At 33.8% G+C, this 57,671-nt stretch carries 54 protein-coding genes and 1 pseudogene (2 of these 55 running past the window's edge); 27 read left to right on the forward strand and 28 right to left on the reverse strand.

Translation table 11 applies throughout. The annotated features are described in order from the left end of the window. From AMQ68_RS11025 to AMQ68_RS11040, 4 genes are all read left to right on the forward strand, one after another. Positions 1–281, forward strand: partial view of a transglutaminase-like domain-containing protein gene (locus AMQ68_RS11025; RefSeq protein WP_241775108.1) — the final stretch only. It extends 1,657 nt beyond the left edge of the window; 281 of the gene's 1,938 nt are visible here — the last part of the coding sequence; its start codon lies beyond the left edge, outside the window; it ends in the stop codon at positions 279–281. A gap of 109 nt (positions 282–390) precedes the next feature. Beyond that, positions 391–1,218, forward strand: coding sequence for an RsiV family protein (locus tag AMQ68_RS11030; protein ID WP_054510696.1), 828 nt, complete (start codon positions 391–393; stop codon positions 1,216–1,218). Positions 1,219–1,293: 75 nt separating this feature from the next. After that, entirely contained in the window at positions 1,294–2,106 is an 813-nt protein-coding gene (locus AMQ68_RS11035) for an RsiV family protein (RefSeq protein ID WP_054510697.1), read from the forward strand. A 106-nt stretch (positions 2,107–2,212) separates the two neighbouring features. Beyond that, positions 2,213–3,064, forward strand: a complete 852-nt coding sequence (locus tag AMQ68_RS11040) for a diacylglycerol kinase family protein (RefSeq protein ID WP_054510698.1) — start codon at positions 2,213–2,215, stop codon at positions 3,062–3,064. Positions 3,065–3,361: 297 nt separating this feature from the next. On the opposite strand, the gene AMQ68_RS11045 is transcribed toward AMQ68_RS11040, so the two are convergent. Both AMQ68_RS11045 and ggt read right to left on the reverse strand, forming a co-directional pair. Continuing rightward, a complete protein-coding gene (locus tag AMQ68_RS11045) occupies positions 3,362–4,642 on the reverse strand; it encodes a dicarboxylate/amino acid:cation symporter (protein ID WP_054510699.1) in 1,281 nt (426 codons plus the stop codon). A gap of 162 nt (positions 4,643–4,804) precedes the next feature. Next, a complete protein-coding gene (gene ggt, locus AMQ68_RS11050; protein ID WP_054511101.1) occupies positions 4,805–6,493 on the reverse strand; it encodes a gamma-glutamyltransferase in 1,689 nt (562 codons plus the stop codon). A 229-nt stretch (positions 6,494–6,722) separates the two neighbouring features. On the opposite strand from ggt, the gene AMQ68_RS11055 reads away from it, so the two are divergent. The 3 genes from AMQ68_RS11055 (at position 6,723) to AMQ68_RS11065 (ending at position 11,469) form a co-directional block, all read left to right on the forward strand. Then, entirely contained in the window at positions 6,723–9,563 is a 2,841-nt protein-coding gene (locus AMQ68_RS11055; protein WP_054510700.1) for a TonB-dependent siderophore receptor, read from the forward strand. Between the two features lie 103 nt (positions 9,564–9,666). Further along, the gene (locus AMQ68_RS11060; protein ID WP_054511102.1) at positions 9,667–10,632 is read left to right on the forward strand and encodes an NAD-dependent epimerase/dehydratase family protein; all 966 of its coding nucleotides are present in this window, start codon (positions 9,667–9,669) and stop codon (positions 10,630–10,632) included. A gap of 84 nt (positions 10,633–10,716) precedes the next feature. Continuing rightward, entirely contained in the window at positions 10,717–11,469 is a 753-nt protein-coding gene (locus AMQ68_RS11065) for a polysaccharide deacetylase family protein (RefSeq protein ID WP_054510701.1), read from the forward strand. Between the two features lie 327 nt (positions 11,470–11,796). Here AMQ68_RS11065 and AMQ68_RS25085 read toward each other — a convergent pair. From AMQ68_RS25085 to AMQ68_RS11080, 4 genes and pseudogenes are all read right to left on the reverse strand, one after another. Beyond that, positions 11,797–11,949: pseudogene (locus AMQ68_RS25085) on the reverse strand (metallophosphoesterase); the annotation flags it as partial. 59 nt (positions 11,950–12,008) lie between these two features. Further along, positions 12,009–12,836, reverse strand: coding sequence for a bifunctional 2-polyprenyl-6-hydroxyphenol methylase/3-demethylubiquinol 3-O-methyltransferase UbiG (locus AMQ68_RS11070; protein ID WP_054510702.1), 828 nt, complete (start codon positions 12,834–12,836; stop codon positions 12,009–12,011). A 411-nt stretch (positions 12,837–13,247) separates the two neighbouring features. Next, the gene (locus AMQ68_RS11075) at positions 13,248–14,453 is read right to left on the reverse strand and encodes a metallophosphoesterase (protein WP_054510703.1); all 1,206 of its coding nucleotides are present in this window, start codon (positions 14,451–14,453) and stop codon (positions 13,248–13,250) included. 68 nt (positions 14,454–14,521) lie between these two features. Then, the gene (locus tag AMQ68_RS11080; RefSeq protein WP_054510704.1) at positions 14,522–15,589 is read right to left on the reverse strand and encodes a 3-oxoacyl-ACP synthase III family protein; all 1,068 of its coding nucleotides are present in this window, start codon (positions 15,587–15,589) and stop codon (positions 14,522–14,524) included. A gap of 102 nt (positions 15,590–15,691) precedes the next feature. Here AMQ68_RS11080 and AMQ68_RS11085 point away from each other — a divergent pair, with 102 nt between their 5' ends. From AMQ68_RS11085 to AMQ68_RS11120, 8 genes are all read left to right on the forward strand, one after another. Further along, positions 15,692–16,261 carry a hypothetical protein gene (locus AMQ68_RS11085; protein ID WP_054510705.1) on the forward strand — a complete coding sequence of 190 codons (570 nt, stop codon included), beginning with the start codon at positions 15,692–15,694 and terminating at the stop codon, positions 16,259–16,261. Further along, entirely contained in the window at positions 16,258–16,989 is a 732-nt protein-coding gene (gene ubiE, locus AMQ68_RS11090) for a bifunctional demethylmenaquinone methyltransferase/2-methoxy-6-polyprenyl-1,4-benzoquinol methylase UbiE (protein WP_054510706.1), read from the forward strand. Before AMQ68_RS11085 ends, ubiE begins: the two co-directional genes overlap by 4 nt. 3 nt (positions 16,990–16,992) lie before the next feature. Beyond that, positions 16,993–17,775: a porin family protein gene (locus AMQ68_RS11095; RefSeq protein ID WP_054510707.1), complete on the forward strand. Its 783-nt coding sequence runs from the start codon at positions 16,993–16,995 to the stop codon at positions 17,773–17,775. A gap of 136 nt (positions 17,776–17,911) precedes the next feature. Next, positions 17,912–18,214, forward strand: a complete 303-nt coding sequence (locus tag AMQ68_RS11100) for a hypothetical protein (protein ID WP_054510708.1) — start codon at positions 17,912–17,914, stop codon at positions 18,212–18,214. After that, entirely contained in the window at positions 18,214–18,501 is a 288-nt protein-coding gene (locus AMQ68_RS11105; RefSeq protein ID WP_034743389.1) for a cell division protein ZapA, read from the forward strand. Before AMQ68_RS11100 ends, AMQ68_RS11105 begins: the two co-directional genes overlap by 1 nt. Positions 18,502–18,729: 228 nt before the next feature. Beyond that, complete coding sequence (gene rny, locus AMQ68_RS11110) at positions 18,730–20,301, forward strand: ribonuclease Y (protein ID WP_054510709.1); 1,572 nt, start codon at positions 18,730–18,732, stop codon at positions 20,299–20,301. A gap of 73 nt (positions 20,302–20,374) precedes the next feature. Beyond that, complete coding sequence (locus tag AMQ68_RS11115; RefSeq protein ID WP_054510710.1) at positions 20,375–21,616, forward strand: MFS transporter; 1,242 nt, start codon at positions 20,375–20,377, stop codon at positions 21,614–21,616. A gap of 171 nt (positions 21,617–21,787) precedes the next feature. After that, complete coding sequence (locus AMQ68_RS11120) at positions 21,788–21,979, forward strand: hypothetical protein (RefSeq protein WP_054510711.1); 192 nt, start codon at positions 21,788–21,790, stop codon at positions 21,977–21,979. Between the two features lie 60 nt (positions 21,980–22,039). Here AMQ68_RS11120 and AMQ68_RS11125 read toward each other — a convergent pair whose 3' ends face one another. From AMQ68_RS11125 to AMQ68_RS11135, 3 genes are all read right to left on the reverse strand, one after another. Then, entirely contained in the window at positions 22,040–22,975 is a 936-nt protein-coding gene (locus tag AMQ68_RS11125) for a YeiH family protein (RefSeq protein ID WP_054511103.1), read from the reverse strand. 342 nt (positions 22,976–23,317) lie between these two features. Beyond that, positions 23,318–24,205, reverse strand: coding sequence for a LysR family transcriptional regulator (locus AMQ68_RS11130; RefSeq protein ID WP_054510712.1), 888 nt, complete (start codon positions 24,203–24,205; stop codon positions 23,318–23,320). Positions 24,206–24,331: 126 nt separating this feature from the next. Then, positions 24,332–24,799 (reverse strand): acyl-CoA thioesterase, encoded by a 468-nt coding sequence (locus AMQ68_RS11135; RefSeq protein WP_054510713.1) that lies wholly within the window; start codon positions 24,797–24,799, stop codon positions 24,332–24,334. Between the two features lie 120 nt (positions 24,800–24,919). On the opposite strand from AMQ68_RS11135, the gene AMQ68_RS11140 reads away from it, so the two are divergent. Then, complete coding sequence (locus tag AMQ68_RS11140; RefSeq protein ID WP_054510714.1) at positions 24,920–25,273, forward strand: arsenate reductase family protein; 354 nt, start codon at positions 24,920–24,922, stop codon at positions 25,271–25,273. Positions 25,274–25,454: 181 nt separating this feature from the next. On the opposite strand, the gene gcvT is transcribed toward AMQ68_RS11140, so the two are convergent. The 5 genes from gcvT to AMQ68_RS11165 form a co-directional block, all read right to left on the reverse strand. After that, complete coding sequence (gene gcvT / locus AMQ68_RS11145) at positions 25,455–26,531, reverse strand: glycine cleavage system aminomethyltransferase GcvT (RefSeq protein ID WP_054510715.1); 1,077 nt, start codon at positions 26,529–26,531, stop codon at positions 25,455–25,457. Positions 26,532–26,539: 8 nt separating this feature from the next. Continuing rightward, positions 26,540–27,010: a hypothetical protein gene (locus tag AMQ68_RS11150; RefSeq protein WP_054510716.1), complete on the reverse strand. Its 471-nt coding sequence runs from the start codon at positions 27,008–27,010 to the stop codon at positions 26,540–26,542. Between the two features lie 3 nt (positions 27,011–27,013). After that, positions 27,014–27,523, reverse strand: coding sequence for an isopentenyl-diphosphate Delta-isomerase (idi, locus tag AMQ68_RS11155; RefSeq protein ID WP_054510717.1), 510 nt, complete (start codon positions 27,521–27,523; stop codon positions 27,014–27,016). A gap of 164 nt (positions 27,524–27,687) precedes the next feature. Then, positions 27,688–28,290, reverse strand: a complete 603-nt coding sequence (locus AMQ68_RS11160; RefSeq protein WP_054510718.1) for a Pr6Pr family membrane protein — start codon at positions 28,288–28,290, stop codon at positions 27,688–27,690. Between the two features lie 87 nt (positions 28,291–28,377). Further along, complete coding sequence (locus AMQ68_RS11165) at positions 28,378–29,019, reverse strand: hypothetical protein (RefSeq protein ID WP_054510719.1); 642 nt, start codon at positions 29,017–29,019, stop codon at positions 28,378–28,380. Between the two features lie 233 nt (positions 29,020–29,252). Here AMQ68_RS11165 and AMQ68_RS11170 point away from each other — a divergent pair, with 233 nt between their 5' ends. Together AMQ68_RS11170 and AMQ68_RS11175 are read left to right on the forward strand one after the other, a co-directional pair. Continuing rightward, positions 29,253–29,654, forward strand: coding sequence for a phosphoheptose isomerase (locus tag AMQ68_RS11170; protein WP_054510720.1), 402 nt, complete (start codon positions 29,253–29,255; stop codon positions 29,652–29,654). Between the two features lie 100 nt (positions 29,655–29,754). Next, on the forward strand, positions 29,755–30,714 hold the full coding sequence (locus AMQ68_RS11175) for a D-2-hydroxyacid dehydrogenase (RefSeq protein ID WP_054510721.1): 960 nt from the start codon (positions 29,755–29,757) through the stop codon (positions 30,712–30,714). 136 nt (positions 30,715–30,850) lie between these two features. Here the strand turns inward: AMQ68_RS11175 and mscL are convergent, their stop codons facing one another. The 3 genes from mscL to AMQ68_RS11190 all read right to left on the reverse strand — a co-directional run bounded on the left by mscL (position 30,851) and on the right by AMQ68_RS11190 (position 35,850). After that, complete coding sequence (gene mscL / locus AMQ68_RS11180) at positions 30,851–31,231, reverse strand: large conductance mechanosensitive channel protein MscL (protein ID WP_054510722.1); 381 nt, start codon at positions 31,229–31,231, stop codon at positions 30,851–30,853. Positions 31,232–32,128: 897 nt separating this feature from the next. After that, on the reverse strand, positions 32,129–33,514 hold the full coding sequence (locus AMQ68_RS11185) for a tail fiber domain-containing protein (RefSeq protein WP_054510723.1): 1,386 nt from the start codon (positions 33,512–33,514) through the stop codon (positions 32,129–32,131). Positions 33,515–34,392: 878 nt separating this feature from the next. After that, positions 34,393–35,850 carry a tail fiber domain-containing protein gene (locus tag AMQ68_RS11190; RefSeq protein ID WP_054510724.1) on the reverse strand — a complete coding sequence of 486 codons (1,458 nt, stop codon included), beginning with the start codon at positions 35,848–35,850 and terminating at the stop codon, positions 34,393–34,395. A 664-nt stretch (positions 35,851–36,514) separates the two neighbouring features. Between AMQ68_RS11190 and AMQ68_RS11195 the strand changes: the two genes are divergently transcribed. Then, positions 36,515–38,029 (forward strand): bifunctional ADP-dependent NAD(P)H-hydrate dehydratase/NAD(P)H-hydrate epimerase, encoded by a 1,515-nt coding sequence (locus tag AMQ68_RS11195; RefSeq protein ID WP_054510725.1) that lies wholly within the window; start codon positions 36,515–36,517, stop codon positions 38,027–38,029. A 357-nt stretch (positions 38,030–38,386) separates the two neighbouring features. On the opposite strand, the gene lgt is transcribed toward AMQ68_RS11195, so the two are convergent. Continuing rightward, entirely contained in the window at positions 38,387–39,235 is an 849-nt protein-coding gene (gene lgt / locus AMQ68_RS11200; RefSeq protein WP_262483902.1) for a prolipoprotein diacylglyceryl transferase, read from the reverse strand. A 451-nt stretch (positions 39,236–39,686) separates the two neighbouring features. Beyond that, positions 39,687–39,929, reverse strand: coding sequence for a membrane protein insertion efficiency factor YidD (gene yidD, locus AMQ68_RS24900; protein ID WP_185113399.1), 243 nt, complete (start codon positions 39,927–39,929; stop codon positions 39,687–39,689). 194 nt (positions 39,930–40,123) lie between these two features. On the opposite strand from yidD, the gene AMQ68_RS11205 reads away from it, so the two are divergent. Next, complete coding sequence (locus AMQ68_RS11205; RefSeq protein ID WP_054510726.1) at positions 40,124–41,401, forward strand: replication-associated recombination protein A; 1,278 nt, start codon at positions 40,124–40,126, stop codon at positions 41,399–41,401. Positions 41,402–41,454: 53 nt separating this feature from the next. Here the strand turns inward: AMQ68_RS11205 and AMQ68_RS11210 are convergent, their stop codons facing one another. The 7 genes from AMQ68_RS11210 to AMQ68_RS11240 form a co-directional block, all read right to left on the reverse strand. After that, a complete protein-coding gene (locus AMQ68_RS11210) occupies positions 41,455–41,892 on the reverse strand; it encodes a hypothetical protein (protein ID WP_054510727.1) in 438 nt (145 codons plus the stop codon). Between the two features lie 107 nt (positions 41,893–41,999). Beyond that, a complete protein-coding gene (locus tag AMQ68_RS11215; protein WP_054510728.1) occupies positions 42,000–44,234 on the reverse strand; it encodes a DUF2339 domain-containing protein in 2,235 nt (744 codons plus the stop codon). Between the two features lie 122 nt (positions 44,235–44,356). Then, positions 44,357–45,097 (reverse strand): hypothetical protein, encoded by a 741-nt coding sequence (locus tag AMQ68_RS11220; protein WP_054510729.1) that lies wholly within the window; start codon positions 45,095–45,097, stop codon positions 44,357–44,359. A 314-nt stretch (positions 45,098–45,411) separates the two neighbouring features. After that, positions 45,412–46,002, reverse strand: a complete 591-nt coding sequence (locus AMQ68_RS11225; RefSeq protein WP_054510730.1) for a hypothetical protein — start codon at positions 46,000–46,002, stop codon at positions 45,412–45,414. 604 nt (positions 46,003–46,606) lie between these two features. Continuing rightward, positions 46,607–47,323 carry a hypothetical protein gene (locus tag AMQ68_RS11230; protein ID WP_054510731.1) on the reverse strand — a complete coding sequence of 239 codons (717 nt, stop codon included), beginning with the start codon at positions 47,321–47,323 and terminating at the stop codon, positions 46,607–46,609. Between the two features lie 297 nt (positions 47,324–47,620). Further along, positions 47,621–48,469, reverse strand: coding sequence for a prephenate dehydratase (gene pheA / locus AMQ68_RS11235; protein WP_054511105.1), 849 nt, complete (start codon positions 48,467–48,469; stop codon positions 47,621–47,623). Positions 48,470–48,573: 104 nt separating this feature from the next. Further along, on the reverse strand, positions 48,574–48,984 hold the full coding sequence (locus AMQ68_RS11240) for a thioesterase family protein (RefSeq protein ID WP_054510732.1): 411 nt from the start codon (positions 48,982–48,984) through the stop codon (positions 48,574–48,576). 135 nt (positions 48,985–49,119) lie between these two features. On the opposite strand from AMQ68_RS11240, the gene dnaA reads away from it, so the two are divergent. The 3 genes from dnaA (at position 49,120) to AMQ68_RS11255 (ending at position 51,868) form a co-directional block, all read left to right on the forward strand. Then, positions 49,120–50,574: a chromosomal replication initiator protein DnaA gene (gene dnaA / locus AMQ68_RS11245; protein WP_054510733.1), complete on the forward strand. Its 1,455-nt coding sequence runs from the start codon at positions 49,120–49,122 to the stop codon at positions 50,572–50,574. Positions 50,575–50,695: 121 nt separating this feature from the next. Continuing rightward, positions 50,696–51,151 carry a low molecular weight protein-tyrosine-phosphatase gene (locus tag AMQ68_RS11250; RefSeq protein WP_054510734.1) on the forward strand — a complete coding sequence of 152 codons (456 nt, stop codon included), beginning with the start codon at positions 50,696–50,698 and terminating at the stop codon, positions 51,149–51,151. A gap of 18 nt (positions 51,152–51,169) precedes the next feature. Continuing rightward, positions 51,170–51,868 (forward strand): SAM-dependent methyltransferase, encoded by a 699-nt coding sequence (locus tag AMQ68_RS11255; RefSeq protein WP_054510735.1) that lies wholly within the window; start codon positions 51,170–51,172, stop codon positions 51,866–51,868. Between the two features lie 102 nt (positions 51,869–51,970). Here the strand turns inward: AMQ68_RS11255 and AMQ68_RS11260 are convergent, their stop codons facing one another. Continuing rightward, positions 51,971–52,864, reverse strand: coding sequence for a DUF4349 domain-containing protein (locus AMQ68_RS11260; RefSeq protein ID WP_054510736.1), 894 nt, complete (start codon positions 52,862–52,864; stop codon positions 51,971–51,973). Positions 52,865–53,022: 158 nt separating this feature from the next. Here AMQ68_RS11260 and AMQ68_RS11265 point away from each other — a divergent pair, with 158 nt between their 5' ends. Further along, the gene (locus AMQ68_RS11265; protein WP_054510737.1) at positions 53,023–54,090 is read left to right on the forward strand and encodes a DUF2891 domain-containing protein; all 1,068 of its coding nucleotides are present in this window, start codon (positions 53,023–53,025) and stop codon (positions 54,088–54,090) included. Here the strand turns inward: AMQ68_RS11265 and AMQ68_RS11270 are convergent. Next, on the reverse strand, positions 54,087–54,560 hold the full coding sequence (locus AMQ68_RS11270) for a DUF962 domain-containing protein (RefSeq protein ID WP_054510738.1): 474 nt from the start codon (positions 54,558–54,560) through the stop codon (positions 54,087–54,089). The genes AMQ68_RS11265 and AMQ68_RS11270 overlap by 4 nt on opposite strands. Before the next feature lie 71 nt (positions 54,561–54,631). On the opposite strand from AMQ68_RS11270, the gene AMQ68_RS11275 reads away from it, so the two are divergent. From AMQ68_RS11275 to AMQ68_RS11285, 3 genes are all read left to right on the forward strand, one after another. After that, complete coding sequence (locus AMQ68_RS11275) at positions 54,632–55,477, forward strand: AraC family transcriptional regulator (RefSeq protein WP_054510739.1); 846 nt, start codon at positions 54,632–54,634, stop codon at positions 55,475–55,477. Between the two features lie 89 nt (positions 55,478–55,566). Continuing rightward, positions 55,567–56,877: a TolC family protein gene (locus AMQ68_RS11280; protein WP_054510740.1), complete on the forward strand. Its 1,311-nt coding sequence runs from the start codon at positions 55,567–55,569 to the stop codon at positions 56,875–56,877. A 24-nt stretch (positions 56,878–56,901) separates the two neighbouring features. Continuing rightward, a protein-coding gene (locus tag AMQ68_RS11285; protein ID WP_054510741.1) for an HlyD family secretion protein crosses the window boundary here: on the forward strand, positions 56,902–57,671 show its 5' portion. 358 nt of this gene lie beyond the right edge of the window; 770 of the gene's 1,128 nt are visible here — the first part of the coding sequence; the start codon lies at positions 56,902–56,904; the stop codon falls past the right edge of the window.

The raw sequence follows: 57,671 nt of genomic DNA on the forward strand, positions 1-57,671 counted from the left end.
TAGATTTTATTTCACCATTAGTTAAAGTAAAAAAAGTGGTATTAGAGATTCCTGAAGGATATAGTATCGAAGAACTTCCAAAAAGTAAGAAAATTGTTACTGAAGATAAAGAGATCTCCTATAATTATGTAGTTGAGCAAAAAGGAAATACGCTTGAAATTATCTCAACAACAACAGTGAACAGTGCAGATTATCCTAAAGAATATTATCCTGCGTTTAAGCAAATTTGGGGAGTCGCTTCAAAAACTGAAAATCAGGTGATCAGCCTTATTAAAAAATAAGGTTATGTAAATCAGTGCATTATGTATTTGTGTTGATTAAATTTTAAAATAATTGTAAAACCATTCAGAAAATGAATGGTTTTTGCATTTAAAAGAAAAAATGTAAACTATGAAAAATACCATTGCTGTTTTAGCACTATCTTCTTTCTTTATTTTTTCGGCCTGTAAAAAGACGGAAACAAATAATAAAGCTGGTGAAAAGACAGAAGTTGGGCAAGCAGAAAAATTCATTGTAGATTCTGTGAAAGTGAATGATTCAATTATGATCACCGATTCTTTACAACTAAAATATTCTTCCAAAATGTTGGTTTTTCCTTCTATTAAAGATAAAAAACTCTTAGATAGTATTTATTTTACCAATAAAAATATTCAGGACTTTTCAAAATCAGGGATTGAAAATTTTATCAAAAAAGATAAAGATGGATATTATAAATCTATTAAAAAAGATGCAAAAGAATGGGTATTAGATGTTGAAAATTATCAGGAATGGTATACGAGTTCATCTATGAATTTAAAATCCAACATGAATGATTTTATGCATATTCAATATATTTGGGGATCATATGAAGGCGGAGCGCATGATAATTATGGTTATAATGAACGAGTTTTCGATTTGAAAAATAGTAAGAAAGTTGAGCTGAAAGATATAACCTCAATGCCTAGGAATAAGCTGGAAGGTCTATTAAAACAAAATATTAATAAAATAAATACGGGCACAACCGATGAAAATGGGAAGGTCAATAATTCTGAAATGCTTTTAGTAGATGTAATTCCGGCAACGGATAATTTTTATTTCGATGATAAGAATTTGTATTTCCATTACAGTCCTTATGAGATTACAGCCTTTGCGGCAGGAGATATTATTATTCCTATTTCATGGGAGGAACTAAAAGGAACTCTCAATGCTAAATTTAAAGAAAGAATGAAAATCAAATAACCTAAAAAGCTTCCAAAATGGGAAGCTTTTTTATTTTTGGAACATTTTTTGACCTAGTTATGTAAACACACTAATATGAAAAAAGCAGTCATTATGTTGGCTGTCTCCTTTTTTATCATGTTATCCGCATGCAAGGAAGTCGGCATAAAAAACAAACACGTACAGTCTGATGTTCCTGTAAATTTCATCATAGATTCAGTAATAGAAGAAGATCTGGCGAATGTTTTTGACTCGCTAAGTGTGAAATATTCTTCTCAATTATTAGTGTTTCCCAATCTAACAGATAAAAATCTTCTTCAAAATATATATGATAAGAAAAATATTAAAGACTTTTCTAAAGAAGGTCTTGTAAAATATTTAAAGACTCAGAAAAAAGAATTATACTCAAAGCTTAAAAAATCAAATAAATTTACTCATTTAAAACAGCTTCAGAAATGGGAAAAGACTTCTCAAATGAATATTAAATTTAATGAAAATCAATATTTGCATATTCAATATTATGAAAGTATGTTTATTGGAGGACTGTATAATTACTATAACTATACGGAAAAGGTTTTTGACCTGAATGATAATAAAGAGTTAGAACTCAAAGATATTACTTCTATTTCAAAAGATAAACTTTCAAAAATACTCAATGAGAATATTGATAAAACAACGATGATGCAGCAGATGAAAAAATATGATGTGTTAGAGTATAATACTTTACTCACAAAAGAAGTTCCTATGACAAATAATTTTTATTTTGATGAAAATAATCTTTATTTCCACTACAATACAGAGGAAATTGCAGAGGGATATTCCATTGGAGATATTGTTATTCCTATTTCGTGGAATGAGTTGGGGAACACATTGAATATTGAATTTAAGCAAAGAATGAAGATTAAATAATCGATGAAGAGAATATTGGAATCTTATTATTCATTAATTTTTCAATTCAAATTAAATACTATTAAAATCCTTTAGAATAACAAAGCAATTTTTTACTTTTGTAGCAATGGAAAAAGTAGCTTTTATCATCAATCCTTTTTCGGCCAAAAAAAATTATCAGCCATTTCTTAATGAACTGATAAAAAAGGTTGGAAATCCGCTGTATTATATTTCAGAATCTATTCAGGGAACGGATGATTTTATCCGATACAATTTTGATAAAGTAGATATATTTGTAGCAATAGGAGGAGATGGAACAATTTCTACCGTAGCAAAAAATCTCATCAGTACAGAAAAGATTTTAGCAATTTTTCCTGCGGGCTCCGGGAACGGATTTTCTAATGAGACAAAATTCAGCAAAAATTTAGATGAGCTTCTTGCAAAAATCAATGCGAAAAAATCCAGAAAAATAGATACGTTTACGGTGAATGAAAGGCTTTCTATCAATGTTTCAGGAACGGGTTTCGATGGGAAAGTGGTGAAAGAGTTTGAAAAAACTGATCGTGGATTCAAAAATTACATCAAAGTTTCTCTTAAAACATTCTTTAATTATAAGCCGATCAAGGTGAAGTTTACTGATGAAAAATATCAGCAATACAATGGCAGATATTTAATGCTGAATATTGCGAATACACGCCAATTTGGTAATAACGCCTATATTGCTCCAAACGCCAGCAAAAGTGATGGTTTGGTAGATATGGTATTGGTTAAAAAGTTTCCCTTAACGTATTCTGCGCTGTTTGCCTACAGAATGTTTACCAAGAAACTGAAAGACGATGATTATGTGACTTATCTTCCGGTCTCCGAAATAGAATTTAAAGTAAATACCAAAAACTGGCATTTGGATGGAGAATTCAATAAGATAAAATCACCGATTCACGTTAAAGTTCAGCCTTCTAGCTTGAATATTTTGATTTAAGGTCATTGCGAGGAGCGAAGCGACGAAGCAATTTCAAATACGATTTTTAATACAAAGTTTGTCATTCCGTAGGAATCTATACACGAATCTTTCCATACTATTTTCTAATACTATGCTTAGATCCTTTCAGGAAGATAAAGAAAGTATGTGTTGAGTTTTTATGACGATAATTTAAATCCAGACAAACACTCTAGCCCCGATTGAAACGACATCCTTTTTGTGATAAGGCTTTGAAAAAAAAGCATCGGCGAAAAAGATACAGTGGAAAGCGGGATTAAGCTCCTGAAAATGAGAAGATCAAACCTCCAATTTCTTCTCAATCTCATTCGGATGATCCAAACAGTAGTGTAGCTGATCTTTATCTAATTGTTTTTCCCAATTGGCAACTACTACCGTAGCGACAGAATTTCCAATAACATTGGTTAAAGCACGGCATTCACTCATGAATTTATCAATTCCAAGAATCAAAGTCATTCCAGCAATCGGAATTTCAGGAACGACGGCCAATGTTGCTGCTAGCGTTACAAATCCTGCTCCTGTAACTCCTGCCGCTCCTTTTGAGCTTAGCATGGCAACCAGAAGTAACATTAATTGTTTTTCAATCGAAAGATCGATATTTAAAGCCTGTGCGATGAATAAGGAAGCCAATGTCATGTAGATATTAGTTCCGTCAAGGTTGAAAGAATATCCGGTTGGAACTACCAAACCTACAATGGCTCTTGAGCACCCTGCTTTTTCAAGCTTTTCCATAATCCCAGGAAGCGCTGACTCGGAAGAGCTTGTTCCTAATACCAAAAGAAGTTCTTCTTTCAGATAATACATCAGTTTAAAAATATTAAAACCATTGTACCAAGCCACAGCACCCAAAACCAAAACAACAAAAAGGGCAGAGGTGATATAGAAGGTGCCGACTAAGAATATTAAATTTATAACAGAATGAAGTCCATATTTTCCAATCGTAAATGCCATAGCTCCAAAAGCACCAATGGGCGCTAATTTCATAAGCATGTGTACAATTTTAAAGATTGGAGTAGAAAGATCCTGTAAGAAGTCTGTAATTCTCTGACTTTTTTCTTTGGTCAATACCAAGGCAACTCCCATTAAAACGGCCACCAGAAGAACCTGTAAAATATTTTCTCCCACTAACGGGCTAAACAGGGTTTCTGGAATGATGTTCATGATAAATCCTGTTAAGGTTGTTTCATGAGCTTTCTGCTGATATTGTGAAACATCGCCGGATAAAGTAGCCGGATCAATATTTAAACCGTGCCCGGGTTGTAATATATTCCCGACAATTAAACCGATAATTAAAGCTAAAGTAGAAAAAGTAAAAAAATAGATCATTGCTTTTACGGCAATTCTTCCTACTTTTTTAAGATCGGTCATGTGGGCAATTCCCAAAGTAAGGGTTATGAAAATTACCGGAGCAATAATCATTTTTACCAATTTAATGAAACCATCACCCAATGGTTTCATTTTTTCTCCTACTTCAGGATAAAATCTTCCTAAAAGAATTCCTGCAATAATTGCAATAATAACCTGGAAATAAAGCTGCTGATAGAATTTTTTTGCTTTCAAAAAAGAAGTATTTATAATTTTAAATGAGGAAAATTAAGGAAATTTATCTTTATACATGATGAAAATCATAAAAAGTTTCGGAGGGGCTGTAGCCCCGCCGAAACTTTTTATAGTATAATTGACTCTGATCTTTAGTTAAGTATCAATATAATAAACAGGTAATTATTCCACTGCTACAGAATCATCCCCGCGACCATCGGCCACAGCGTGAATCGTTGCAGTATCATCAATAACAATCATTTCTGTTTTTCCGATATATTTTACTTTTTCAATGACGTAATTTTTAGCTTTTAATTCCGAAATGGTAGATTCGGGGAAATTGTTTTCCACCGAAACGGTTTCAGGAAGCCATTGATGATGGAATTTTGGAGCATTAACAGAAATATTGGCATTCAATTTAAAATCAACAACATCTACAATAGATTGATATACGGAAGTTGGGATTGTAGTTCCTCCGGGAGTTCCTACCACCATATATGGTTTTCCGTTTTTTAGAATAATTGTTGGCGTCATGGAGGAAAGCATTCTTTTATTAGGCTGGATGGAATTAGCCTCGCCACCCACCGCTCCAAACATATTGGGAACGCCAGGTTTTACAGAGAAGTCATCCATTTCATTATTTAAAAAGAAACCGGCTCCTGTTACCAGTACTTTGCTGCCGTAATATCCGTTAAGGGTTGTGGTAACTGCTGCTGCATTTCCTTCTTTATCAATCACTGAAATATGGGTAGTTTCTGTTGATTCTTTGGGTTGTTTAATGATTTTTCCAACCTCTGAACTTGGAGTCGCTTTATTGAAACTGAAACTTTTCCATCTGTTTTTTAAATATTCGTCAGAGATCAAATAAGACGTTTTATCCTGAATGAAATCCGGATCCCCCATATATTCTGCTCTATCAGCATAGGCTCTTCTTTCTGCTTCTACCATGATCTGTACGGCAGGAGTGGAGTTTTGTTGATACTTTTCTAAGTTCTCAAAAGCAGCCATTCTTAACATTTGAGCTAAAAGGACACCTCCGCTTGAAGGTAGAGGCATGGTGACAACATTGTTTCCTTTATAATCGAATTCCAGTGCTTTTCTTTCGGCAACTTTATAATTTTTTAAATCTTCTAATGTGATAATTCCGTTTCCTCTTTTCATTTCGGCAATCAAAAGATCAGCTGTTTTTCCCTCATAGAATCCTTTGGCTCCTAATTTCTGAATGAGCTTTAACGTTTCTGCCAATTCTTTCTGAACCAAAATATCTCCTGCTTTCCAAGGAGTATTTTTTACAAAAAGAATCGTCGATTTATTATGTTTTTGAAATTTTTCTTTTTGAGAATTCAGCATATCAGCTTCCTTGTCGGTAATCGCAAACCCTTTTTCAGCCAAATCAATAGCAGGTTGGATGATTTTAGCCATAGGAAGTTTACAGTATTTTAAAGTAGCAAAAAATCCGGCGATACTTCCTGGGATGCCTACCGCTAACCTTCCATTTTGGGATAAATCTGTGTCGGCTTTACCGTTTTTATTGAGATACATATCTCTTGAAGCCTTTTTTGGAGCAGTTTCACGATAATCAATTGTGAATTTTTCACCATTATTTTTCACGCCCACTAAGAAACCGCCGCCGCCGATGTTTCCAGCTTGAGGATAAACTACGGCTAAAGCATACTGCGTTGCTGTGATAGCATCATACGCGTTACCTCCCATTTTGAGAATCTGGGCTCCGGCTTCACTGGCAAGAGGATGTGCAGAAACCACAACGCCTTTGTTTTTTACTTTAACTTCTTTTACAATGGTAATATCAGTAAACTGACCCAAATAGAATTGAGTACCTAGGAATAATGCTGCGATAATGAGTCCTTTCATATTATTTGTATTTTTCTTATAAACAAAAGTATATATTTTTTTCATGAAAATCTTCCTTAAATAGATGTGAAATGTTCATGTGAATTGTTTTATTTGTATTTTAAAATAGGATGTAATTTATAATGTTCATTTAATAATATTATTTAATGGTTATAATTCATCTGTATGGTCTTTGTTTTGAGTTTTTAATTATTCTTTAGAATAATTCACTATTTTTGAAAAAAAGCATATGATGAAAAATTACCCGAAAGTTATTTCTTTAGGAGCATTGTTTTTTGTTTCTACGTACGTAAAAGCACAAAAAGACTCCACAAAAACAAAAAGTATAGAAGAGATTAAAATTACAATAGGATCTCGAAACAAAGCAAGGGTAGCAACAGATACGCCCGTGCCTGTAGATGTTATTAATATTGGCTCACAGTCTGTTATGACCCCGCAGTTAGATTTGAATCAGATTCTGAACTATGCAGCTCCCTCATTTACATCCAATTCAACAACGGTAGCCGACGGAACAGATCATGTGGATCCTGCACAATTGAGAGGGTTAGGGCCGGATCAGGTATTGGTTTTATTAAATGGTAAAAGAAGGCATACTTCATCTTTAGTAAATGTAAATGGTTCTCCGGGAAGAGGATCCGTTGGTACCGATTTAAATGCTCTTCCAGCTTTTTCTATTGAACGGTTAGAAGTGTTAAGAGATGGAGCTTCAGCTCAATATGGTTCTGATGCTATTGCTGGAGTGATTAATGTAATTATGAAAAAGAGTACCAATGCTCTTACTTCAGCTATTACAGTAGGAGGATTCAACTCCAAAGGATCAAATGATCATAGTGGAGGCTGGGATGGCGGTAAATATCAGGTAGATCTTAATTACGGTACTGCTATTGGGAAAAAAGGATTTGTAAACTTCACAGCCAGTTTAATGAAAAGAGATGAAACCCGAAGAGCAGGGGTAGCTACAGGGAATATTTTTAATGCATATAATGCTATTGAGCGTAGAGCGTTGGATGGTGGTGTGAATCTTTCTTCTCTTTTTGGTAACGTGAATGATAATTCACAACAGGTTATTGATTATATTCATCAATATGCGCAGAATGTGAACTATTTTAGTCCCACCTTTCAATCACAGATTCAAGGGGCTAATATGATTTCTGAATTAAAGTCACTTTTACGTGCAGATTTTACAGAAAACGAATTAGCTTATAGAGGACTTACAAGAAAAGACTTTAATATGAGAGTTGGTCAGTCTAGGTTGACATCGGGACAATTTTTCATGAATTCTCAATTCGAATTATCATCGTCTATACAGGGGTATGCCTTTGGAGGGATTTCATATAGAGATGGCAATGCTGGCGGCTTTTTTCGTAGACCCAACGAAAGGAGAGCATCAACCTCAATTTATCCTAATGGCTTTTTACCTGAAATCGCCTCTGATGTGGTTGATCTTTCTTTTGCTACAGGATTTAAAGGGAAAATTGGTGCTATCAATTACGATATAAGTAACACATATGGACGAAATAGCTTTGATTATACGATAAAAAATACAGCTAATGCTTCAATGGCATATCCAAACAAAACTGAATTTAATGCTGGAGGACTAAGTTTTTCACAGAATACCGTTAATGCAGATTTTGACACAAAATTAAATTGGTTGAAAGGTTTTAATATTGCTTTTGGAGGGGAAGCCAGATTCGAAAGGTATAAAATTACAAACGGTGAACAAGATTCGTGGGCGTTATATGATACTAATGGTAATATTCAAAATATTTCTACTCTTGCTAACGTAAAACCGACTGACTTTTTTGGAGAAACAAGACCTGGAGGAGCACAGGTTTTTCCGGGATTCAGACCTGAAAATAGTTTGAATAAAGGAAGAAGTTCGGTGGCTGGCTATCTGGATACAGAACTTGATATTACAGATAAATGGTTGGTAAGTGGTGCCGTACGTTTTGAAAATTATTCTGATTTTGGATCTACATTTAATTATAAAATAGCGACAAGATATAAACTTACCGATAAAATTAATATTAGAGCGGCGCACTCTACAGGATTTCGGGCACCATCTTTACAGCAGATTTATTATAATGCAACATCAACTCAATTTGTAGGTGGGGTAGCTTACGAGGTGGGTACGTTCTCTAATGATTCTCAAATAGCAAGGAATTTAGGGATTCCTCAATTAAAGCAGGAAGAGTCTGTAAGTTATTCTGCAGGGTTTACCGCTAAAATACCAAATGCTAATCTTACTTTTACTGTTGACGGGTATTATATTAAAATTAAAAATAGAGTCGTATTAACCGATCAATTTTTAAGACCAGATGGTACTTATCCGGAGGGAAGCTCGCAATATGATCTTCAGAAAGAGTTTGATAAAGCGAATGCGAATGCAGCAACCTTCTTTGCGAATGCCATTGATACCCAAACAAAAGGGTTGGAAGGGGTGATTTCGCATAGAGCAAAATTTTCTTCAACCATAGCCTTGAACTCGGATTTTGCGGTAACGATTTCCAAAACCAATAGAGTAGGGAATATCCACGGTTCTGACCTTTTGATTAATGCCGGACAGATCAACCGTTATTATTCTGAAACAAGCCGGGTGTATCTTGAAGAAGCTATTCCGAGATTTAAAGCTTCTCTTAATAATAGTTTAGAGATCAATAAGTTTAGTGTTTTGTTGAGGAATGTATATTTTGGGAAAGTAACAGATCCTAATACCATGGATACAAATGGAGATGGCAAAATAGGTTATGAAATAGTTAATGGAGGTGTTGTTGAGAATGAGCATCCGGTGTGGGGTGCAAAAATAATTACAGATCTCTCTGTAGCGTATAAGTTCAATAAGAGCTTTATTTTGACTGTTGGAGCTAATAACTTATTTGATATTTATCCAAGCAAGAATTATGGACCGGCAAATGTTCAAAGGCCTTCTATGGATGCTTCTGGAAATATAGTGTATACACCAGCTACAATTGATCTTTCTAATCAAGACCAGTTTGTGTACTCAAGAAATGTTTCACAGTTTGGAATGAATGGGCGCTTTCTATTCACAAGATTGAACTTTAATTTTTAGAAAATCTTATCAATGTTCTGAAGGTGTGTTTTTACATACCTTTTTTTATTATGATAAGCATGATTTTTTTACTTTTGTACAATTAAAAATTAAAACAGGTAAAATGGAATCGTATACGGAAAGAATACTAATTACAGGTGCTTTGGGACAGATCGGCACCGAACTTACGAATAGACTTGTCGAGATTCACGGTGCAGAAAACGTAGTAGCTTCTGGACTAGACAGATGGCAAAAAGGCATTACCGCTGCAGGTCATTATGAAAGAATGGATGTTACCAATACACAATTGGTAAAGCAGGTGATCAAAGATTACGATATTACAACAGTTTATCATTTGGCTTCGCTTTTATCAGGAACTTCTGAGAAGCAACCTATTTTCGCTTGGAAATTAAACCTTGAGCCTCTTCTTCAGTTTTGTGAAATGGCAAAAGAAGGTCTTCTTAAAAAGATATTCTGGCCAAGTTCTATTGCTGTTTTTGGGAAAGGAATTCCTAAAGAAAACGTAGCACAAGATGTTGTTTTAAATCCAACTACAGTATATGGGATTTCTAAAATGGCAGGTGAAAAATGGTGTGAATATTATTTTGACAAATATGGAGTAGATGTAAGAAGTATCAGATATCCGGGTTTGATCTCATGGAAAACTCCTGCAGGTGGAGGGACTACAGATTACGCTGTTGAGATTTTTTATGAAGCTATTGAAGAAGGAAAATACACAAGTTTTATTTCTGAAAATACAGGAATGCCGATGTTGTATATGGACGATGCAATTAACGCAACATTGAAATTAATGGATGCTCCAAAAGAAAGTGTAACGGTTCGTTCATCTTATAATTTGGGGGGAATGTCTTTCACTCCAAAAGAATTGGCAGAAGAAATTAAGAAAGAAATTCCAAGTTTTGAGATCGATTATAAACCAGATTTCAGACAAGCGATTGCAGATTCTTGGCCGGCATCAATTGATGATTCTGTAGCGAAAAAAGACTGGGGATTAACCTATGATTTCGGAATTTCTGAAATGTCTAAAGATATGATCAAGAATCTTAAAGTAAAATTAGGTAAAGATTAATTATCTAAAGTTAAACTTTAATTAAAATATATTTTAACATCTGATTATTAATTAATTATAATTATTATCTAAAATTTAGTTTACATGGTATTGTTCACTTTTAATATTGTAAATATTGAAGCTAAGACCAAAAATGATCTTCAGATTACAGATGAAGAGCGATTGGGGATTACAGAAAATAATACAAAAGCTATTCTTAGGATTTTAGATATTCATGATGTAAAAGCAAGTTTTTTTGTGGAGATTTCTATCGCAGAAAAACTTAAAAATCTAATAAAAGCAATTTCATCCCAAGGGCATGAAATTGCTTTTTATAATAAAGATTCCACTCTTCAGGAAATTGAAGAAACTAAAAAAAACACGCAGGATCTTCTCGAAAAACAGATCCGTGGAATTCGTCAAAAAGATTGTAAACTTCCGCAGGAGAATTTAAAACTATTGGAATTTAATTATGTTTCCAATATCGATAATGCGAATATTCTTTTTCCTTTTAAACGGTTAAAAAGAAATACAGAGATCACAGAAGAGGATGGATTAAGTATTATCCCGGAAAGTATTTCACCTTACTTTCAATTGCCATATAATGATTTTATGTTTCAGATCTTGCCTATGAAGTATTACAAGAATATGGTTTTTGAAACATTGAAAAATGATGACTTTGTTTTGATCTATCTTAATTCTTGGCAGTTCACCGATTTCAAAAAATATCAGTTTGATATCCCTTTTTACAGAAGCCTATTTTCGGGCAGAAAAATGGAGGACAAATTAGATGCCCTCCTTACTTGGATCAACGAGAATGACATGGCCACTTCTCGTATGAAAGATTATATTTTTTAATTTTCTGTTTAATTTTCCCACTGATTTCACAGATTTACACAGATGTTTGTGTTTTTCTTTGTGGAAATGTTAATGTATTTGTGTCTAGAAAATTAATTTAAACAGAAAGATTTAATTATTTAAATTGTTGATTTCAGATAGGCAAATAAATTTGCTTCGCGAAGCTGGAACGATGGCTTAATCAAATCAACATGTTGATTCATCTTTGCTCCCTTAAATATAGGTTCAAAATAAAATCTTTGCGTTAAAAGACTCTCTAAAATTTTTTAGATTAAACATATTTTTGTGTTATTCGTGCAAAAAATTAGTGTTATTTGTATTTAAAAACTACGCCAATTCAAAAAGCGTAATTTCCGGCAAAACACCAACTCTTCCAGGGTAGCTTAGAACCCTAAAGCCTCTGTTTACATAAAGTATTTTATATAAATCAGCCCATTTTGGATAACGGTATTGAACAGGCGACCATTGTATGTTTTTTAATCTAACCAAAATTGGAGATACTTACAATAAAATATCTGTTTTGTATAGAATATTTTTAATTATTCATCCTTAATACAGATGGCAAATAGATCTGTGGAATACTCTATTTCTTTTCTGATTATTATATCTTTAAATGAATATTTTGAGGTGAAATTATCTACCTTATTATTTTCTGTAGTTGAATTATTTATACCAGATATATACTTTTGTTTTAGATCAAACAACTGTTTCAGTGATTGTAATAGGAATATCTTTAGAAAATTAGGGTAAAAGAATAAAGTACATGGCAGCGTTATTATTTTTTGTTTTTTTGTACGAGAAATTTCTTCCAATACTAAGTCTGAATCAGAACCTATTTTAAGAATATCTACTTTGCTGAATTGTTTTTGAAGTAAACTCTCTAAACTCTTAGGAGTGTATTCTTTTAAATGAAAAATATTCCATGGCTTTTGAATATAATTGAAAAGTCGATGTTTTTTATCTGGCGTTGAAATAAGTAAACAACCACCGAGCTTTAAAAGTTTTTTTAATTTAGCTACATATTCAATGTCATTTGGAACATGTTCTATGACTTGAAAAGAAGTTATAACATCAAATTTTTCATCTGTCAGTTCTGAAATTGTTTTGAAATCTAAGTTGGGGAGGATGTAATTTTTTTTTGCGTAATTAACGGCTTCTTTGCTTATGTCTACACCAATAATACTTTCCGCATTTTCAGATAATAATTCTGTACCATAACCGGAACCGCAGCCAAAGTCTAAGACTTTTTTATTTTTCACGAAATTTTTAGCATATTCATAAGTCGCAATATGCATCAAATGAAGATGAAATTCTGATTTATTATTAAAATTTTCGTTTAGTATATGTCTCTCACCTGTATTTTCCATCTGTTACGGATAAATGCGTTTTAGTTATGATTATTCACCAAAGATATAAAGTATTTACGCCAATTCAAAAAGCGTAATTTCCCGCAAAACCCCAACTCTTCCGAGGTAGCCAATACACCAAAGCCTCTGTTTACGTAAGATGTTTTTCTTTGTGTTTAAAATTTCTCTCTCGCAGATTTTGATGATAACGCAGATTTTTGTGTTATTCGTGTAAAAAAAATAGTATTATTTGTGTTTAAAAACTACGCCAATTCAAAAAGCGTAATCTCCGGCAAAACACCAACTCTTCCGAGGTAGCCAATACTCCAAAGCCTCTGTTTACGTAAAATGTTTTTCTTTGTGTTTAAAATTTCCCTCTCGCAGATTTTTGTGTTATTCGTGCAAAAAATTAGTGTTATTTGTGTTTAAAAACTAAGCCAATTCAAAAAGCGTAATTTCCGGTAAAACCCCAACTCTTCCAGGATAACCCAGCACGCCAAATCCTCTGTTTACATAAAGCATTTTCCCTTCGCTTTCATACAAATCAGCCCATTTTGGATAACGATATTGTACAGGCGACCATTTTATGTTTTTTAAATCCAAACCAAACTGCATTCCGTGTGTGTGACCAGAAAGTGTTAAATGAACGTCTATCGGGTGTTTTTTAACCACGTAATCGAAATGAGTAGGGTCATGGCTCATTAGTATTTTTGTTGCTGATTCTGGAACTCCTTTTAAAGCATCATCCAGCTTTCCAAACTGAGGGAAAGGTTTTAATCCCCAGTTCTCAACACCCAGAATATAAATTTTCTCACCGTTTTTCTCAATTACTCTATGTTCATTTCGAAGCATATCGAAACCGGCTTGCTTTTCGTAATCAATTAGCGTGTCAAGATTTTTTTTCTTGGCATCTAATGAAGTCCATGTTACATAATCTGCGTAATCGTGGTTTCCCAGTACGGCAAATTTCCCATCCTTCGCTTTGATCTTTGAAAATAAAGGAATAAATGGTTTGAATTCATCTGCAATATTATTCACCATATCTCCTGTGAATAACACTAAATCTGGGTTTTGTTCATTAATTAAATCAATCGCGTGTTCCAATTTACTTGGGTCAGAAAAACTTCCACTGTGAACGTCAGATATTTGTATGATCTTATAGCCTTTAAAGCTTTTTGGAAGATTAGTGAAATTTATTCTCACTCTTCTTACTTTGTGACGGTATTTCCCGAATGTAATTCCATCAATAAACAATGCCGAGAGTATACCTCCCAAACCAAGTCCCATAATGCTTAAGAACTTTCTTCTTTCAGGGAAAAAGTTTTCCGTCGGTCGGGTCAACCCAATTAAATAACCTCCAGTTCTGAAAATATCATCAATTAATAAAAACAGAACAATGAAAATTTTAGGCAAAATAAAGATTAAAAATAACGAGATCATTATTTGAGCCCTCACCGTACTTCTGTCTGATCTTTGAAAGTGAGAGACTTCGTAAGCGAAGAATCCGTAAACAGCCAGAGATACAACCCAGTATCCTGTTTTGATCCAGGAATTGTCTGTTAATGTTCTTATTGCCTGATAGATGTATACTTCTAAAAACAAAAAGATAGCAGCGATGAATAAAAAATTTCTTTGCATAATAATGGTTAAAAAAAGCACAAAGAATACCTTCCCTGTGCTTTTTTATATTTTTAAATTAAATATTTTTAAGGAAATCTATACACGATAGCATTGATATTCATTCCGGCACCAACCGAAGCCATAACAATGTTACCTTTATCTTTAAACGATTGACCCTCCATTTTTCCTTTAATTATGAGATCAAATAATGTAGGAATTGTTGCAACAGAAGAATTTCCCAGCTTCTGGATGGTCATAGGAGAGATTGCATGATCATATTCTTTCACATGATAAAGCCTGTGAATTCTTTCGATCATTGCATAATCCATCTTAGCATTTGCCTGGTGGATCAGTATTTTATCTACATCTTCAATAGAAAGTCCGGCATCATCAATTGTTTCTTTTACAGCTACGGGAACATTTTTAAGAGCGTACTCATAAATTTTTCTTCCCAGCATTCTGATGTAAAATTTATCTTGATCTGCTTCTTTGTTAAGAGAACATCCACTTACTAAATACTCAAGTTCAGGACCATTATCACAAATTGTATTGTGGGCAATGATTCCTACGTTTTCTTCCTCAGTAGCGGTAACCACAACGGCTCCGGCTCCATCTGCAAAAATCATTTTATTTCGGTCATAAGGATCTGTAACACGACTTAAAAGCTCACTACCAACCACAAGAATCGTTTTAGCAACATTTGCTTTGATTAGGTTGTTGGCTAAGATCATTGCTTCTACCCATCCCGGGCATCCAAAGATCATGTCATACGTAATACACTTTCTGTTTTTGATGCCTAAATGATTTTTAACTCTTGCCGCCATCGTAGGCATAAAGTTGACAAGGCCAGCAGTGCTTACCTCACCAAAATTACTTGCGTAAATGATATAATCTATTTCTTCAGGATTTACTTTTGCATCTTCAATTGCAATTTTAGATGCTTCGTACCCAATTCGTGAGTTAGAATTATCATCTTCAATATATCTTCGCGTCTCAATTTCAGTAATTTCTACAAATTTTGAGATAATTTCTTCTGTAGGTTTCTCTATTTTTTCACCTTCATCTGTATAAAACTCAGAATCCATGAAGTAATCGCTACTAATAACTCTATTAGGAATATAAGATCCAGAACCAATAATGATCGTATTCGGCATTCGTTTAAATGATTTTTTTTAAAGACGCAAAGTTAATAATTAATATTAATAAGAAAGAATTAAAAATATTATTAAATTTGCAAAAATTGTACTTTACAATCTATGAAAAATAATCCGTCTTTAAAAGGTTTAGCTATTGCTGTTGTGGTGTTTATGATGGCCTTTGGGATTTACTTCTTCTTTTTAGCTAAGAAAAATTATTACTTAGTAGATAACCCTACGCCCAATACCTATTATTACAAGATCAACAACGGTTCTGAAGGAATTATTTCTGCAGGGCAGTTTGTGCATGTAGATCTGAAACAGGGTAAAAATGCTATTAAAGTTTTTGACCAGAATAAGAAATTACTCTATGATTCTGCATTTGAAGTAAATAAAATCCGTGGGCTTTTGAATATTGCTCACCAAGATTATTATGTTAATCGTCAATATTATGGATACAATCTTAAAAAAGATTCATTACTTTTGGCGCTGGATAAGACCGTTATAGACGGAAAGCCCTATTTTGGAGCGCCAAAACGCTTCAATAAGCTTTATACAGAAGATTTTTACTACAATGTAGATGAAGATTATGATAAAATGATCAAAAACATCCAACAGGTAGAATCAAGATCAAAGATCTTCAGAAAACAAGATTTCCTTAATTATTATAAAGAATATTACAAGTTTTGACAAACGATATCAACAAAGTGACGCCCTACAATTCTGAGGCTACAAAAAAGAGCCAGGTAGAGGATATGTTCGACAATATTGCACCAAAGTATGACCTTTTAAATCATGTTTTGTCTATGAAAATTGATGTTTTATGGAGAAATACATTGGTGAATATGATGAAAAAAGATAACCCGCAAGAAGTGCTGGATGTGGCTACTGGAACGGGAGATCTGGCAATTACAATTGAAAAAGGAACCAATGCGAAAATAATTGGTTTGGATTTATCGCAACAAATGTTAAATGTTGGCGTTAATAAAATAAAAAAACTTAATTTAGACGGCAAAATTTCCATGCAAAAGGGAGATGCAGAAAATTTACCTTTCGAGGACAATAGATTCGATGCTGTTTCCGTTGCATTTGGAGTAAGGAATTTCGAAAACCTAACCAAGGGGTTAGCAGAGTTAAGAAGAGTAGTTAAGGATAACAAGAGTGTTTATATACTGGAGTTTTCAAAGGTTGAGGGGGTTTTAGCACCATTTTATATGTTTTATTTCAAAAATGTATTGCCTGCCATAGGCAGATTGGTTTCTAAAGATAGCAGGGCATACACATACCTTCCGGATTCTGTGAACGCTTTTCCTTTCGGGGAAAAGATGAGACAAATTCTTTTAGATACAGGATTTAAAAAAGTTGAATATAAAAAACTAAGTTTAGGTATAGCCACAATTTATAAAGCAACAAAGTAACCTATGAATAAATTTCTATTAAAAGCACTGGTTTTAGCCTCAGTAAATATTGCTGTTTTTGCAGACGCACAATTTAGAACCCGAAACAGAATGGACAAGTTGGAAGATTTCGACCAACAGATATTTAGTTGGGGTTTTTATTTGAATGGTAATATAGTAGACTACCGTATAGTACTTAACCCAAGATACGGTATGGATGGTAACCAGAATCTTGTTTCATCTAAAAATAGTAAAAGTTTCGGAGCGGGATTGATCGCAAAATGGAGACTTAACGATTATTTAGATTTAAAATTGGAACCAGGCTTGCAATTTGCTCAAAGGCAACTTACTTTCAACACACAGTCAAATGACCAGTATGCTGCAGGTTCTTTGACGAATTCTCCTTTTATTCCGATTCCTTTGAATGATAAAGACAAAGTAAGAGATATTAAATCTACCTTGGTAGATATCCCTATTATGTTGGAGCTTCATGGGCAAAGGTGGTATAACTCAAGACCTTATATTGCCGCTGGGGTAAATTACATTGTCAACTTACAGTCTAATTCTGATTCTACAGATGATAATTTACAACAGGTGTTTAGATCTACAACGCATAATTTTGCTTGGTCTGCAGAAATGGGTATTCAATTTTATTTCAACAAATTTAAATTGACCCCTGCAATTAGAGGAACTTTCATTATGAACAATGAATTGGTTGCTGATAATGCGAATACACCTCCTTATTGGACGTCAGCAATGTCTACTTTACAAACAAGAGCGGTGTTTTTTGTATTGAAATTTGAATAAGAAATAAGCTTATAAAATATAAAGGGGGTGTATTACATCTCCTTTTTTGTTGGAAAATCAAAATATAGGGAGTTTTATTTTTGTTACTGTCAATATTTTTTTATTTTTGCTAATAGTTAGAATATAGAAACCTGAAATGCTTCAAGATTTAGAAAACAATTTTTCAGAATTAGAGAAAAAGATTTTGAATTTACAAAAGAATCAACAAAGTCTTAATGAAAAATTAACGGATTTAAACAAAGAGCATGAAGAACTGAAGAAGAAATACGACGAGGAAAGGAAAAAAAGTCAGGTATTAGCAGAAGAACAAAAAAATATAAAACTTTATTCAGCGATATCAGGAAACCCGGAACACAATAGGTTGATGAAAAATCATATCAACAGATTGGTTAAAGAAGTGGATTTCTGTATTGCTCAGCTTCAAAACAGTGGATTATAATGGATGTAAGAAGAATTACCATCAATATTGCAGGAAGAGTATATCCACTAAACGTGCCCGCAGCAGAGGAAGAGACTTTGCGTAAAGTGGGGAAGCAAATTGAAAATATGATTAAAGATTTTGAACAAAACTTCGATGTAAGAGATAAACAAGATGCTTTGGCAATGTGCGCCCTGAAATTGGGAACGAATGCTGAAGTGGTATCTCTGAACTACGAAAAAAATATAAATTCTACCAACGAAAGATTAGTAAAGATCAATCAATCGTTGAATGAAATTGGGAAATAGATTTTTTTTTCCAGAAAACCTGCCTACAATAATTCTAACACATTAAAGGTAAACTCAACGCTAAAAAATTACCGAACAAACATCCATTGAATGGCGCGCCGGTTATCCGGATTACAGACAGTGGAGATCAGTTCAAATCGTGTTGATTAGGAGTTTACTCTATATCATTGAATTATTGTAGGCTTTTTTTATTAACATTGTAAAGACAATTAAAACTCAATATAGATTATGACAATAACAACCATTATAGTCGGCGTGATTTGCCTTGTAATTGGTGCGGTGATAGGAATACTTTTCTCTAAAAGCTCACTTAATACTAAAGGACAATTTATTATAGATGACGCAAAAAAGAATGCTGAAAACCTTGTAGAAAAAGCGAATGTACAAGCTGAATCCATAAAGAAAGAAAAGAACCTTCAGGCTAAAGAAAAATTCCTTGAATTAAAATCTCAGCATGATGCAGATATCCAATCGAGAGAGAAGAAAATGCAGGATTCTGAAAAGAGAGTGAAAGACAAAGAAAATAAGCTGAATGATGAGCTTAGCAAGGCAGGAAAACTTGAAAAAGACTTGGACAGACAAATTGCTGATTATGCCAAGAAAACTGAAAATTTAGATAGAAAACAACAGGAATTAGATGTGATCACTTCTAAGAAAGTTGAAACTTTAGAGAAAATATCTAATTATACAGCAGAAGAAGCTAAAGCTGAATTGGTAGAATCAATGAAAGCTGAAGCAAAAACAAGAGCTCAGGCTCACGTTCAGAGCATCATGGAAGAAGCTCAGTTGAATGCTAAAGGAGAAGCTAGAAAAATCGTTATCCAAACGATTCAGAGAATAGGAACAGAACAGGCTATCGAAAATTCAGTATCAGTATTTAATATTGAATCTGATGAAGTTAAAGGTAGAATTATTGGTAGAGAAGGTAGAAATATCCGTGCTTTAGAAGCAGTAACAGGAGTTGAGATCATCGTTGATGATACTCCGGAAGCAATACTTCTTTCATGTTTCGACCCAGTGAGAAGAGAGATCGCAAGATTATCACTTCACAGATTGGTAACAGACGGAAGAATCCACCCTGCAAGAATTGAAGAGGTAGTGGAAAAAACAAGAAAGCAGATTGAAGAAGAAATTATTGAAGTAGGTAAAAGAACAGTTATTGATTTAGGAATTCACGGCTTACACCCAGAATTAATAAAGATTGTAGGTAGAATGAAATACCGTTCTTCTTACGGACAAAACTTATTACAGCACTCAAGAGAGGTAGCAAATATCGCTGCAACAATGGCTGCTGAACTAGGACTAAATGTGAAATTAGCGAAAAGAGCTGGTCTATTACACGATATCGGTAAAGTTCCTGAGCAGGAGTCTGAACTTCCTCACGCTTTACTAGGTATGCAATGGGCTGAAAAATATGGTGAAAATGCAGAGGTTATCAATGCCATTGGAGCTCACCACGACGAGGTAGAAATGACTTCATTGTTGTCTCCGATTATTCAGGTTGCTGATGCTATTTCTGGAGCAAGACCAGGGGCTAGAAGACAGGTGCTGGAATCTTATATCCAAAGATTAAAAGACCTTGAAGCTGCAGCATTAAGCTTTGAAGGAGTATCAAGTGCATACGCAATTCAGGCAGGTAGAGAGTTGAGAGTAATGGTAGAAAGTGGAAGAGTAAATGACGAAACCGCTTCTCAGTTATCTTACGATATTTCTGAAAAGATCCAGAACGAATTAACATATCCTGGACAAGTAAAAGTAACAGTAATCAGAGAAACGAGAGCTGTGAATATTGCAAGATAATAATCAATCAAAGATATTTTATAAAAACCTTTCAAGAAATTGAAAGGTTTTTTATTTTTATCAAAATTTAAAAATGCAAGAACTGTCATTATCCTCCAAGCTGAAATACATTTTTTCTATCCCCGTGATCATTGCTGCCCTTGGGTATTTTGTAGATATTTATGATCTGCTTCTATTTGGGATCGTAAGAATTCCAAGTTTAAAAGCATTAGGGCTGAATCCCGATGTAGATGGGACATTTATTCTCAACTGCCAAATGATTGGATTGTTGATTGGAGGGATTTTCTGGGGTGTTTTCGGTGATAAAAAAGGAAGACTTTCTGTATTATTCGGATCAATCTTGGTGTATTCCTTAGCCAATATTGCTTGCGGTTTTCTCCCGTATTTTCCAAAAGAACATTTGGTATATTCTTATGCAGGATTAAGGTTTATTGCAGGAATTGGTCTAGCCGGAGAGCTTGGAGCAGGAATAACATTGGTTTCTGAAAGTTTACCAAAGAATTTAAGAGCGATAGGAACTTCTGTAGTGGCAGGTTTCGGATTAATGGGAGCGGTTGTGGCTCAATTGACCGTAGAGCTTGCCGGAGGGTGGAATATCTCTTACATCATCGGAGGGGTTCTGGGAATCATGCTGTTGTTTTTAAGAATAAGTGTTTCGGAATCTGGTATTTATAAAAATATTGAAACGAAATCTCTTTCCAAGGGAAACTTTCTCTCCTTTTTTACCAATAAAGACCGTTTCATCAGGTATTTAAAATGCATCGCGGTGGGATTGCCTACTTGGTATTGCATTGGGATTCTGGCGGTATTAGCGAACCAATTTGCCCCTGAATTCGGAATTAAAGACCTAAACCCGGGAAAAGCAATAATGTGGGCGTATGTAGGTATTTCTGTCGGTGACTTAATGAGCGGATTTATTTCCCATGCATTAAAATCCCGAAAGATGGCCATTTTCTATATGCTGATCTTTACGTTAATTGGTGTCGTGATCATGCTTTTCGGAAATACCAATACAGAAACCAAGTATTATATGTTCTGTGTGTGGCTCGGATTAGGAACAGGATATTGGGCGATGTTTGTAACGTTAGCAGCAGAACAGTTCGGGACGAATATCCGAAATACGGCAACCACCACGGTTCCTAATATGGTAAGAGGATTGGTTCCGGTAATGATCCTAGCTTTCGATCTTCTTAAAAACAATTTTTCTGTGATCATGAGTGCCGCAGTGGTTGGCGTGGTGGTATTCGGGCTTGCTTTTTATTCTTCTTTCACGATTTCTGAAACCCACGATAAAGATCTAGACTTTACAGAATAGGAGGTAATGTGAATGAATACGCAATGTATGTTTGATTTAATTGTGTTACTGATCGTATTAATCGTCAATTATCGTGCAATTAAATAATAATTATGTTGTGGATACTATTTATTTGTTTAACTTTGGAACCGTTCAATTAAAAAAATACTTTAAACTAAAATCAGAAATCACATGTTAAACCAAGTTTTAAAAAATGCTAAAAAGCTACAAAAAGGAGATCTTAAAAATATCGTAGGAGGTATTAGTAAACCTAATTTATCTCTATGCGGATGCAGCTGCTCTGGAGCGGTAACAGGTCCTGAGTATTGCTCTCAATATTTCGGATGCCCTCAAGTTTACACTTGCGGACAAGATCTAACATAGAAACATTTCCACATTTAATATGCAGAACCCTTTTGGTATATCCAAAAGGGTTTTGTTCTTTTAATGAATGATATAGAGTAAGCTTCCGATGCTTATGGTGATCCAAAGAATCAATGCAACTGCTAAAGGTTTTAAACCAATGGTCTTCAGGGTCTGTAAAGAAAGGGTAGAGCCGATTAAAAATAAAGTTACGTTTAATCCGGATTTCGCAGCAACCGTAACTATAGAGCTGAAGCTATCGAAGAAAGGGAAATAGGTATTCAGAAGAATAGCAAGAATAAACCATCCAATAAACCATGGGATTTTAATTTTAGAACCTTTACTTTTAAAAATAAACATTGTAATGATGGATACTGGGATAATCCATAATGCTCGGGCTAGTTTTACCGTAGTTGCTATTTTTAATGCTTCATCACCATATTTACTTGCTGCGCCTACAACAGAGCTGGTATCATGGATTCCGACGGCACACCACAGTCCAAATTGCTCTTGGGTAAGATGCAAAATATGCCCAATAAAAGGATAAACAAACAAGGCAACCGAATTCAGCGTAAACACAATCGCAAGAGCCAGCGATATTTGTTTTGTACTGGGTTTTATAATAGGAGAGGTTGCTGCAATGGCACTTCCTCCACAAATTGCAGTTCCTACAGAAAGCAAATAAGAAAGTTGCTTATCAAGCTTGAATATCTTTCCTAAAAAGTAGCCTAAAGTCATCACGGTGAAAATACTCATTACCGTTAAAGTAAATCCAGTTTTGCCGGCCTGGAGTGCTTCATCTAATTTTAATCCGAAGCCTAATCCTACAATAGAAATTTGTAATAAAAGATGAATGTATTGATGTACTTTTTTTTCAAAAGGGTTGCCTATGAAAATGGCTAAAAGAATTCCCAAAGCCAATGCAATCGGAGAAGAGACAAATGGAGTAAGGCATAGAATGATTATTCCAATAAAAATTATTTTCTGTGAAGTTTCATTTTGGATGAAAGTTTTCATATTGTAAAGCGTTGAAATCATAGTTCAAAATTCTACAATTTATTATTACGATGTAAATCGTATTTTGTTATGATTGATAACTTTTAGTTATAATTGATTGAGGTTTTTAATGTTTCGAAGTTGGTTAATCGCAAAGGCGCAATTTCTTTTTACAACAATATGTTTTAAGGCGCAAGGATTTTATCGTAGATAAAATTGATTGGTTTATATGATACAAGCCCGCATACGTTTTGTCATCAGGAGGAATCTATATATCGCGATTGGAGCCTCTGTGATTTTCCAATAAAATATTCTTTTCTAATTATAATTTCCTATTTTACTCGAAAAGTTTTTTATATACATTCAAACAGGTTCATAACTCATAAACTTCAGAAATAATTGAATCAATTCAGATTGTTCCCCTTTGGGAAGGATGTAATGAAAGTTTCTTTCGATACTGAAGTTTTTGATATCAATAATTGTTAAGACATTGTTTTTAAGCTCATTTAAAACAGTGCTGATTGATAAAAAAGCCATACAGTCGGAATGTAATAGATAATTTTTAATGCTTTCACTGCTTCCCAATTGCATGACAATATTCAGTTCATCAATAGTAATTCCTTTTTCTTTTAACCGATTCTGAATAAATTCCTGAGTTCCTGAGCCTTGTTCACGGAAAATTAAATCTACATCATACAGATCTTTTAGATTCAGTGTTTTGTTGGCTAAAGGATGATGGGCTTTGGCAACAAGTACAATTTCATCAGCTTTGAAGGTGGTATATTCAAAAAAAGAAGACTGAGATTCTCCTTCAATGATTCCCAGATCTATTTTTCCTTCTTTTAAAAGGGTGGAAATTATTTCAGTATTTTGGGTGAGCAATTCTATTTTGATGTCTTTATAATAAGAATTGAATTTTGCCAGAATTTCAGGTAAAATATACTGAGCGATTGTTGTGCTGGCCCCGATAATCAGTTTTCCTTTATGCTGTTGATTCACCTGGCTGATCTCAAATTCCAGATCACGATATATATTCCTTATTTTTTCAGCGTATGCATACAATATTTTGCCGCTTTGAGTAAGCTGAATAGAGGTTCCTTTTCGATCAAACAACTTGGTGTTAAGTAGATTTTCTGTTTCTTTGATATGTTTGGTAACGGCGGGTTGTGAAATATTCAGTTCTTCCGAAGCTCTTGTAAAACTCAGCCTTGAAGCAACGGTGTAAAAAACTTTTAATCTGTAATCAAACATATGGGGAATTTAAGCAAAGAAAAAATAAGTTTCTGGAGTAAAGTCAATTTTAATTCTCTTATTTCCTTTGTATTTTCAGAGGATACAAAGGAAATAGGAGAGTATGGGGTTGCAATTGGGATGAAATTATAAAAAAGGTTTCATTTCATCTTCTATCTGAGTCCTCAGATCCATCAGACGTTTTGCATATTGCTCCTGTTGTTTTTCAGCTTCTGTACTCGGGATCCATTTAGGAACAGGAAGTTTTTTGCCATTTTCATCTACCGCTACAAAAACAATGATACAGTGGGTTTTCTTAACAAAAATAGGCTGTTTTAGATTTCTTGAAAATACATTGATGGATATATGCATACTCGAAGAGCCTGTGTAAATAACCTGAGCCTCTACTTTTACTATTTCCCCGATTTTAATAGGTTCATAGAAACGAATTCCCCCTACATATACCGTTACAGAATAATTTCCACTCCAGGTAGTTGCGCAAGCATATCCTGCTTGATCAATCCACTTCATTACACTTCCTCCATGAACGTTTCCTCCATAATTAACATCTGAGGGTTCAGAAATAAACTGAAAAGTAATCGGTTTGTTCTCCATTTTCTTATAAAATTTTCATAAAGGTATTTAATAATTCTTAGAATGGCATATTAAATCATACTTTTGGAGGTTAGAACTTTGAAGAAGGTTTTATGTAATAAAAATAACTTAAAAAAATAAATGAAAAAAGTATTTTATCTTAATACGTGTGACACTTGCAGAAAAATATTGGCCCAGTTTAATCTTAAAGAATGGGAGCTTCGTGAAATAAAAAAAGAACCCATTACAAAAGAAGAATTGGAAGCAATGGCGAAAATTGCGGGGTCTTACGAAGAATTATTCAGTAAAAAATCTACTCAGATCAAGCTAAGAGAGCTAGATCTAAAGACTTTGGGTGAAGATGATTTTAAAGAACTTCTGCTTGATCATTATACGTTTTTGAGACGTCCTGTTTTCCTTACTGATAGCAAAATTTTTATTGGTAACGATAAAAAGAATATTGGAGAATTGAGAGATTTCTTTAATTCAAATTAGAAATAGTAGACAGGTTTTTTCAGAATGTTGTTTGGGGCTGTCGGATTTTCTGAGGGTCAGGATTTTGATGAATATGAATTTTTGAAATCCAAACAATGTAGATCATGATCTGTTTCAGGAGTATAAAAACAAAAACCACAGAATATTCTGTGGTTTTTTGCTTTAAGTATATATCTTTTAATTATACAAAAGGAGCTTTCACCACTTTTGCAGGGATATTTTTGTTTCTTACCTGAATAAAGATTTCAGAACCTAGTTTGAAGTGAGGTTTGTCTACATAAGCCAATCCTAAACCTACTTTTTTCATTGGAGACTGAGTTCCGGAAGTTACTTTTCCGATCACGTTTCCTTCAGCATCTACAACAGGATAGTCGTGTCTTGGAACTCCTTTATCCTGAAGTTCAAAAGCAACTAATTTTCTTGTAACGCCTTCTTCTTTTTGTTTTGCAAAAATATCTTTAGACACGAAATCTTTATCAAATTTTGTGATCCATCCTAATCCTGCTTCAATTGGAGAAGTAGTATCATCGATATCCATTCCGTAAAGGCAGAAACCTTTTTCTAATCTTAAAGTATCTCTGGCAGCCAGTCCGCAAGGAATAATTCCTTCAGGTTGTCCAGCATTAATGATTTCGTCCCACAATTTTTCAGCATTGTCATTTTGGAAATAAATCTCAAAACCTCCACTTCCTGTATATCCGGTGTTAGAAATAATAACGTTCTCTACTCCTGCTACAGCGCCTACCGTAAAGTTATAGTAAGGGATTTCAGAAAGATTAACCTCTGTTAATTTTTGAAGAATTTCAGTAGCTTTCGGCCCTTGAACTGCCAATAAAGACATATCATCAGAAGCATTGGTAAGCACAGCATCAAATTTGTTGTACTTTACAATGTGGTTCCAGTCTTTTTCAATGTTTGAGGCATTCACAACAACGAAATACTTTTCATCTTCCATTTTGTAAACAATAAGGTCGTCTACAATTCCTCCGGTTTCGTTAGGAAGACAAGTATATTGCGCTTTTCCGTTTTCCAAAGCATCTACATTATTAGTCGTAACCAATTGTAAAAGATCTTTAGCACCCGGACCTTCAACGAAAAATTGTCCCATGTGAGATACGTCGAATAATCCTGCTTTTTCTCTTACCGCAAAATGCTCTTCTGTAACTCCGGAATATTGTACAGGCATTTCAAAACCTGCGAAAGGTACTATTTTCGCTCCTAAAGAAGCGTGTTTGTCGTACAAGGCTGTTTTCTTCATGTTTATTTCTATTTCTTTATTTTAAAGCTGTTAAAAGTATCGTTAAAAAGGGTCATGTAATTTCCGTTCCAGTATTTCTGACCGCAGTTGATGGAAATAAGATACAGATCTTTATCTTTTTGAAAGACTTTGGTGATCCAGAATAGCTTATCTTTTTCATCAAAATATTCATACATATATTCTGTGTATCCCTTTTTTCCGTTTTTGCTTTTTATTTTGTTTTCATCGTCACTTGATTGATAAAGAGCAAGGATGAATTTTTTTGTTTCTGCTTTGGGAAGGTTCAGATCGTGATATTCTGAGATGGTAATGGCGCCAATTTCGTTGGTAGGAAAGATATTAACAATTTCGCTTTCGTTCATGGCCTTCCAACCATCGGGATAGCTGATAGAATAATTAGAGCTGTCATACATCTGTTGTTTCTGAGCAAACGAAAAAAGTCCCAACAAAAATGTTGTTATGAGTAGTGCTTTTTTCATTGCTTAAAAGTTGTGTTTGTATTCTTCCAAAATGATTTTAAACCATTCGGTGAAATTTTTAGGATTTTCAGCTATTTCTTTGTCGAGATCCGAAATAGAGATATACCTTACTTCTTCTACTTCATTTTTGTTTAAATTGAAATCGGCTTCATAATTTCCCACGAAAACATGGTCTAATTCATGTTCCCAAAGTCCACCGCCAACATCAGCTCTATAAATAAAATTGAATTTTTCTGAAAGTTCAGTGTCTATTCCCAGTTCTTCTTTAACCCTTCTTTTGGCTCCGTCCAGATATGTTTCTCCATTTCTGGGATGAGAACATACGGCATTGGTCCATTGGTTGGGAGAGTGGTATTTTTCGGATGCTCTTTTTTGCAAAAGCATCTCTCCTTTATTATTGAATAAAAAAACGGAAAATGCACGATGTAACAAGCCGTTAATATGGGCCTGTTGCTTTTCCATTAAGCCTAAAACTTCATCCGCCGGATTAACTAAAACTACGAATTCTTCCATTGATACAAATGTAAGTTTAATAAATGTATTTTGGAAATTTTTGGTGAAACATCATATTTCTTTACGATTATGTTTGTTTTGAATGTTCTCGCAGATTATGCAGATTTTTTCTTGAAAAATATTCACAATCATCTGCAAGATCTGCAAAATCCGCGAGAGAAAAATTACTTTTTGACTGCTTTTCCAATTCTGATATATAAGAATGATATAATAAAAAAGAAGATCGTGACGAATAACGAATTAATTAAAACTTTTGGTAAACCTAAAGCAGTAACATCCACAAAAGGATAAGGGTAAAACCCTGAAAAGTTTCCCCGGATTAATATAACAATTAGATAGATGATAGGAAATAGAGCCCATTTCAAAATCTGGCTGTATTTTACACGGGCTTTATTTTCAAATAAATACCAGAAAATAATGGTGAGAACAGGCATTACGCTGTGTAGGAGTTCGTCAACAACTCTTTGTAAACCGGTCGGTTGCCATGTTCCTCTCAGGATAATCTGATACGTAGCTCCAACAATCGTAATATAAACCGTAATAGCCGTTAGAATTCCCGATTTTTTGTCTTCGTTTTCTTGTTTTTGGAAAACGACAGTAGTAAAATAAAGCGTTGCAAGAAAATTAACAAGGATGGTAAAATAAGTGAAAAACCTGAAATTGGCTTCCATTAAAGAAGTTGTCCTGTTTTCTATATGCAAATAATATTGTGTTATTAAAGCAAACCAACCAATGAGTGCAAAAATAATCGCAAGATTTTTTTTCATGATTTGTAATTAGTGATATAAATATAAAACAAAAAAGCCAATTTACAATTTCTGTAAAATGACTTTTGTAATGCTTAGGTAATGGTATTATTTAACGTCTTTCCAGATATTTCTGTTAAGCGTTTCTATTGTATTTCCTTTGATGACATATGTATCGGGACCTTTAATATGGCTGGTTTCCCCATGACTGTAAGCTAAGAGATCATAATTAACGGTGATGGTATCTCCATTTTTCTCAAAAGTCAGATATTGATAATCCGAAAAATTAGAAGCTGAATTAGGCGGTTGGAAAAAATCCTGACCAATTAATTGATCGGCTGCTTTATTATGGGCAAACCATTTTTTTACCAGGTCTTTCTGTTCTTTAGACCCTTGTTTTCCCAGACCAAGAGCGGTGGTAAGTTCACAATTGCCATCATTGCAATTAGATCCGCCTAGTCCGCTGTATAAAGCGGCAATAGCTTTTAATGGTTCCGAAAGTTTATTGATATCCGATGTATTGATATCGCCGGGGCTTTTTTGTGATTTTTTGATCAGCGTAAATGTTTCATTACCTTCTTTGGCCGGACTATTTTCAGGAGGTGAGGGTGTAGATGAAACACTATCAGCTAGAGTAGTGGTTGATAGACTATCTGCATTTTTATCTGCCGATGTTGATGTTTTGTTCGATGGGTTGCAGGAGAAAAGGAATAATGATGCTATTCCAATGGCAATACTATTTAATTTCATAGGTGATTTTTTTGTGAAGGCATCAATAAAGATACCAAATTGCTAAGTATTTTTAATCTTAAATTTTCACCTATTTTGAAACAGAATGATTTGATACTCATTGTAAAAATAACAGTACAAATGTTTGTTTTATCGATAAAATAATGAAATAAAGGGCCTAGATTTAATATAAATCAAGTTTAACACTCCTGTTTGGTGTAAAAGTCGTAACTTCGCCATTCAAATTTTTAATGATGGAATTAGACTATATCGAGCACCTAAGTCCTATACTTAAGGACGGCGTAAAAAACTACTTAATAGACATCGACGGAACAATTACGGACGATGTACCCAACGAAGAACCGGAAAGAATGGTTACTTGTGAACCGTATCCTGATGCGTTAGCGACGGTTAACAAATGGTACGACGAAGGTCACCAGATCTGCTTCTTTACTTCAAGAACAGAAAATCTAAAGCAAATTACGATGGATTGGTTGGATAAACACGGATTTAAATATCACAGTGTTTTATGCGGAAAACCAAGAGGTGGAAACTACCATTGGATAGACAATCACTTGGTGAGAGCAACAAGATACAAAGGAAAATTCACGGATCTTGTGGAAAAACAAGTGACCATTGAAGTTTTTAAAGATTAAAATTATAATTCAGGGATTTAAAGATTAAACGATTAAAGTGGGTAATACTGCATGATTTTTTAATTTTTAAATCCTTCAATTTTTTAAATACATATTATTTATGAAAGTTTTAGCAAACGATGGGTTGGATCAATCTGGGATTGATGCATTAACTGAAAAGGGATTTGAAGTAATCACGGCAAAAGTTCCTCAGGAATTTTTAGTAGATTATATCAACGAACACAAAATCCGTACTTTATTGGTGCGTAGTGCAACACAGGTAAGAAAAGATATTATTGATAATTGTCCGTCACTTGGCATCATCGGTAGAGGTGGAGTAGGAATGGATAATATTGATGTAGATTATGCAAGAGAAAAAGGAATTCATGTGATCAATACGCCTTCTGCTTCTTCGGAATCGGTTGCTGAATTGGTTTTTGCACATTTATTTTCAGGATCAAGATTTTTACAGGAATCTAACAGAAAGATGCCTGTAGTGGGAGATACAGAATTTGCAGGTCTTAAGAAAGCGTATGCAGCAGGAATCGAACTAAGAGGAAAAACCATCGGAATTGTTGGGATGGGAAGAATCGGACAGGAGGTTGCTAGAATTGCGCTAGGTCTTGGTATGAGAGTGATTGCTGCGGATAGCAATGTAGGTAAAGCAAGCATTAAAGTGAAATTCTACAACAACCAGTTTATTAATGTAGACATTGAAACAGAACCTTTACAGGAAGTTTTAAAGCATTCAGATTTTATTACGCTTCACGTTCCGGCACAGAAAGACGGATATATGATCGGTAAAAATGAATTTGAGATCATGAAAGACGGTGTAGCAATTGTAAACTGTTCAAGAGGTGGAGTTATTGACGAGTCTGCTTTAATAGAAGCTTTAGATTCAGGGAAAGTAAGATTTGCAGGTCTTGATGTTTTCATCAATGAGCCTACGCCTTCTAAGGAGATTCTTACGCATTCTAAAATCTCTTTAACGCCGCATACAGGGGCATCTACTTTGGAAGCTCAGGATAGAATTGGTCTTTCTTTGGCAGAACAAATTTCAAGCATTTTACAGATTCACTAATCTGGTGATGATAAAGAATAAAAAAACACCTCAATGGAGGTGTTTTTGTTTTTTAAGTAAGAGTGGTGATTTATTAATATGTTTTTACGTTCAAAATAACTGATTGTAAATCTAATATATGAAATCCGATATCTTCTTATATATTATTTTTGCTTCTCAAAAGATCTCTGATTTCCGTTAATAATTTTTGGTCATCAGTTGGTCCTGCAGGAGCTGCTTCTTCTTTCTTGCTGATTTTATTGATCCCTTTGATCATCATGAATAAAACTAAAGCAATACATAAGAAATTGATGACCGCTGCTAAAAAGTTACCATACGTAACTCCATTCCAAACCAAGCCTTTAATGTTTTCTGCGCCTGCAGCTTTTAGAGCTGGATTTAATAGAAGAGGCGTGATCACATCTTCTACAAATGATGAAACGATTTTACCAAATGCAGCACCAATAATTACCCCTACTGCTAGATCGATAACATTGCCTTTGACTGCAAATTCTTTAAATTCTTTAAGAAATCCCATAATTTAATTCTTTTTAATGTTGTTTATCACAAATATAATTTAAAAAAATGAATATTTGTCATTAATAATAAACACATAAATCGATATTTTGTGATTAATTAATCATGGATATAAAGTGTTAAAATGAAAATTATATACGGTAAAGAGAAAACGTTAAGGATATTTAAATTAACAGATTCTAAAATATATTTTTATTTTTTAGGGTAAAAAGTGTTGCGGACTCCCCAGAGGTAGAACTTTTAAACACTTTAAATAATTAAAATGATTTAAAAACACCATTGCAAATTTGAAAATAAGCGGAAAAATTAGCTGACTTTCTGTTAAAAAATAAGAGCCTGTTTAAATTTCTAAATTTGATTTTTTGTATACCATTCAAATCTTTATCTAAATCACATTCTTTAAGGATTTTCCTGATTAAAAAGATAAGGTATTGATGACCTATTTTTCTAACGCAAAGCTTTAGCTTTATTAAACATATTTTCAGGGAGCAAAGGATAGAATCAACTTCGTTGATTCATCGAAGCGTATGGATAAGTATACAGCTTCATCAGCGACGAAGTCGCATCACTTTGCCCACTTAAAATAAAGGAAAATTATTCATCAACTTTGCGTTAATATTTTTAATCAAAAAATAATTTCAAACATGATCTATTGAGTATTATCAATAAAAAAAACTGATAACCAAGTGTATAATGATTCTTAAGTAAAATTTAAACAAGCTTTAAGAGTATTAAAAATAGACGTCCAATATGTTTTTCTAGGGCCATCAATTCTAAATGTTCATCATTCAAAGGAAGCCATAAAAAAAGACTCAGATAAAAATCTGAGCCTTTCTCTTTTTTTAATTTTAAAATGATATTTCAAACTCTATTGATAGGAGTAACGCTTTGGTAAGCATTATTTTTTAGTGAGTAATTTTTGTAATTCAGCTACTTGTAGTTTTAGGTCCTGAACTTCTTTTTGTTGAGATTGTAAAGACTCAATTTCTTTTTGTTGCTCTTTAACGGCATTCACCAATATTTTAGTTAAAGCACTTTCATCAAATTGTCTTTTATCTTTTAGTCCGCTGTTTGCCGTGTCATCTATGATACTTACCATATAAGGCGCTGCTTTTTCTACTTCCTGTGCAATAAAACCGATGTGTTTTTGATCTAAGTCTTTGTAGCCAGACTTTTCGTTGTATTTATAGGTAACGGTTCTCAATTGGTTAATCACATTCAGACCGTCTTTAAAATCTTCAATATCTTTTTTTACTCTTTTGTCAGAAAAAGTTCCCCAGCTTCCACCTCCCGGTTTATCTGCTGAACCATCAACAGATAATAAAGATGTAGGATTGGGAGTACCTATTCCTACATTTCCATTAGTACTAATTCTCATTTTAAAGGTATCATTGGTCATTAGATCAAGTGGGTGACTAGAATTAGTTCCTAGCCATCCGGCAGCTCCTCCTCCATTTGTAATACCAGTACCCACATAAGATCTTAAACGTATTGTACCGTCAGTATGTTGAAAACCATATTGCTTCGTATTTGTCACAATGTCTACTTTTACTGCTGGGGTTACTGTTCCTATTCCCACATTGCCATTGGTATCAATTCTCATGCGAAAAGTATCATTCGTCATTAAATCGAAAGGGTGATTAGAAGTTGTGCCCCACCAACCAGATAAACTAGCTCCATTGGTATTACCTATTCCTACATATGAATTCAGAATTACAGTTCCATCACTATGTCTGAATCCATAATTTTTGGTGGCAGTAAGCAGGTCAACTTTTACTGCGGGGGTTGCTGTACCAATACCTATTCTATGGTTAGCTGCATCTACAGATAATGAATTACCATCTACAGAAAATGCATTAACAGCAGTTCCTGTAAATTTCAATGTATTGGCTGCTTGTGTTACCGTCCTGTTTCCTGTAAGACTCCCATCTGTATTATAAATATTCACACTCGAGCTTGGAGAACTTGATGAGGTTAATTTTGCCCATAATGTACCATCATAATAATAGTATCCCACAGTATCTACATTAGCTGCAGTTCCTGTTTGTGTTCCTGTAGCAATGTTATTTACGTAGATTAGAGTAGAAGTAGGCACTGCTGCCATACTTTGTGCTCTTTGCCGATCTACACGGGGAATTAGTAGACCATCAACATTAGTTGTGTTACCTGTAGTGTTCTTAGCCGTTACATCCAAAGTGGATTGCGGAGTACTAGTGTTGATGCCTACTTGAGCATAAGAGTAAGCTCCTAATAGAAGGAGTGAAGATAAAATTACTTTTTTCATAATTGTGTTATTTTATATTAAGTTCAATAAATTTTTTAAATAGAGATACATCATCTATCATTATAGTATATAATTATCTTTAGTTTTTTATCCTTAATAATAGAAACTAGAGTTTGGATAAAAGTAAAAGGGGAGAGATGCTATAAATTTTTCAATTGTTAAGCTGGAGAATGAATAATTCATTCATTGATATTGAGAATATGTCTGTCCTGTTTTTCAAGATAATCTCTAAAAAGATTTCTGAATGTTTTGTTTGGATGGCTACAGATTCGTAAAAATACTTGTTTAACCGAAATCGGGATAATGGGTTGCTGTTTTTCATCATTGTGTGTTGTTTTGTTTTTAATAAAAATTTGCTATAAATATGAGTATTTTGTTGAAAAAATATTTTAAGCAAAAAATAAATAAATAGGTTATTGTTATGTAATTTAACAATTTATATACCAAAAAACAACTTATTATGATGAATTGTAATGTATTATGAGCGTTTTTTATTTAAAAATAAATCCTGATATGGTGATGGAATGTAATATGTAATTGATGTTTTTAATGAATATTAATCACTTTATTTTGAAAAATAAATATTGGTTATACCTATTCAATAGTACATCCGTTTAGTGATATATATATGATATTTTCATTTTTTAGTAGTTGATATATTGTGATATTTCAATATAAAATACAAGAATAATTATATTCTGGAACCCTAATGTAATTTTTTTTAAAAAAATATAATTTATTTAAATGTTTAATGTATTTCATAATGATTTTTTTTTTTTTTCACAAAATAAAGGCTCAGATTATAAAAATCAAAGCCCTTATTTTTTATTCACATCCTCATTTGAGGGAGTGTTTTGAAATTATTTTACATTAATTTATTATTTATTCAATAATTTTTGCATTTCTTTTACTTGCGATTTTAAATCTTCAATTTCTTTTTGTTGTTCCTGTATGGCATTTACCAATATTTTAGTCAATGCACTGTCATCCAATTCTCTTCTGTCAGATAAGCCACTTACTGCGGTATCGTCTTTGATATTTACCATGTAAGGAGCTGATTTTTCTACTTCCTGAGCGATAAAACCTACATATTGTTTATTCAAGTCTTTAAATCCGGACTTTTCATTGTATCTATAGGTAACAGGTCTTAACTGCTTAATCACATTGAGTCCGTCTTTAAAATCTGCAATATCTTTTTTTACTCTTCTATCTGATGAAGCAGCCCAGGTTCCGCCTCCAGGCTTATCCGCATTTCCAGCAACAGAAAGTAGATTAGCAGGAGATATTGTTCCTATTCCAACATTTCCACTTGCAGTAATTCTCATTTTAAAAGTATCATTAGTCATAAAATCTAGTGGATGGGAAGATGTTGTACCAAACCAGCCTGCAACCGTGGCTCCATTTGTACTACCGGTTCCAACATAGGAATTCAAAATTACCGTTCCATCACCATGTCTGAATCCATATTGCTGAGATGCGGTAAGTATGTCTAGTTTTACTGCTGGGTTAGATGTTCCTATTCCGACATTTCCATTATTTCCCTTCACTCTCATTCTCTCCAGGTAAGTCCCTCCATTAGAATTTCCGAAAAAAAAGTCTTCCTCAGTTCCATTAGTTGCAGTAGCACCACTGCGTATAGAACCAATTCCCCAATTGGCACCCCCAGAAGTAGTTCCACTGTTGGTAAATCCTAACAGGGATAAATTTCCTGTGGCCAGCGCAGAGGTATTTCTAAGTGCGATGATTGGGTTTTGAACCGTTGAAACAGGAGCATCAAATAAATTGTATCGTCCAGTATTTGCAGTTGGCGCAACTACATGTAGCATGTGTTGTGGAGCTGCTGTTCCTAGCCCCACTCTGTGATTAGTAGCATCAACAGAAAATGAAGTTCCATCTACAGAAAAAGCATTTACAGCTGTTCCTGTAAAGGTTAAAGTATTGGCTGCCTGGGTTACAATTCTATTTCCTCCAAGGCTTCCGTCATTCGTGTAAATATTAATGGAGTTGTTTGGAGCGCTTGATGAATATACTTTTGCCCATACAGTACCATCAAAATAGTAATATCCTACCGCATTTACGTTGATGGCGGTTCCTGTTTGGGTTCCGTTCGCAATACTATTAATATAAATTAAAGTAGAATTGGGAACTGCTGTCATGCTTTGGGCTCTTAGTCGGTCTACACGAGGGGCTAAGAGTCCGTCAACATTTGTTGTGGTGCCCGTTGCATTTTTAGCAGTTACATCTAGTGTGGAAGCCGGTGTTGTGGTATTAACCCCTACTTGAGCGTAGGAATAAGTTCCCAATACGAATAGGGAAGTAAGTAATACTTTTTTCATTGTAATAGTGTGTTAAGTTTAATAGTTTTTTTAAGGTATGACACTTATTATTTATGATTGTAATAAATAATAATCTTCAGTATCAAGATGGGCTATAGATCATATTCTAGCTTGGGTAGATAATCAATACAGAATAGGAGCATTAGTTTTTTTTGAATCTGTTGTTAATGTACTCTCGAAATTAATAATAAATTATCCTTTAATTGATAGTAATTATTCACTTTTTATATCCCTACTTGGTTATAAAAAGACAGTTCTATTGAAAATAGGGAAGGAGGGTTTGTATTTTTCATCGTTAATTGTTTGTATGGTAAATATAGAAAAAAATCTATTATACACATAAAAATAAGAAAAAGTTTAATGTTTATGTTTTTCACTATATATAGTTAATTGTGGATAATAATGAAAGGTATTGTCATGTATTAGATATTAATAATTTGTAATTTATGATATTTATTGATTATTAAGCATGTCATTTTGTGGTGATTAAAAAATGAAATAAAGTAAAAAATACAAAATATTTTGAGGGAATAAGAATTGTAATTATTTTACGCTGATAAAAAGAAAAAGAAAAATGATTGATATATTTGCTGGTAGCAAAGGGAATATTGACGGGTATATCTCTATGTTTTATATTATTTTTTAATTACAATAATCCTATCATATGAAAATTTTTACGGCGCAACAAATACGTCAATGTGATGAATATACCATCGCTAATGAATCTATTTCTTCGATTCAGTTAATGGAAAGAGCAGCAGAAGCCTTTGTGTATTGGGTCTCTGAAAACTGTAATAATCATAGAAATTTTGTTCTGTTTTGCGGTCCTGGGAATAATGGAGGAGATGGTTTTGCCATCGCAAGGTTATTATGCCTGAAAGGTTTTGATGTAGATGTTTTTGTAGATCCTAAAGCTAAGTTCTCTGATGATGCCAATGCCAATTTTAAAGAATTAAAAGGAATACCGGAAGTGCAGATCAAGAGTTTTAAAGATATGGATCTGTTTCGTTTTGATAGCAGAACCATTATTATTGATGCCCTTTTCGGAATCGGACTGTCCAGAGAATTAGAAGGAGATTATAAAAAGATCATTGATGAGCTCAACGCAAAGAAGGCCATCAGGATTTCAATTGATATTCCTTCCGGATTGTTTACAGATAAAGTCTCAGATGAAAAGTCTACTATTTTTAAAGCAGATTATACGCTAAGTTTTCAGTGTTGGAAAAAAGGTTTTTTACATCCTGAAACAGGCAAATATGCAGGAAAGGTGGTTGTTTTAGATATTGATCTTAGCGAAGAATATATTTCAGAGACCGAAACCCAACATTTTATTATTGACGATACCATGGTGGAAGGCATCTTTAAACCTAGAAATGAGTTTTCACATAAAGGGACATACGGTAAAGTGACTATTGCTGCCGGGAGTTACGGCAAAATAGGTGCTGCGGTTCTGGCTACCCAATCGGCATTGAAAATGGGGGCGGGATTAACGTTTACCTTAGCTCCGAAATGCGGATATGAAATCCTTCAAACTTCCTGCCCGGAAGCCATGTTCATAGAAGGGGGTGAAAAGAATGTAGATGAATTTACGATTGATGAAACCTCAGTAGCCGGAATAGGTCCTGGGTTGGGAACAAATACTGAAACTGAAAAGGCTTTATTGAAGTTTTTAAAGCAGTATTCAAAACCGTTGGTATTAGATGCAGATGCATTAAATATCCTTGCTAAAGATCAAAAAAATGTAGCATTAATTCCAAAAAGATCAATAATAACGCCCCATCCAAAAGAGTTTGAAAGGTTATTTGGTCTCACAAAAGATTCTTTTGATAGAGTAGAACTGGCTCGAAAAAAAGCGCACGAACTTCAAATTTATATTGTATTAAAAGATCATCATACGCAAATCATTACTCCTGAAGGAAATGTATTTTATAATATCACCGGAAATTCAGGTTTGGCAAAAGGAGGAAGCGGAGATCTGTTGACAGGGATTTTAACTTCATTATTAGCGCAAGGATATTCCGAAGAAAATGCCGCTCTATTTGGGGTTTGGTTTCATGGAAAAGCCGCAGAATTTGCTGCGGAAAAACATTCTAAAGAAGCCATGCTTCCAACTGATGTAATCCAAGAATTCGGAAACGTTTTTGGAGAACTTAATAGAAAAGCTGAAATAAAATTATAGAACGTATCCCATTTTGGGTTTGAATTTTCTGATTGAATGTATGTTAATCAGCCACGAAGTGGCGAAATAATAATAGCATCGGGTGGAACCCGATGAAATAAAGACCAATGATAAGGTAGCCCTGAAAGGGCGTGACAATTTAAAAGATAAAATGGTATTGTTTCAATTTTTAGCTTCAAAAATACATGTAAGAAAATGATCGTAAATTTTAAGCTCTATTTGATTTATCGTTGATTTCGAGAAATTTTCGATTTTTTTGAGGGTATCGAATCCGCAAATTATGGATGATAAATTGTAAATAAAAAAAGGCAAACTCGCATATGCAAGTTTGCCTTTTTAAAGTATTGTAAAGAAAGCTTATTCCGGTTTCCCGTTTTCAGCTTCTGTGATTTTAAATTTCTTAGAATAGATCATGATAACAAATCCTGCAATCATAAAAGGAATAGAAAGTACCTGTCCGGTATTTAATCCTGCAAATTGAATGAACTCATCTCCTTGAGGCATTTTTAAAAATTCTACAAAGAATCTAATCGCCCAAAGAATGATAAAGAACAATCCGAATAACCATCCCTGTTGGTATTTCTTGTTTGTTTTTTTATACAAAATCCATAATAAAACAAATAAGCAAACGTAGCCAAACGCTTCAAATAACTGGGTAGGATAACGTGGAACAGTCGCTCCGTACTCACTGCTTTGCTGAGGGAAAAATATAGCGAATGGTGAATTAGGATCAACCGGTTTTCCTACGATTTCAGAGTTGAAAAAGTTACCCATTCTTACAAAAGCACCTCCTAAAGCAACTACAATTCCTATTCTGTCATATACCCAAAACGGGTTTTTCTTGATGATTTTAAATGAATAATAAAGTGTTGTAAAGATCAAAGCAATCGTCGCTCCGTGACTTGCTAATCCTGAAAATCCTGTAAATTTTAATCCGTTTTTAGTGCTTATCGGTAAAAATACACTCCAGAAATCTTCTTTGAATAATTCCGGTTGGTAAAAAATAACGTGTCCTAATCTTGCGCCTAAAATGGTTCCGATTAAGGTCCATGTGAAAAGAGGCTCCAAATATTTTATATTAACATTGTCGTTTTTGAAAATTCTTGCCATTAGAATATAACCTAATCCAAAAGAAAAAATAAACATTAAGCTATAAAAATGTAGTGTAACTGGCCCTATCTGAATGCCTTTTGAAGGATCCCAGATCTTAAATGGAGTTTCCAGTTCTACCTTATCAGTCTCAGTAATCGGCTTGCCGGATTTTACGGCATATTTAAAGGTGTCGATATTTTCCTGAGTAACGCCTGTTGTGATCAATTTAAACTTTTTATCAAAAAACTGATATTGATTGTCTTTAAATCTTGCCAACGTCTGGGCGCTGAAATTATAATAATTAGGCTCAAAGTTAGATTCGTTCAGAATCACCAATACATTATTATCTATTTTTTTATCGGCAAATCCAGCCAAGTCTGTGGCTTCAGTCGTTGCATAAATTTTTACCGGAAGTTCTGTTGAATTTACTTTCAAAGTTCCGTCTGATAAACTTGCCTGATAATCCTGTGCGAAAAAACACTGGGTAATAAAGGCAAATGCGACAAGGTAAATTCTGAAAAAAATATTACTCATTTCTATTTTTTTAGTAGTTTGTATATTGATTTTACTTTTTTGGGGGAACGGGATCATAACCGCTTCCTCCCCAGGGATGACATTTTGAAATTCTTCTCACTCCGAGCCAAAATCCTTTAAAAATACCGTGCACCTGCAAAGATTCTACCATATAATGGGAGCATGTAGGCTCATAACGACAGTTTTTCGGAAGTAAGGGCGAAATAAACCATTGGTAAAATTTTATTAAAACTACCAAGGGGAAAGTGATTATTTTATTGAATTTAAGTTTCAAAACAATGCAAAAGTAGGGTAAAAAAATTAAAATAGTTTAAATTTGTTATAAGTTTCAGGGCGTAAATCGGTGTTTCATCGGATAAATTCCGGCGTTCGTCGATTTTGTATATTTACAGATCCAAAATTGAAATATTTATACAGACTTTGTCATCTTTGCACTGAAAAAAATCACTTTAAATCAAATTTAACATCTTGAATCAAAATATTCCATTAGCTGAAAAATTAAGACCGAAAACCTTAGATGAAGTTCTTGGCCAGGAGCATCTTACGGGAGAGAAAGGCACTATTAGGAAAATGCTGGAGAATGACGCATTAAATTCTCTTATTTTTTGGGGACCTCCGGGAACGGGGAAAACCACTTTAGCCGAAATTATTTCTGAAAAATCGGGGAGAAACTTCTATAAGCTTTCCGCAGTTTCTTCGGGGGTAAAAGATGTGCGTGATATCATTGAGGAAGCTAAAAGTCAAAATCTGTTTTCAGGAAAATCTCCGATTTTATTTATTGATGAGATCCACCGTTTTAATAAATCTCAGCAGGATTCACTTCTTCATGCCGTTGAAAAAGGCTGGATTGTATTAATTGGTGCCACTACAGAAAATCCAAGCTTTGAAGTTGTATCGGCGTTACTTTCAAGAAGCCAGGTGTATGTTCTGAAAGCGTTGAGTTATGAAAAACTGGAAGAGCTTGTTGATATTTCTTCTGAAAGATTTAATAAAGAAGAAAATACAGATTTTAAGATTCTGGAAAAAGAAGCTTTGATTCAATATTCAGGAGGAGATGCCAGGAAATTGATCAATTCTGTGGAGCTGGTTCTTAATCAGTATAAAAATTCTGATACCAACGAAATCATTAATTCAGATGTTCTTGAAGTTTTACAGGAAACAATGGCCTTGTATGATAAAAATGGAGAGCAGCATTATGATATTATTTCAGCGTTCATTAAATCGATGCGCGGGAGTGATCCTAATGGAGCCGTTTATTGGTTGGCAAGAATGATTGCGGGAGGAGAAGATATTAAATTCATTGCAAGAAGAATGCTTATTTTGGCTGCTGAAGATATTGGTTTGGCCAATCCGACTGCTTTGATGATTGCCAATAATTGTTTTCAGGCTGTGAATGTCATTGGGAATCCGGAAGCGAGGATCATCCTAAGTGAAACCGCAATTTATCTGGCGGTATCTCCTAAAAGTAACTCTGCTTATATGGCGATTAATGAGGCGTTGGCACTTGTAAAGCAAACGGGAAATCTGCCTGTTCCTTTGCATCTTAGAAATGCTCCAACAAAACTGATGAAAGATATGGATTATGGAAAGGAATATAAATATGCCCATTCTTACGAAGGGAATTTTGTAGATCAGGATTTTCTGCCCCAAGAAATTAAAAATACTAAGTTATACGAGCCCGGAAATAATGCGACCGAAAAGAAAATTTACGACGAGCTCAAGAAAAAATGGGCCACTAAATACTAAAAACAAAAAAGGATACTCACTGAGTATCCTTTATATATTATAATTGAGAAGAATTATTTTACTTTAGTTGTATAGGTTACAACTTTTCTTCCATTATTTTCTTGTACTTCTACGTTGTTTAAAATCTCCGCATAAATCTTTGTTTCAGGATTTTTGAATTCGTATCCATCAATGAATACAGGAGCATCTTTATCAACACCATACATTTGGTTGATTTGGGCAACTGTAACTCTGTCTTGCCCTTCGTATCCTTTTTTGAACTTATATTCTGTAAGTCCGTTATCTGCTAAATAAGCGTATTTTTTAAGATTTTGAGGCAGAGTAGCTTTTGTTTTAACAACGCCTTTACCTTGAAGTATGTCCCCTTTGGTAGAGAACATCTCTACAGTACCAATAACATCATTGGCAACTGCAAATTTCGTTAACGTATTTTTTTGAGCAAATAAACTTGCTGAAGCAAATAGCAATAAAGAGTAGAATAATTTTTTCATAGTTTATGGAATCTATAACTGTTAAAAACAGGATAAATATAGTTATTTTTTACAAAATATGAATAGATTTTTAATTTAAATTAAAAATTAACGATATATAATATATTTTATTGAGATTCTAAATTCTCATTTTTACTCTTTTCATCTTTTTTATCTACCATATTTTTAATGATATTTTTTAATCTCTGAAACATAAATGAACTCAACAGTAAAATGATACCCAATAGAATAAAAGCAATGATTCTTGAAATATTATCCATTTGCCATATATCATAGGCGTAAAGTTTTAAAATCATTAAACCAAGAAGTACAAAACCAACTTTACTTAGTTCTGGAATATTTTTCTTTAAACCTGAATAAATAAAGAGACTTGCAAGAATCGCCCAAATGATAGGTAGATATAAAATGCTAAAGTGCTTTTGTAATTTCCATGCTGTAGAGAGAGTAGTGGCATTTCCTAAAATATATAAATGATACAATTCGCTGCTGATCACAATAACGAAGGTGATGGAAGCTAACCAATAAGAAATTTTTGTTTTGAAGAAATCTGATTCCGGTAAGATTTTCCAAAGAGTATAAATAAAAGGAATCCAATAGAGGAGATGAACAATATAAAAATTACTATGAATATTTTTTAGTAAAATAGAATTGACAAGTTCTGATGCTGAGAAAGTAACATTAAGGATTAATAGCAATAAGAATATAGAGATCAATCCGGTTTCCAGATCTTTGTTTAGGTCTAATTTTTTACGGAATAATAAGATTGCAAAAAGATAATACACACTAAATAAGACTGCAATACTGAAAATAAAAGAAGAAGGTTTCTCAGAAATATGATAAATGATTTCTAATAGCAACGCAACATAGATGACTCCAAAACTTAAAATTTTGAAGGTATATTCAAAGAAACTGTTGTCCTGTTTTTGTGTTTCGGGAAGCTTTTTTAGTAATATCAAATTCGTAAGAGTAGTAATTACCGTTACCGAACTTGTTAAGAAAACCGGATTGAAAATGATTGCTAAATTCTTCGCGGTATAATATTCTGCCCAAGTGATCATTTGTGTTATAATGACGAGAGGAAATAAAACATAAAAACAGATCTTGAAAATATTGAGATTTGTTTTCTTCCAGATATATAACAATAAAGTGGCTTCAATAGCCCAAACCGTGGTAATTAAATGGGTTTTAAATTGTAAAGCAATGGCAATAGTAACAAGACTTATTGTGATTCCTGTAAACACAGAATAGTTGGTGGTAAATTCTTTTTTATTGTATTCCTTGACAAGCAATAAGCTGTTGACAAAAGCAAAAATAAGCGGGAATACAATGATAGGCTCATATTGTAATTCGTTAAAGATATAAACTAAACCAATAATGCTTGAGAAATTAATCAACACAAGCATTAGAATATCAAAAGTAGAGAGTACGTTTTTCCTTATATAGCCCTGTAATGCAAATGCATAGAAAATAATGTAAGCGATGATGTAAAAATAAATAGTTAAAAGTTGTGTTTTTTCAATCGTCCAATAAGATAGATAGACAGTGGTGAAAATAAAGGCAATCCAACCGACACTTTTCCATTGCTTTAAAAATGCGATGATGAGCATTCCTGCGTTTAAAACCATTAGATAAGTGAACAGGAAAGGGTAGTTGCTTTCTCCGGTACTGATCATTAAAGGAGCCAGGAAGCCTCCAAACAAAGAAAAGATAATTAAAATCTCACTCTTATAATAGTAGGAAAGCAGGATGGATAGTAAGGTGATAAGACAAGTGATAGCAAAGGCAATATTTTGACTAAATAGTTGATATTCTCTAAAGGCAATCGTTGTTGTGAAATACAAAATTGAAATTCCACCTCCTGTAATGATGGAAGAAAAAACGGAATAGTTTTTCTTTAAAAAATAACCAATCAACATAATTCCGCCTCCGATCAAAAATCCAACTCCGGCTCTTGCGGTTTCGCCAATCCAGTTTTTATCGATTGCATATTTTACGAAATATCCAATTCCTAATACCAACGTGAAAATTCCAATGATCGTTAATGCGTTTTGTTTTAAAAAATCAAAAATAGGAGTCGCCCAATCTTTTTGAGGAGGTAAAAGAACTTCTTCAGAAATATTTTGTTCTTCAGTATTTTGTTTAAGCTCCTGAATAGTTTCTTTTAAAGTTGCAGATGCTTCAGGAATTATCTGTTCTTGTTTTATCTCAATTGGAGTAGTACTTTGAAGGCTGTTTTTTTTAAGCTCATCAATTTCATCCTCAAGATGATTTATTTTTTTATTGAGTTTATAATAGATTAAAAAGAAAAAAATAAGTAATATAATTGAGAAAGAATTTTCCATTGATATGTTTTATGTCCCAAATATAGAGAAATGTAGGAGAAGGTCGTCAATAATTAACCCATCAACAAACTGGATGATGGGTTAGATTATTTTATGTAAGTTAAGTGAATGTAGTAAATTTTTTAATTCGATATTTTATAAATATAAAATGAACCGGTACTAGAACCCAATAATCCAACATCAAGTAAAGACGATCCTGTAAGGCCAAAACTCAATTTATCACCAGCTTGTAACGTATAAAGAGAATTTATGGTTGCTTCCGAAATGGTTAAGCTTAATACTAAAGCAACATTTACTCCGCTAAATATGCGGCTATCAATGAGAGTTGCAACACCCGCTCTTGTTCTGAGAATTCCTACACCAGGAGAATTTGTTAGTACAGCCGCTTCTACTCCGGTTCCATAGCGGAAAGTATATCCAATTTGATATACCCCGTTAGATGGAATAGTATACGTATTGTCGGTATCAGAAAATAAGGATGCACTTCCTACACTTCGTTCTGCAGCTAAAAAGTTTACAGCTCTAAATCCTGTAGGGAATAGTCCTAGACTTAATAAACTTATACCTGTTACTTTTTTTGCAGCATAGGCAGAAGTATTTACATTCGTTGCATTATATGCAGCTATTGCGGCATCAATGATCAGTTGAGGGTCTACTTTGGCAACCTGAAAGTCTCCACCGCTATTTTGGTTTAATGCCAAAATTTGATATCCGGGGAGAGCAGGAGCTGCAGGTGTGCTTCTGATTTTCATAGTTCCATTGATATCCAGCATTGCTGTAGGATTGGCGGTTCCTATCCCGACTTGAGAAAATGCTGAGGTAGCAATAAGAGATAAAATTGCACAATAAATTTTAGTTTTCATGTTAAACAAATTTAATTAGTTATGGTTTATTCAGTTAGTTTTCTGTTTTTATTGAAGCAAAAATCATGCCTCGTGTTTAACTTTTTTTAACGTAAATTAGGTTTTCATAGGATATATTTAATTTTAACAGCGATAATTGCTAAAATTGTGGTATGTATATAGTTATATATACGAATTTGACAAGTTTGGTAGTCTGTTTTGATTGATGATTTCTATTATAATAAATCACTGTTTAGTTATGTATTGCATAAAAAAAATGATACTGCCTTGGAATAGGGCAGTATCATTGGTCTAACTTGTCTTGTTAAAGTGAATTAATTAGATATTTTGTAGACATAAAAAGAAGCAGCACTTGTGCTTAATAAATTTGCTCCTAAAACACCACTATTGGTAAGTCCAAAATAGAGCTTATCACCAGCATTTAAATTGAAGACAGAATTAATATTTGCTTCCGAAATAGTAAGCGCTATAAGGCCTAAATTAATTCCGTTAAAATTTCTGGTTTCCAATGCTGAAAAATTACCATTTGTATTTTTCAGAATTCCAATTCCCGGGCCGCCCGTTAATAAAGAAGCCTGTATTCCTGATCCGTAGCGGAAATAGAAGCCTACCGCATAGATTCCGGTGGTAGGTACAACATACGAATTGTCAGGATTCGATAACAAAGTGGGAGAGCCTACTGTAGTATCTGCCCCTACAAAATTGATTTGTTTCCATGTAGAAAATAGAGCGAGACTTAATAAAGAAATACCGGATGCCTTTTTTGCCGAGAAAACGGTGGGGTTTGTCTTTATTCGGGTAAGGATTAAACCTGGGTCAATCTGTGATACTTCAGAATTACTTTGATTAAGTGCCATGATCTCATAACCTGAAAGGGTTGTTGTTTTTGGTACTTGTCTGATCATCGTATTTCCGTTTACGTCTAAAGTAGATTTGGGATCTGATGTTTTAATCCCGACTTATGCTAATGTAATCATAGAAAACATAACAAATAATGCATTTGTGAATTTTTTTTTCATAATAAATATGTTTTTTTCATATTTATACAATATTTATTCCTTAAAAACGATATTTAGATAAGTTTAACGCGCTTTATTTTGCGAAAATCACAATATAAAATGGGTTCTCAATTTAATTTTGCTTTTATTTTTTCTTATAACTTAAAGTTAAATCAAGAATATTAAATCTGTTTATGGTTGTTTTGGGAATTTTTTTTCATTGACATTAAATCAGATTATTGTGATTTAATATTTATATATAAAAATTTAATAATGTCCTAAAATTTTGAGATTGTTAAATAATTTTATGATAAATATTTTAACTTTTTAAGATAAATTCGCTTTTTTTTGCAATAATATCTGCATTTAGCGTTAATAGATTCTAATTCTCCTTATCTAAGGAATTATTGATTTGGATTAAATTACTCTTTAGTAAAAAGGGGTGAAAAAAGTAATACTGCCTAAATAAGCAGTATTACGGATTTGTTATGTGTGTGTAAAATAAGATGGATTAATCAGAGATTTTGTAGATATAAAAAGATGAACTGCTTACATCTAGTGAACTTTGTTCTAAGGTTCCCGTATTGGTAAGTGCAAAATAAATCTTATCATCAGCATTTAAACTGTAAACGGAGTTTATATTAATTTCTGAGATTGTTAAAGCTATAGCTCCGAGATTGGCGCCATTAAAATTTCTGGTTTCTAACGTTGAAAAGTTACCATTTGTATTTCTTAGAATTCCAACTTTCAGATCATCTGCTAATAAAGAAGGTTGTATACCGGATCCATAACGGAAATAAAAACCTATGGCATAAATCCCGCTAGTAGGCGTTATATAAGCATTGTCAGAATTGGAGAATAGAACTGGAGAGCCTACTGTACGATCTCCTAGTACAAAATTGACTTTCTTCCATGTTGAAAATAAAGGGGTACTCGACAAAGAAATACCCGATATCTTTCTTTCTGAAAAGACCGTGGATTCTGTTCCCGGCCCTGCTGGCGTAGTGGGAAATAATAAATTGGGGTCAATCTGTGACACTTCAGAACTGTTTTGATTTAATGTCAAAATCTTGTAACCTGAAAGAGTTGTGGTATCTGGAACTTCACTTATTATGGTATTTCCGTTTACATCTAGGGTAGATTTGGGATCTGGCGTATTTATCCCCACCTGTGCTGATGCTGTCAGCGAAAAAAGAATAAAAATTACATTGGTAGTTTTGTTTTTCATAATAAATAATTAAATATGTTTTTATTTATATCTGAAAATTTGATTCAAAAATATTGTGTTGTTGTAAATATAGTATATTATTTTTATCAAAAAAATAACGGTTTATTAGTTTTTGGCTTATTTTTTATTTAATTATTTCTATATGTTTGATTATTTGAACGTATATTAAAACAATAAAAATCATTTCAATTAAATTTTTCCTATTATTTTTTACCAATTCATTTTATGAAAAAAATTTAACATAAAAAAACAGTGCCTTATTTGAGACACTGTTTGATACTATTTATAGTAAGAATCTTAACTCTTTAAAAGAAACTCGTTATAATTTCCAAGGAAATCAACTTTAGCATTAATAGATTTTAATTCTTCCAATGCATTTTCGTGTAACACAGCATCCCATTTGCCTGCCACATTAATAAAGAAGAAATAATTTCCAAGTCCTGTTTTCAATGTTCGGGATTCTATTTTGCTTAGATTCATTTTTCTCCAGGCAAAAACAGAGAGAACCTGATGAAGACCTCCTGCATGATCTTCCGGTAATGTAATCAGTAATCCAGATTTTTCACCAATAACATCAAGCGCCTCATTATGATAAACATGCTGTTGTTTTGATATCACAATAAATCGGGTATGGTTTTGTTCAAAATCCTGAATATTACGATTGATAATTTTTAATCCATATAAATTGGCCGCAAACTGATTGGCAACTGCTGCTCTTTTAAGTTCAGGATGTTCAGAAATATATTTTGCCGCTGCCGCTGTTGATGAGAAATCTTGTTTTTGCACCTCTTTATAATGAGTGTCCAAAAAATGAAAACTCTGCGCCAACGCTTGTGGGTGAGAATAGATTTTCTCAATCTCCATAGTATCGTTATCCGGGTGAATCATCAAATGGTGGGCGATGGGCATTACGGCCTCTGCTTCTATCTTTATAGATGAGGTCTTATATAAATAATCCAGCGTCATAGAAACGGTACCTTCTATAGAATTTTCAAGCGGAACTACCGCTTTGTCTACTTCACCTTTTTCAACGGCTTCAAAACAGTCTAGAATATTAGCCTGTGGTAAAAGTTCTTCATTGGGGAATAGCTGGGTAGTGGCAAGCTGAGTAAAACTTGCATGAGGACCCAAAAATGCAATCTTCATCATAATTATATATGTTATATTCTATTTTGTATTGAATCGAAATTCAAATATGGGAATAAAAATTTAAAAGCAAGGTTTGTTGCCTACATTTTAAGTTCTAAATCTTAAGGTTTCCAGTGCTCTTCAATAAGCTTCATAAGTACCTCAGGACACTTGATGATTTTATTCATTTTTGCATCCAAAAAAAATAGAGTTGTGGTAGCTTCTGTGATTTTAATATGCTCAGAATTGTAAATTTCATACTCAAATTCGATTTTTACACCCGGAATTTTTTTTATGTAGGTGTGAATTTCTAATTCCTGGTCATACAAAGCAGGCTTCAAATATTTGATTTTATACTCCGAAACGGGGAGCCAAATTCCCTGATTCTCAATCTCATCATATGACATTCCGATGCTTCGAAAAAGTTCTACTCTTCCAATTTCAAAGTATTCTGCATAGTTCCCATAATAGACGTATTTCATGGGGTCTGTTTCTCCGTAACGTACTCGTATTGAATGTGTTGTGTGTATCATTTTTGTTCCTTAAATATGCATACAAATATATTTTTAAATAATCAATACCTCCAAAATTTTTTTATGAAAATAAAAAATTGGACCTTTGTCTTCCTCCTAAAAAGAGACTAACAAAGAATTAATCGGGGCCTAAAAATGAACGAAAATTTAATGATGATATGGCAGAGGTGCCTTCAGTTTATGCGAGATAATCTCAATGCAGCTGAAGATAGTTCTGATCTAAAAAAGCTTGAAAAATCTTTCGACTTACTATTTGATAAGGTGCAGCCAGTTTCTTTGGTTGACAACAACCTTACGCTGATGGTTCCGAGTGATTTTTACAAGGAATATATTGAGGATAATTACTTATCCCTTCTTTCTGCGGCCCTAAAGAAAAATATTGGTAAAGGAGTTAAATTATGGTATTCTGTAATGGAAAATAAGCCTTTTGGTTTAGAAAAGCCTGTTACAATGAATATGAAAGGGAAAAGTGTTCCTACTCCGAAAGTTCAAGAAACAATGCCTCAAGGCTTTTCATCTAATATCGTTAATCCTTTTGTACTTCCGGGAATCAAAAAAGTAAATATTGATTCTAACCTAAAAGCTGATTTCTCGTTTGATAATTATATAGAAGGAGAAAGTAATAAATTTGCTGCTACTGTAGCAAGATCTATCGCCAAAAGACCTGGTGCAACAGCTTTCAACCCTTTGTTCTTATATGGAGGTTATGGAGTGGGGAAAACCCACTTAGGACAGGCAGTTGGTCTGGAAGTTAAAAGCCAGTTTCCCGATAAAGTAGTTCTTTATTTGTCTTCTGAAAAATTCATTCAACAGTTTATTTCAGCAGCGAAAGCACATAAGCAGACTGAGTTTGCTAATTTCTACCAAATGGTAGATGTTCTGATTATCGACGATATTCAGTTCCTTTCCGGAAAATCTGCTACACAGGACAGTTTCTTCCACATTTTTGATTATTTGCATCAAAACGGAAAGCAGATCATCCTTACATCAGATAAGGCTCCTGTAGATATTATGGATATTCAGGACAGAATTGTTTCTCGTTTTAAATGGGGACTTTCTGCAGAGATAAAATCTCCGGATTTACAAACACGTAGACAAATTATTGTAGACAAATTAAGCAGAGATGGAATTGTTTTAACAGATGATATTCTAGATTTCCTAGCTACTGAAACTAAAACAAACGTAAGAGAATTAATTGGAGTTATTAACTCTGTAATTGCTTACTCTACTGTTTATAAGAGAGATATGAGTCTTGAATTGTTAAAAGAGACCATAAGTAAAATTGCTGCAACTCAGAAAAAAATCATTAATATTCCTTACATTCAGGAAGTTGTTTGTGATTATTTCGGAATTAAAAAAGAGCAGCTTTTATCCAAGACAAGAAAAAGAGAAATTGCACTTCCGAGACAATTGGCCATGTACTTCTCTAAAGAGTTAACAAATTCTACGTTCACTAAAATTGGTATGGAGATGGGTGGAAAAGACCATTCAACAGTAATGTATGCCTGTGACACGATCAAGGATGTTTCTAAGATCGATAAAGAAGTAAAAAAATACGTAAAAGAACTTGGTGAAAGAATCAAACACTAAGATCATTACTTAAAGATAACGAAGATGAAGAATAATATTATTCTTCATTTTTTGTTTAGTTTTGTCAGAAGAAAAATTACATTTTTCTATAATTTACATTATAAACTTTAGATTTAATGGTATGAAAATATTGATGGTCTGTTTAGGAAATATATGCAGAAGCCCTTTAGCAGAAGGTATTATGAAAACAAAGCTTCCTGAAAGTTTTTTTGTTGATTCCGCGGGAACCATTTCCATGCATGAAGGAAAACATCCCGATTCAAGATCCATCAAAATTGCAGCTAATCACGGAATCGATATTTCGAAGCAAAAATCCAGACCGATTGTAAAATCCGATTTTGAAAATTTTGATAAGATCTATTGTATGGATATTCATGTATATCAGGAAGTTATTTCCAGAACCAATAATGAAGAATATCGCCAGAAAGTTTCTTTATTTTTGGAAGCTGCTGGAAACCATCAAAATACTGAGGTTCCGGATCCTTATTGGGGAGACCTGAATGATTTTGAAAATGTCTTCCAAATGTTGGATGAAGGATGTAATACAATTGCTCGACAACTCACTCATAATATATAATTCATAACGCCACATAAAATGCTTTTTTTACTACCAGCTTATTTATCTGAAAATACTTCTATTACTCATTTTTCGCCTGTTTTGAAAGACTATATCATGCAGACGGACTATTTCTTCGTAGAGAATGAAAAGACCGCAAGAAAGGTGGTTAAATTCTTTGCTCCCGAGAAAAAACAGTCAGATCTGAAATTGTTTTTATTAGATAAATACACCGAAAATAAAGACATCAAAGAAGCTCAGGAATTGATGCTGAAAGGACAGGATTTTGGATTGCTTTCTGAAGCCGGACTTCCTTGTATCGCCGATCCTGGAAACCTGATCGTAAAATGGTGTCACGAAAAAAACATAAGAGTTATCCCGATTTCAGGGCCTTCATCTATTATTTTAGCTTTGATTTCCAGTGGTTTTAACGGACAGGAATTTAGCTTTAATGGATATTTACCGATTGAAAAAGGGGAAAAGAAAAAGCAGATTGTTCAGCTGGAAGGCTTGGTTCAAAGAACAGGATATTCACAGATTTTCATGGAAACACCTTACCGAAATAATGCTCTTTTTGAAGATTTAACTAAGTTTCTTTCTCCCAATACAAAGCTTTGTATCGCAGCCAATATCAATGATCCTGAACATGAATTTATAAAAACTAAAACCATTAAAGAATGGCAAAAACAAAAACCTGAACTGCATAAAATTCCGGCTGTTTTTGTTTTAGGTAAATAGTTTTGTTAAGGTCATTGCGAACCGTAGGTGAAGCAATCTCAATTTTACAATAATATGAATGAGATTGCTTCGTTGCTTCGCTCCTCGCAATGACGAAAAAACTTATTTTGTTTTTCTTCTTGATTTCCATTTTCTCCATAAAAAAACGATCAATGGAATTAATAAAAAGAAGGGCCAAAAAGATATTATTCCCAATATAAAACTCACAAAACTGTTCCAACCTTCTGTAATAGAATCTCCAAAACGGCTTCCAAAACCTATTTTCGAGGTGGCCGAGCTTCTTACTTTTTCTTTATATAAATTTAAATTCAGGGTGCTGTAATTCACTCGGTCATCGATGAAACGAAGTCTACCTTCTGAAACATCAATTTCATCTTCCAACTCACGGATATTTTCCTGAATTTCTAAAATATCCTTTGTTGAGGCTGCACTTTTAAGCATGTCTCTATACTTTTCAAGATAAATCTTTTTATTTGCTAGCTTAATAGAAACATCTGTATATTCTTCAGTGACATCATTGGATGAAATGTTTTTAGATAAAACAGAGCCTATTCCATCAGAAAATGACTTGATTAACGCATCAAAATTTTTGTGTGGAACACGAATGACTAAATTTAAATTTTCATCAGTATCTGTATTTCTAAATTCTTCTTTTTGAATGTAGGCTTGACTTTTTTTTAAAATTTCAGTGGTCTGATGCTGAGCTTTTTTAATATCTCCAACCTGAAGCCTCATATCTCCATTTTTGATGATTTTCTTTGAAATCGTATCTCCGTTTTTTACAGCTTCGTTTTCTGTTGTGTTGGATGTTGAAGCGACTGTTGCTGCTGAGCTATTAGGAATTTCGTCTTTCGGCGATGAGGGAGGAGGCGGAAGATATTTATCAGAAGGTTTTTCCTCAAGGACTTCCATTAAGTCAGCTTTTAACTGAATGGGCTCTTGCTTTTTACAATGAATAAGGAGAAGGAAAAATAACGGTAGAAGTAATTTTCTCATGAATAAGTTTTGCTGAATCTTATCAAAAACTATGCTTAAAAGGAGAATTTGCTTTCGAATTTTCAATAAATCATGAATATTAATGTAAAAGCTTTGCTAATTCTGTTTAAAACGGTTTTTAAAGGGAAAGAATTCAAATTATTTTATATTTTTATTGAATGAAAAAGAGTCTTTTAGCATTTGTATTTTCTCCATTTTTGATGTACGCTCAGGAAGTTCCTACATTAACAGATGAAATGGCGATGAAATTAGCAGATAAACCTATTCATTGCATCAATCAGGAATACCCGAATAAAACGGCACATATCATTAATAATGAGAAGGAGGTTCCTCTTACTCCCAAAGATCTGCATCCTAGTTTTTATGGTTGTTTCGACTGGCATAGCTCTGTTCACGGACATTGGATGTTGGTGAGGTTATTGAAAACAAAGCCTAATTTGGCTAATGCAAAAGAGATTGAAAAGATTCTTGATCAATCATTTCAAAAAAAAAGCCTTCAGACAGAAGCTGATTATTTCACCAAATATCAGTTAACTACAACATTTGAAAGAACATATGGTTGGGCTTGGGTGTTAAAGCTTGATGAAGAATTAGCGACTTGGGACCATCCTAAAGCTAAAATTTGGCATCAGAATTTGAAACCTTTAACGGAGAAAATTTTAAATTCATGGAAAGCATATTTGCCTAAACAAACCTACCCAAACAGAACCGGGGTACATCCCAATACTGCTTTTGCAATGGCTTTCGCAATCGATTGGGCCAGAGCGAACCAAAACAAAGAATTTGAAAATCAATTGACAGAAAAGGCAAAATATTTCTTTTTAAAGGATGAAAAAACGCCTGCTTACTTAGAACCTGATGGTTCAGATTTCTTTTCCCCAAGTTTAGAAATTGCAGATTTAATGAGAAGGGTTCTTCCTCAGAAGGAATTTGTAAAATGGCTAAATAGTTTCTATGAAAAACGAAGTATAGAGAATATAGAAAAGATTCCTGTTGTGAGTGATTTGTCTGATTATCAAACCGTTCATTTGGTTGGGTTGTCTTTCACGAAAGCATGGTGTATGAAAGGAATTGCTAAATCTCTTCCAGATAATCATCCCTTGAAAAAAGAATTCCAAAAAACGGCTACTGTATTTTTAAACAACGGACTTCCATTGCTATTCCAAGGGAATTATGGAGGAGATCATTGGTTGGCAAGTTTTGCAGTGTATGCTTTGGAATATTAATATCTGATTCCCAATTTCTTTAAAATATAACTCAAAAGCCAGATGGGCCCAATTAAAAGAAACTGTAAATCTTTGAGGAAAGAAGGTTTTTTTCCTTCAATCTTATGTCCAACAAACTGTAAAATCCAAGTGATGACGAAAACACTTAGATAAACGATCCATGAACGGTTACCAAAATGAATGTTGATGGCAAAGGTAAAATGCTCCATTAAAAGCATGGCAATAGCCATAATAAGACTCACCAATAAAGAAAGTCTTATATAGAATGCCGTCACCAAAACTACTGCTATAATACTCACAATACTGATGCATCCGTAGTAAGGAGCACAGAAATGGGGAGACGGAATGAGGGAGATAAAACCTAAGATCGTCCAAAAGATTAAGGGCACGCAGATCCAGTGAATCAGTTTGTTAGTCATATTTCTATGGCTTTCGGCATACTCTGCAAAGAATAGATCAATCTTTCTCATAATAGGGAGTTTGTAAACTCCTAAATTAATAAAATTTTGTAATCGCAAAGCATATTGCTTACATTTGTGTTATGTCTGTCTTAGAAAAGTTTGGAGTAGAGATTTTTACACAAAAAAATATTTTCGAAAGGATCTCTGCCGATAAGCCTTTTCGTCCGGATAACCCTGCTTTTATTTTTATTAAAACGGGTACCATAAAGCTCAAACAGCATTTTCGTGATTTGGAGCTTTCTGAGAATATGTTTATGGTCACCGATCCACAAACAATTTACGAAATGGTTTCCGTGAGTGATGATTTTCAATCCAGAATGGTTTCTTATAAGCGAGAATTTATTTCTGCGTTATCATTGAAATTCAATAGATTAATTACCTATCGTTATTTTCGTCAGCAGATGAATATTGGCGTTCCTTTTCAACAAGACGAAATGGATGTTGTTTGGAAAAGCGTGAATTTTCTGAAATATATTTTGGATTCTCCCACCGAGATGACGTACAAAAAAGAAATTGTAGAACACTTATTCTCCGTTTTTTGTTATCAAATGGCAGGTATTATTTCTAATGAAGATAATAATTCGATGAGCCAGATGTCCAGACAGGAAGAAATTGTTTTTAATTTCCTTACAGATCTTGCAGAGCACCATCTCACAGAGCGGACGGTTGAGTTCTACGCCGAGCGGCAGTCGATTACAACGAGACATCTTTCTTCGGTGGTGAAGACGATAACAGGAAAGTCGGCAAGCCAGATCATCGCAGTGATTGTAATGAATGAAGCCAAAGTGCTTTTAAACTCCTCAAAAAAGCCTGTTTCAGAGATTTCATCGATCTTGGGATTTAGTGATCAGTACTCATTTTCTCACTTTTTTAAGAAACATTTGGACGTAAGCCCGAGCCAATATAGAAATCAGTTCGAAAGTTAGAATCTTACATTTGAACATCTTTTTCCAATTCTCAAGCATTTCATTGAGCTTCTTTACACGCTAACTTTGTACTCGTAAAACAAGGTAAAATGGTAAAGAATATAAAAACAGCACTATCACTCGTGATAGCACTATTTCCTGCGCTGTTTTTTTCACAAGAAATTAAACAGCTGACAGCGAATGAAGTCGCCGAACTGGCACTACAAAATCATCAGCAATTAAAGGTTTCGGCTCAGAATATTGACATTGCGAAACAAAATACGAATGTTACAAAACTACAAAAACTGCCCACGATTACGGCTTCTACAAGTCAGTTTTATTTAGGGAACGTGTTGGCAATCGACAAAGATTTTTCAAATTCAACCAATATTCCGATGCCTCATTATGGAAGTTCTTACGCGGTACAGGCGACTCAACTGATCTTTAAAGGTGGATTGGTAAATAAGTCTATTGAAATGGCCGGACTTCGTGAGCAATTATCAGAATTGGATCTGGAGAAAAATAAGCAGGATGTTAAACTTTTAGTGATCTCTAATTATTTGGACGTTTATAAAATTTTAAACCAAGAATCGGTTTTTCAAAATAACAAAAAGCTGGCTCAGGAACGTTTGAAAAACATTCAAAAATTTTATCAGCAGGGAATGGTTACCCGAAACGAAGTAATTCGTGGAGAATTGGCCATTAAAAACTTAGATCAGGGAATTTTAACGTTAGCGAATAATAAGAAAATACTTAATTATAATTTAAGCATTGCATTGGGTTTGCCATCTGATACTGAGATTATTCCGATTGAAAGTTTAGCCAACAAAGAATCTGGTATCGGGATAGATTATTATTTTGATTTAGCCCATAACAGCAATCCACAAATGAAATCTGCAAAGACGAATATGGATGTTGCCGACAAAAATATTGAGATCATTAAAACCGATAAAATGCCAACATTAGCAGGTTTTGGAGGCTATACTTTACAAAGGCCCATTACCACGAGAAACCCTGTTTTAGATATGTATTCCGGAGGTTGGCAAACTGGCGTTTCTTTGAGTTATAATATTGATAATCTGTATAAAACGAAAGAAAGAGTGAAGCTTGGAGAGCTGCAAAAAAATCAGGCTAATGATGCCATGACATTGGTTCAGCAAAATATAGATATGGGAGTGAATGCTGCGTATGTTAAATATCAGGAATCTATTCTGCAAGCTGGAATTTTGGATGAAGCTAAACAATTAGCTGAAGAAAACTACAAAATTACGGAAGCTAAATATCTGAATCAATTGGCTGTACAGGCTGAAATGATCGATGCTCAAAACCAAAAACTACAATCTGAACTGGATTTTGCGAATGCAGAGATCAATGTATTGTACCAATATTACAATCTTTTGAAATCTACAGGAACGCTTTAATTTTTTTAAACTGAAAATCAAACAATGGAAAACAAGGAACAAAATACTCAAAATATAGCACCACAAACAGTTCAGGCACCTGAAAAACCAAGTGTTGCTCAAAAGAAAAAAGAAAATAAAAAGAATAAGATAAGAGCGATTATTTCAAACACGATTGTTTTTTTACTGATCGGTTTCGGACTGTTCTGGTTGGTTCGTGAATATTTTCATATCGGAGATAAAACGTATACAGAGGCTGCTCAGGTGGAAGAATTTATCAACCCAATTAATACGAGAGTTTCGGCATATATCAAAGAAATAAAATTCATTGAACATCAACAGGTAAAAAAAGGAGATACGTTAGCTATTTTGGATGATCGTGAAATTGTAACTCAATTAGGACAGGCGGAAGCAGCATATCAGAATGCGTTGGCACAACGTTCGGCGACTTCTTCTTCAGTAAACACCGTTTCCAATAACGTAAGTGTTATGGAATCTAATATTGCCGGTGCAAAAGCAAGACTTTGGAATGCTGAACAAAATTTAAACAGATATAAAAACCTGTTGGCTTCTGAAGCAGTAACAAGACAGCAATACGACCAGGTAAAAACGGAATATGATGCTCAAAAAGCAGCGTATGAAACGTTTGTGAATCAAAAGCAGTCTGCCAATCTTTCAACTACGGAGGTGAAGAGCAAATTAGGAATCAATGATGCGGAGATCAAAAGAACGAAATCGGCATTGGATATGGCTAAGATCAATCTTTCTTATACCGTCATTACGGCGCCTTACGATGGTGTAATGGGGAGGAGAAC

Source organism: Chryseobacterium sp. ERMR1:04 (assembly GCF_001297705.1).
Taxonomy (GTDB): domain Bacteria; phylum Bacteroidota; class Bacteroidia; order Flavobacteriales; family Weeksellaceae; genus Chryseobacterium.

Excerpts from the sequence above, each read along its gene's own strand:
- AMQ68_RS11135 (WP_054510713.1), bottom strand. The coding sequence starts at position 24,799 with ATGGAGAACAAACCGATTACTTTTCAGTTTATTTCTGAACCCTCAGAT.
- dnaA (WP_054510733.1), top strand. The coding sequence starts at position 49,120 with ATGAACGAAAATTTAATGATGATATGGCAGAGGTGCCTTCAGTTTATG.
- AMQ68_RS11265 (WP_054510737.1), top strand. The coding sequence starts at position 53,023 with ATGAAAAAGAGTCTTTTAGCATTTGTATTTTCTCCATTTTTGATGTAC.
- AMQ68_RS11150 (WP_054510716.1), bottom strand. The coding sequence starts at position 27,010 with ATGAAAAAAGCACTACTCATAACAACATTTTTGTTGGGACTTTTTTCG.
- AMQ68_RS11065 (WP_054510701.1), top strand. The coding sequence starts at position 10,717 with ATGGTATTGTTCACTTTTAATATTGTAAATATTGAAGCTAAGACCAAA.
- AMQ68_RS11270 (WP_054510738.1), bottom strand. The coding sequence starts at position 54,560 with ATGAGAAAGATTGATCTATTCTTTGCAGAGTATGCCGAAAGCCATAGA.
- AMQ68_RS11080 (WP_054510704.1), bottom strand. The coding sequence starts at position 15,589 with ATGCCGAATACGATCATTATTGGTTCTGGATCTTATATTCCTAATAGA.
- AMQ68_RS11280 (WP_054510740.1), top strand. The coding sequence starts at position 55,567 with ATGGTAAAGAATATAAAAACAGCACTATCACTCGTGATAGCACTATTT.
- AMQ68_RS11255 (WP_054510735.1), top strand. The coding sequence starts at position 51,170 with ATGCTTTTTTTACTACCAGCTTATTTATCTGAAAATACTTCTATTACT.
- AMQ68_RS11030 (WP_054510696.1), top strand. The coding sequence starts at position 391 with ATGAAAAATACCATTGCTGTTTTAGCACTATCTTCTTTCTTTATTTTT.
- AMQ68_RS11220 (WP_054510729.1), bottom strand. The coding sequence starts at position 45,097 with ATGAAAACTAAAATTTATTGTGCAATTTTATCTCTTATTGCTACCTCA.
- AMQ68_RS11075 (WP_054510703.1), bottom strand. The coding sequence starts at position 14,453 with ATGCAAAGAAATTTTTTATTCATCGCTGCTATCTTTTTGTTTTTAGAA.
- AMQ68_RS11275 (WP_054510739.1), top strand. The coding sequence starts at position 54,632 with ATGTCTGTCTTAGAAAAGTTTGGAGTAGAGATTTTTACACAAAAAAAT.
- AMQ68_RS11210 (WP_054510727.1), bottom strand. The coding sequence starts at position 41,892 with ATGAAAAAATTATTCTACTCTTTATTGCTATTTGCTTCAGCAAGTTTA.
- AMQ68_RS11060 (WP_054511102.1), top strand. The coding sequence starts at position 9,667 with ATGGAATCGTATACGGAAAGAATACTAATTACAGGTGCTTTGGGACAG.
- AMQ68_RS11095 (WP_054510707.1), top strand. The coding sequence starts at position 16,993 with ATGAATAAATTTCTATTAAAAGCACTGGTTTTAGCCTCAGTAAATATT.
- ggt (WP_054511101.1), bottom strand. The coding sequence starts at position 6,493 with ATGAAAGGACTCATTATCGCAGCATTATTCCTAGGTACTCAATTCTAT.
- AMQ68_RS11035 (WP_054510697.1), top strand. The coding sequence starts at position 1,294 with ATGAAAAAAGCAGTCATTATGTTGGCTGTCTCCTTTTTTATCATGTTA.
- AMQ68_RS11190 (WP_054510724.1), bottom strand. The coding sequence starts at position 35,850 with ATGAAAAAAGTATTACTTACTTCCCTATTCGTATTGGGAACTTATTCC.
- AMQ68_RS11130 (WP_054510712.1), bottom strand. The coding sequence starts at position 24,205 with ATGTTTGATTACAGATTAAAAGTTTTTTACACCGTTGCTTCAAGGCTG.
- AMQ68_RS11040 (WP_054510698.1), top strand. The coding sequence starts at position 2,213 with ATGGAAAAAGTAGCTTTTATCATCAATCCTTTTTCGGCCAAAAAAAAT.
- AMQ68_RS11160 (WP_054510718.1), bottom strand. The coding sequence starts at position 28,290 with ATGAAAAAAAATCTTGCGATTATTTTTGCACTCATTGGTTGGTTTGCT.
- AMQ68_RS11195 (WP_054510725.1), top strand. The coding sequence starts at position 36,515 with ATGAAAATTTTTACGGCGCAACAAATACGTCAATGTGATGAATATACC.
- AMQ68_RS11125 (WP_054511103.1), bottom strand. The coding sequence starts at position 22,975 with ATGAAAACTTTCATCCAAAATGAAACTTCACAGAAAATAATTTTTATT.
- AMQ68_RS11115 (WP_054510710.1), top strand. The coding sequence starts at position 20,375 with ATGCAAGAACTGTCATTATCCTCCAAGCTGAAATACATTTTTTCTATC.
- AMQ68_RS11260 (WP_054510736.1), bottom strand. The coding sequence starts at position 52,864 with ATGAGAAAATTACTTCTACCGTTATTTTTCCTTCTCCTTATTCATTGT.
- AMQ68_RS11100 (WP_054510708.1), top strand. The coding sequence starts at position 17,912 with ATGCTTCAAGATTTAGAAAACAATTTTTCAGAATTAGAGAAAAAGATT.
- AMQ68_RS11250 (WP_054510734.1), top strand. The coding sequence starts at position 50,696 with ATGAAAATATTGATGGTCTGTTTAGGAAATATATGCAGAAGCCCTTTA.
- AMQ68_RS11225 (WP_054510730.1), bottom strand. The coding sequence starts at position 46,002 with ATGATCAGACAAGTACCAAAAACAACAACCCTTTCAGGTTATGAGATC.
- AMQ68_RS11240 (WP_054510732.1), bottom strand. The coding sequence starts at position 48,984 with ATGATACACACAACACATTCAATACGAGTACGTTACGGAGAAACAGAC.
- AMQ68_RS11085 (WP_054510705.1), top strand. The coding sequence starts at position 15,692 with ATGAAAAATAATCCGTCTTTAAAAGGTTTAGCTATTGCTGTTGTGGTG.
- AMQ68_RS11165 (WP_054510719.1), bottom strand. The coding sequence starts at position 29,019 with ATGAAATTAAATAGTATTGCCATTGGAATAGCATCATTATTCCTTTTC.
- idi (WP_054510717.1), bottom strand. The coding sequence starts at position 27,523 with ATGGAAGAATTCGTAGTTTTAGTTAATCCGGCGGATGAAGTTTTAGGC.
- AMQ68_RS11105 (WP_034743389.1), top strand. The coding sequence starts at position 18,214 with ATGGATGTAAGAAGAATTACCATCAATATTGCAGGAAGAGTATATCCA.
- AMQ68_RS11185 (WP_054510723.1), bottom strand. The coding sequence starts at position 33,514 with ATGAAAAAAGTAATTTTATCTTCACTCCTTCTATTAGGAGCTTACTCT.
- mscL (WP_054510722.1), bottom strand. The coding sequence starts at position 31,231 with ATGGGATTTCTTAAAGAATTTAAAGAATTTGCAGTCAAAGGCAATGTT.
- AMQ68_RS11140 (WP_054510714.1), top strand. The coding sequence starts at position 24,920 with ATGAAAAAAGTATTTTATCTTAATACGTGTGACACTTGCAGAAAAATA.
- pheA (WP_054511105.1), bottom strand. The coding sequence starts at position 48,469 with ATGAAGATTGCATTTTTGGGTCCTCATGCAAGTTTTACTCAGCTTGCC.
- AMQ68_RS11170 (WP_054510720.1), top strand. The coding sequence starts at position 29,253 with ATGGAATTAGACTATATCGAGCACCTAAGTCCTATACTTAAGGACGGC.
- AMQ68_RS11230 (WP_054510731.1), bottom strand. The coding sequence starts at position 47,323 with ATGAAAAACAAAACTACCAATGTAATTTTTATTCTTTTTTCGCTGACA.
- gcvT (WP_054510715.1), bottom strand. The coding sequence starts at position 26,531 with ATGAAGAAAACAGCCTTGTACGACAAACACGCTTCTTTAGGAGCGAAA.
- AMQ68_RS11055 (WP_054510700.1), top strand. The coding sequence starts at position 6,723 with ATGATGAAAAATTACCCGAAAGTTATTTCTTTAGGAGCATTGTTTTTT.
- AMQ68_RS11175 (WP_054510721.1), top strand. The coding sequence starts at position 29,755 with ATGAAAGTTTTAGCAAACGATGGGTTGGATCAATCTGGGATTGATGCA.
- rny (WP_054510709.1), top strand. The coding sequence starts at position 18,730 with ATGACAATAACAACCATTATAGTCGGCGTGATTTGCCTTGTAATTGGT.
- AMQ68_RS11215 (WP_054510728.1), bottom strand. The coding sequence starts at position 44,234 with ATGGAAAATTCTTTCTCAATTATATTACTTATTTTTTTCTTTTTAATC.
- AMQ68_RS11070 (WP_054510702.1), bottom strand. The coding sequence starts at position 12,836 with ATGGAAAATACAGGTGAGAGACATATACTAAACGAAAATTTTAATAAT.
- AMQ68_RS11120 (WP_054510711.1), top strand. The coding sequence starts at position 21,788 with ATGTTAAACCAAGTTTTAAAAAATGCTAAAAAGCTACAAAAAGGAGAT.